General features: G+C 33.0%; 62 protein-coding genes (1 of these 62 running past the window's edge). 29 read left to right on the top strand and 33 right to left on the bottom strand.

Going from position 1 to position 57,671, the window contains the following annotated elements; all coding sequences use genetic code 11:
• The 9 genes from FA046_RS16295 to FA046_RS16255 all read right to left on the bottom strand — a co-directional run.
• Positions 1-440: the 5' portion of a methyltransferase, TIGR04325 family gene (locus tag FA046_RS16295; protein WP_169303403.1), read on the bottom strand. It extends 361 nt beyond the left edge of the window; 440 of the gene's 801 nt are visible here — the first part of the coding sequence; the start codon lies at positions 438-440; its stop codon lies beyond the left edge, outside the window.
• Positions 441-625: 185 nt separating this feature from the next.
• Positions 626-1,006: a DoxX family protein gene (locus tag FA046_RS16290; protein WP_136827606.1), complete on the bottom strand. Its 381-nt coding sequence runs from the start codon at positions 1,004-1,006 to the stop codon at positions 626-628.
• 32 nt (positions 1,007-1,038) lie between these two features.
• Complete coding sequence (locus FA046_RS16285) at positions 1,039-1,797, bottom strand: DUF1835 domain-containing protein (protein WP_136827605.1); 759 nt, start codon at positions 1,795-1,797, stop codon at positions 1,039-1,041.
• Between the two features lie 8 nt (positions 1,798-1,805).
• Entirely contained in the window at positions 1,806-2,000 is a 195-nt protein-coding gene (locus FA046_RS16280) for a KOW domain-containing RNA-binding protein (protein ID WP_136827604.1), read from the bottom strand.
• Between the two features lie 64 nt (positions 2,001-2,064).
• The gene (locus tag FA046_RS16275; protein WP_136827603.1) at positions 2,065-2,784 is read right to left on the bottom strand and encodes an alpha/beta hydrolase; all 720 of its coding nucleotides are present in this window, start codon (positions 2,782-2,784) and stop codon (positions 2,065-2,067) included.
• Positions 2,785-2,846: 62 nt separating this feature from the next.
• A complete protein-coding gene (locus tag FA046_RS16270) occupies positions 2,847-3,221 on the bottom strand; it encodes a hypothetical protein (RefSeq protein ID WP_136827602.1) in 375 nt (124 codons plus the stop codon).
• 113 nt (positions 3,222-3,334) lie between these two features.
• Complete coding sequence (locus tag FA046_RS16265) at positions 3,335-4,231, bottom strand: hypothetical protein (protein ID WP_136827601.1); 897 nt, start codon at positions 4,229-4,231, stop codon at positions 3,335-3,337.
• Positions 4,228-5,205, bottom strand: a complete 978-nt coding sequence (locus FA046_RS16260) for a DNA-methyltransferase (protein ID WP_136827600.1) — start codon at positions 5,203-5,205, stop codon at positions 4,228-4,230. The genes FA046_RS16265 and FA046_RS16260 overlap by 4 nt, the downstream gene beginning before the upstream one ends.
• Positions 5,202-5,519, bottom strand: a complete 318-nt coding sequence (locus FA046_RS16255; protein WP_136827599.1) for a helix-turn-helix domain-containing protein — start codon at positions 5,517-5,519, stop codon at positions 5,202-5,204. Before FA046_RS16255 ends, FA046_RS16260 begins: the two co-directional genes overlap by 4 nt.
• A 457-nt stretch (positions 5,520-5,976) precedes the next feature.
• Between FA046_RS16255 and FA046_RS16250 the strand changes: the two genes are divergently transcribed.
• A complete protein-coding gene (locus tag FA046_RS16250; protein ID WP_136827598.1) occupies positions 5,977-7,338 on the top strand; it encodes a pyridoxal-phosphate dependent enzyme in 1,362 nt (453 codons plus the stop codon).
• Between the two features lie 621 nt (positions 7,339-7,959).
• Here FA046_RS16250 and FA046_RS16245 read toward each other — a convergent pair.
• The 9 genes from FA046_RS16245 to FA046_RS16205 form a co-directional block, all read right to left on the bottom strand.
• Positions 7,960-9,414, bottom strand: a complete 1,455-nt coding sequence (locus FA046_RS16245) for a cellulose synthase family protein (RefSeq protein WP_136827597.1) — start codon at positions 9,412-9,414, stop codon at positions 7,960-7,962.
• A 14-nt stretch (positions 9,415-9,428) separates the two neighbouring features.
• The gene (locus tag FA046_RS16240) at positions 9,429-10,133 is read right to left on the bottom strand and encodes a glycosyltransferase family 2 protein (RefSeq protein ID WP_136827596.1); all 705 of its coding nucleotides are present in this window, start codon (positions 10,131-10,133) and stop codon (positions 9,429-9,431) included.
• A 5-nt stretch (positions 10,134-10,138) separates the two neighbouring features.
• Entirely contained in the window at positions 10,139-11,671 is a 1,533-nt protein-coding gene (locus tag FA046_RS16235) for a 4Fe-4S binding protein (protein ID WP_136827595.1), read from the bottom strand.
• Between the two features lie 23 nt (positions 11,672-11,694).
• On the bottom strand, positions 11,695-13,014 hold the full coding sequence (locus FA046_RS16230) for an NAD(P)/FAD-dependent oxidoreductase (protein ID WP_136827594.1): 1,320 nt from the start codon (positions 13,012-13,014) through the stop codon (positions 11,695-11,697).
• A 43-nt stretch (positions 13,015-13,057) separates the two neighbouring features.
• Complete coding sequence (locus FA046_RS16225; RefSeq protein ID WP_136827593.1) at positions 13,058-13,870, bottom strand: DUF547 domain-containing protein; 813 nt, start codon at positions 13,868-13,870, stop codon at positions 13,058-13,060.
• A 175-nt stretch (positions 13,871-14,045) separates the two neighbouring features.
• Positions 14,046-15,350 carry a UDP-N-acetylglucosamine 1-carboxyvinyltransferase gene (murA, locus tag FA046_RS16220; RefSeq protein ID WP_136827592.1) on the bottom strand — a complete coding sequence of 435 codons (1,305 nt, stop codon included), beginning with the start codon at positions 15,348-15,350 and terminating at the stop codon, positions 14,046-14,048.
• Positions 15,351-15,410: 60 nt separating this feature from the next.
• A complete protein-coding gene (locus FA046_RS16215; RefSeq protein ID WP_136827591.1) occupies positions 15,411-16,163 on the bottom strand; it encodes a DUF4290 domain-containing protein in 753 nt (250 codons plus the stop codon).
• Between the two features lie 278 nt (positions 16,164-16,441).
• Entirely contained in the window at positions 16,442-18,745 is a 2,304-nt protein-coding gene (locus tag FA046_RS16210) for an ATP-dependent helicase (RefSeq protein WP_136827590.1), read from the bottom strand.
• Positions 18,746-18,827: 82 nt separating this feature from the next.
• On the bottom strand, positions 18,828-20,207 hold the full coding sequence (locus FA046_RS16205; protein WP_205943689.1) for a tetratricopeptide repeat protein: 1,380 nt from the start codon (positions 20,205-20,207) through the stop codon (positions 18,828-18,830).
• Between the two features lie 287 nt (positions 20,208-20,494).
• On the opposite strand from FA046_RS16205, the gene FA046_RS17355 reads away from it, so the two are divergent.
• The 8 genes from FA046_RS17355 to FA046_RS16200 all read left to right on the top strand — a co-directional run bounded on the left by FA046_RS17355 (position 20,495) and on the right by FA046_RS16200 (position 23,116).
• Positions 20,495-20,632, top strand: coding sequence for a hypothetical protein (locus tag FA046_RS17355; protein ID WP_169303402.1), 138 nt, complete (start codon positions 20,495-20,497; stop codon positions 20,630-20,632).
• A gap of 28 nt (positions 20,633-20,660) precedes the next feature.
• The gene (locus FA046_RS17350; RefSeq protein ID WP_169303401.1) at positions 20,661-20,798 is read left to right on the top strand and encodes a hypothetical protein; all 138 of its coding nucleotides are present in this window, start codon (positions 20,661-20,663) and stop codon (positions 20,796-20,798) included.
• Positions 20,799-20,826: 28 nt separating this feature from the next.
• Entirely contained in the window at positions 20,827-20,964 is a 138-nt protein-coding gene (locus tag FA046_RS17345) for a hypothetical protein (RefSeq protein WP_169303399.1), read from the top strand.
• Positions 20,965-20,992: 28 nt separating this feature from the next.
• Entirely contained in the window at positions 20,993-21,130 is a 138-nt protein-coding gene (locus FA046_RS17340) for a hypothetical protein (RefSeq protein WP_169303401.1), read from the top strand.
• Between the two features lie 28 nt (positions 21,131-21,158).
• Positions 21,159-21,296 (top strand): hypothetical protein, encoded by a 138-nt coding sequence (locus FA046_RS17335; RefSeq protein ID WP_169303400.1) that lies wholly within the window; start codon positions 21,159-21,161, stop codon positions 21,294-21,296.
• A 28-nt stretch (positions 21,297-21,324) separates the two neighbouring features.
• Positions 21,325-21,462 carry a hypothetical protein gene (locus FA046_RS17330; protein ID WP_169303399.1) on the top strand — a complete coding sequence of 46 codons (138 nt, stop codon included), beginning with the start codon at positions 21,325-21,327 and terminating at the stop codon, positions 21,460-21,462.
• 27 nt (positions 21,463-21,489) lie between these two features.
• Positions 21,490-21,648: a hypothetical protein gene (locus FA046_RS17325; protein ID WP_169303398.1), complete on the top strand. Its 159-nt coding sequence runs from the start codon at positions 21,490-21,492 to the stop codon at positions 21,646-21,648.
• Positions 21,649-21,745: 97 nt separating this feature from the next.
• Complete coding sequence (locus FA046_RS16200) at positions 21,746-23,116, top strand: dipeptidase (RefSeq protein ID WP_136827588.1); 1,371 nt, start codon at positions 21,746-21,748, stop codon at positions 23,114-23,116.
• A 46-nt stretch (positions 23,117-23,162) separates the two neighbouring features.
• On the opposite strand, the gene FA046_RS16195 is transcribed toward FA046_RS16200, so the two are convergent.
• From FA046_RS16195 to FA046_RS16165, 6 genes are all read right to left on the bottom strand, one after another.
• Positions 23,163-23,633, bottom strand: coding sequence for a hypothetical protein (locus tag FA046_RS16195; RefSeq protein ID WP_136827587.1), 471 nt, complete (start codon positions 23,631-23,633; stop codon positions 23,163-23,165).
• Between the two features lie 10 nt (positions 23,634-23,643).
• Positions 23,644-24,060 (bottom strand): hypothetical protein, encoded by a 417-nt coding sequence (locus tag FA046_RS16190; RefSeq protein ID WP_136827586.1) that lies wholly within the window; start codon positions 24,058-24,060, stop codon positions 23,644-23,646.
• A 352-nt stretch (positions 24,061-24,412) separates the two neighbouring features.
• Positions 24,413-24,829, bottom strand: a complete 417-nt coding sequence (locus tag FA046_RS16180) for a hypothetical protein (RefSeq protein ID WP_136827585.1) — start codon at positions 24,827-24,829, stop codon at positions 24,413-24,415.
• The gene (locus tag FA046_RS16175; RefSeq protein WP_136827584.1) at positions 24,826-25,122 is read right to left on the bottom strand and encodes a hypothetical protein; all 297 of its coding nucleotides are present in this window, start codon (positions 25,120-25,122) and stop codon (positions 24,826-24,828) included. The genes FA046_RS16180 and FA046_RS16175 overlap by 4 nt, the downstream gene beginning before the upstream one ends.
• 25 nt (positions 25,123-25,147) lie before the next feature.
• On the bottom strand, positions 25,148-25,561 hold the full coding sequence (locus tag FA046_RS16170; RefSeq protein ID WP_136827583.1) for a hypothetical protein: 414 nt from the start codon (positions 25,559-25,561) through the stop codon (positions 25,148-25,150).
• Positions 25,562-25,563: 2 nt separating this feature from the next.
• Positions 25,564-27,168 (bottom strand): hypothetical protein, encoded by a 1,605-nt coding sequence (locus FA046_RS16165; protein WP_136827582.1) that lies wholly within the window; start codon positions 27,166-27,168, stop codon positions 25,564-25,566.
• Between the two features lie 137 nt (positions 27,169-27,305).
• On the opposite strand from FA046_RS16165, the gene FA046_RS16160 reads away from it, so the two are divergent.
• Both FA046_RS16160 and FA046_RS16155 read left to right on the top strand, forming a co-directional pair.
• Entirely contained in the window at positions 27,306-28,187 is an 882-nt protein-coding gene (locus FA046_RS16160) for a glycoside hydrolase family 25 protein (RefSeq protein ID WP_169303397.1), read from the top strand.
• 12 nt (positions 28,188-28,199) lie between these two features.
• Positions 28,200-28,622, top strand: coding sequence for a secondary thiamine-phosphate synthase enzyme YjbQ (locus FA046_RS16155; protein WP_136827580.1), 423 nt, complete (start codon positions 28,200-28,202; stop codon positions 28,620-28,622).
• Here FA046_RS16155 and FA046_RS16150 read toward each other — a convergent pair whose 3' ends face one another.
• Positions 28,623-29,720 (bottom strand): mandelate racemase/muconate lactonizing enzyme family protein, encoded by a 1,098-nt coding sequence (locus tag FA046_RS16150; protein ID WP_136827579.1) that lies wholly within the window; start codon positions 29,718-29,720, stop codon positions 28,623-28,625.
• 903 nt (positions 29,721-30,623) lie between these two features.
• Between FA046_RS16150 and FA046_RS16145 the strand changes: the two genes are divergently transcribed.
• Both FA046_RS16145 and FA046_RS16140 read left to right on the top strand, forming a co-directional pair.
• The gene (locus tag FA046_RS16145; protein WP_136827578.1) at positions 30,624-32,630 is read left to right on the top strand and encodes a thioredoxin domain-containing protein; all 2,007 of its coding nucleotides are present in this window, start codon (positions 30,624-30,626) and stop codon (positions 32,628-32,630) included.
• Positions 32,631-32,663: 33 nt separating this feature from the next.
• A complete protein-coding gene (locus FA046_RS16140; RefSeq protein WP_136827577.1) occupies positions 32,664-33,158 on the top strand; it encodes an FKBP-type peptidyl-prolyl cis-trans isomerase in 495 nt (164 codons plus the stop codon).
• A 59-nt stretch (positions 33,159-33,217) separates the two neighbouring features.
• On the opposite strand, the gene FA046_RS16135 is transcribed toward FA046_RS16140, so the two are convergent.
• The 3 genes from FA046_RS16135 to FA046_RS16125 form a co-directional block, all read right to left on the bottom strand.
• Positions 33,218-33,889 (bottom strand): hypothetical protein, encoded by a 672-nt coding sequence (locus tag FA046_RS16135; protein ID WP_136827576.1) that lies wholly within the window; start codon positions 33,887-33,889, stop codon positions 33,218-33,220.
• Between the two features lie 81 nt (positions 33,890-33,970).
• The gene (locus FA046_RS16130; RefSeq protein ID WP_136827575.1) at positions 33,971-34,441 is read right to left on the bottom strand and encodes a DUF4920 domain-containing protein; all 471 of its coding nucleotides are present in this window, start codon (positions 34,439-34,441) and stop codon (positions 33,971-33,973) included.
• Between the two features lie 72 nt (positions 34,442-34,513).
• Entirely contained in the window at positions 34,514-36,145 is a 1,632-nt protein-coding gene (locus tag FA046_RS16125) for an ABC-F family ATP-binding cassette domain-containing protein (protein ID WP_136827574.1), read from the bottom strand.
• Between the two features lie 144 nt (positions 36,146-36,289).
• On the opposite strand from FA046_RS16125, the gene FA046_RS16120 reads away from it, so the two are divergent.
• The 4 genes from FA046_RS16120 (at position 36,290) to FA046_RS16105 (ending at position 39,279) form a co-directional block, all read left to right on the top strand.
• Positions 36,290-36,757, top strand: coding sequence for a GreA/GreB family elongation factor (locus tag FA046_RS16120; protein ID WP_136827573.1), 468 nt, complete (start codon positions 36,290-36,292; stop codon positions 36,755-36,757).
• A gap of 3 nt (positions 36,758-36,760) precedes the next feature.
• The gene (locus FA046_RS16115) at positions 36,761-37,216 is read left to right on the top strand and encodes a DUF2721 domain-containing protein (protein WP_136827572.1); all 456 of its coding nucleotides are present in this window, start codon (positions 36,761-36,763) and stop codon (positions 37,214-37,216) included.
• Between the two features lie 394 nt (positions 37,217-37,610).
• Positions 37,611-38,879 carry an oligogalacturonate lyase family protein gene (locus tag FA046_RS16110; protein WP_136827571.1) on the top strand — a complete coding sequence of 423 codons (1,269 nt, stop codon included), beginning with the start codon at positions 37,611-37,613 and terminating at the stop codon, positions 38,877-38,879.
• A 106-nt stretch (positions 38,880-38,985) separates the two neighbouring features.
• The gene (locus FA046_RS16105) at positions 38,986-39,279 is read left to right on the top strand and encodes a hypothetical protein (RefSeq protein ID WP_136827570.1); all 294 of its coding nucleotides are present in this window, start codon (positions 38,986-38,988) and stop codon (positions 39,277-39,279) included.
• A 54-nt stretch (positions 39,280-39,333) separates the two neighbouring features.
• Here the strand turns inward: FA046_RS16105 and hscA are convergent, their stop codons facing one another.
• From hscA to FA046_RS16085, 4 genes are all read right to left on the bottom strand, one after another.
• Complete coding sequence (gene hscA, locus FA046_RS16100; protein WP_136827569.1) at positions 39,334-41,172, bottom strand: Fe-S protein assembly chaperone HscA; 1,839 nt, start codon at positions 41,170-41,172, stop codon at positions 39,334-39,336.
• 309 nt (positions 41,173-41,481) lie between these two features.
• Positions 41,482-42,012, bottom strand: a complete 531-nt coding sequence (locus FA046_RS16095) for a transposase (RefSeq protein ID WP_136827568.1) — start codon at positions 42,010-42,012, stop codon at positions 41,482-41,484.
• A 250-nt stretch (positions 42,013-42,262) separates the two neighbouring features.
• Positions 42,263-43,597: a dihydroorotase gene (locus FA046_RS16090; RefSeq protein ID WP_136827567.1), complete on the bottom strand. Its 1,335-nt coding sequence runs from the start codon at positions 43,595-43,597 to the stop codon at positions 42,263-42,265.
• A 5-nt stretch (positions 43,598-43,602) separates the two neighbouring features.
• Positions 43,603-44,481 (bottom strand): carbohydrate kinase family protein, encoded by an 879-nt coding sequence (locus FA046_RS16085; protein ID WP_136827566.1) that lies wholly within the window; start codon positions 44,479-44,481, stop codon positions 43,603-43,605.
• Between the two features lie 92 nt (positions 44,482-44,573).
• On the opposite strand from FA046_RS16085, the gene FA046_RS16080 reads away from it, so the two are divergent.
• From FA046_RS16080 to FA046_RS16050, 7 genes are all read left to right on the top strand, one after another.
• Complete coding sequence (locus tag FA046_RS16080) at positions 44,574-45,905, top strand: DEAD/DEAH box helicase (RefSeq protein WP_136827565.1); 1,332 nt, start codon at positions 44,574-44,576, stop codon at positions 45,903-45,905.
• Positions 45,905-46,177 carry a hypothetical protein gene (locus FA046_RS16075; protein WP_136827564.1) on the top strand — a complete coding sequence of 91 codons (273 nt, stop codon included), beginning with the start codon at positions 45,905-45,907 and terminating at the stop codon, positions 46,175-46,177. Before FA046_RS16080 ends, FA046_RS16075 begins: the two co-directional genes overlap by 1 nt.
• Positions 46,178-46,210: 33 nt before the next feature.
• Positions 46,211-46,546, top strand: coding sequence for a gliding motility protein GldC (gldC, locus tag FA046_RS16070; RefSeq protein WP_136827563.1), 336 nt, complete (start codon positions 46,211-46,213; stop codon positions 46,544-46,546).
• A 153-nt stretch (positions 46,547-46,699) separates the two neighbouring features.
• Positions 46,700-50,128, top strand: a complete 3,429-nt coding sequence (locus FA046_RS16065; RefSeq protein ID WP_136827562.1) for a response regulator — start codon at positions 46,700-46,702, stop codon at positions 50,126-50,128.
• A gap of 8 nt (positions 50,129-50,136) precedes the next feature.
• The gene (locus tag FA046_RS16060) at positions 50,137-50,967 is read left to right on the top strand and encodes a CheR family methyltransferase (protein WP_136827561.1); all 831 of its coding nucleotides are present in this window, start codon (positions 50,137-50,139) and stop codon (positions 50,965-50,967) included.
• The gene (locus tag FA046_RS16055) at positions 50,964-51,530 is read left to right on the top strand and encodes a chemotaxis protein CheB (RefSeq protein WP_136827560.1); all 567 of its coding nucleotides are present in this window, start codon (positions 50,964-50,966) and stop codon (positions 51,528-51,530) included. Before FA046_RS16060 ends, FA046_RS16055 begins: the two co-directional genes overlap by 4 nt.
• 2 nt (positions 51,531-51,532) lie before the next feature.
• A complete protein-coding gene (locus FA046_RS16050) occupies positions 51,533-53,449 on the top strand; it encodes a hybrid sensor histidine kinase/response regulator (protein WP_136827559.1) in 1,917 nt (638 codons plus the stop codon).
• 3 nt (positions 53,450-53,452) lie between these two features.
• Here FA046_RS16050 and FA046_RS16045 read toward each other — a convergent pair whose 3' ends face one another.
• A complete protein-coding gene (locus tag FA046_RS16045; protein WP_136827558.1) occupies positions 53,453-53,935 on the bottom strand; it encodes a methylated-DNA--[protein]-cysteine S-methyltransferase in 483 nt (160 codons plus the stop codon).
• Positions 53,936-53,990: 55 nt separating this feature from the next.
• Here FA046_RS16045 and FA046_RS16040 point away from each other — a divergent pair, with 55 nt between their 5' ends.
• The 5 genes from FA046_RS16040 to FA046_RS17420 form a co-directional block, all read left to right on the top strand.
• Complete coding sequence (locus tag FA046_RS16040) at positions 53,991-54,650, top strand: heme exporter protein CcmB (RefSeq protein ID WP_136827557.1); 660 nt, start codon at positions 53,991-53,993, stop codon at positions 54,648-54,650.
• A gap of 12 nt (positions 54,651-54,662) precedes the next feature.
• Positions 54,663-55,328, top strand: a complete 666-nt coding sequence (ccsA, locus tag FA046_RS16035; protein WP_136827556.1) for a cytochrome c biogenesis protein CcsA — start codon at positions 54,663-54,665, stop codon at positions 55,326-55,328.
• Between the two features lie 61 nt (positions 55,329-55,389).
• A complete protein-coding gene (locus FA046_RS16030) occupies positions 55,390-55,590 on the top strand; it encodes a CcmD family protein (RefSeq protein ID WP_136827555.1) in 201 nt (66 codons plus the stop codon).
• Positions 55,591-55,751: 161 nt separating this feature from the next.
• Positions 55,752-57,191 carry a Glu/Leu/Phe/Val family dehydrogenase gene (locus FA046_RS16025; protein WP_136827554.1) on the top strand — a complete coding sequence of 480 codons (1,440 nt, stop codon included), beginning with the start codon at positions 55,752-55,754 and terminating at the stop codon, positions 57,189-57,191.
• Positions 57,192-57,434: 243 nt separating this feature from the next.
• Positions 57,435-57,671: ISAon1 family transposase N-terminal region protein (locus FA046_RS17420; RefSeq protein ID WP_205943678.1), on the top strand; the 237-nt coding region annotated here is incomplete at its 3' end.

Here is a 57,671-nt window from a genome sequence, read left to right as displayed (position 1 = left end):
TCTTCAACAGTATAAAAAAAATCAAGTCCGTTACCCGCAATTTCACTTTGGCCTGTTGTAACAAAATTACCTTGCTCTAATACACTCCATTGCACTTTTTTTAATTGTTGCAAATAAACCCTGTTTTGAAAAAAAGTAGTCCCTAAAGAACCACCAAAATCTATAACAGATAATTGCCCATTATTTTGACTGGCGGCCAGTAAAAGCTGACTAAGTAATGGCCATGAATAATAAATTTGATCGTAAATAACACCATCTCTTTCAAAAACAGCTTCGCCACTTTTAACTTTTAAAGTTGATGTTTTAACTTTTTTAAGAATAGCATCAGAATTATATCCAGAACATTGGTTTTGAGCTTCCTGCCAAGTAGAGTAGGAGTTAAACCAGCCATAACTGCGTGGTTTATAACGGCGAATGAGTTTAAATAAAAGTTTTTTCAAAAAAATATGTTTACACTAAAAATATAGGAAAATTTAATTCTGCCCAATTTAGGCTGATTTTTAGAAAGTATTATTGTATCCTATTTACCTAAAAAACAGTCTTTTTTAGAAATTAAGGCCGAAAATGATACGCCCAATTTATTTAAAACTTAGGTTTAGTTTGAAAATACTTAAAGCACATCAATCTACTTATTTACCATAGGAAAATATTTCTCTCTGTTTTCGAAAATAATCCACAGGTTAATTCCCATCAAAACAACAGCAATAGGTAAACCAGTTGGTTCGTTAATAATATGCGTTAATAATATTCCAATCATAACCGGGAAGATAATTATTGCACCTAAAGCTCTAAATTTAGGAATGATAAACAGGATGCCTCCAATAATTTCTGTAACTGCAATTAACGGCATAAGCCAGCCAATTTCCATAAAGGCGGCCATAAATTTCAACATGTTTTTAGGCATATCATCTGGCATGGGCATATAATTAAAAAATTTGTTAAACCCTGAGTTGATAAACATTAAGCCAAAAAGCAGGCTGATACCAAAGATAATTTTCTGTTTCATGATGTTTTTTTAAGGGCAATATTTTTAAATAATCATTTAGGATTAATTTGCCGTTTAAAAATACTCATAAGTTGCGAATCTCCAAAGCCGTAAATACCCTCTCTTTCGTTAAACGCTATAAAAACTTCCTCAAAAGAAGTTAATTTAGTAATCAACAACTCTTTTACTACTTTATCTGGTCGGCCTAAAGAATGATCTGGTGGAAATCTATCTATATGCGCAGCGCAAACTTCTTCTAAATATTTAAAACAGTTAGATGGCGTTTTTGATAATATTTTTAAAGCTTCTAAATCATGCTCCTGATAAGCTTTCCATAAGTTTTTACCGAGTGCCAAATCTTCTGCAGTAAATTTAACTTTTGCTTGGTAGGCATTTTCTAAATCTTCTTTTTTGGCAATTCCAAAGCCTTTCCAAATATCCTTATGGCTTTTAATGATAGGAAAAACTCTGAAAATATTTAACAAAGGTTGCTTTGCAATTAACCAGATCACAAACCACATATTTGTTTGGCAAAACAAATCGTTTTCAAACCAAAGGCAAACATCAGCATGGTTAGGTAACTGCTTTATTTTTTCAAATTCCTTAACGGTTTTGTTAAAGTAGGTTTCTTGGGTGGTATGGTAAGTTTCGGCAATAAAATTGGCCCTCACTTCCCAAAAATTAGCAAGGGTATTGGCTTTTAAATTGCCGTCTATTAGGCATTCTCTGCAAACAATAAAATCCTGATTAATTTTTGTTTCGGCTAATTGATCTATCAAACAATCCCCGTTTAAAATATGGTAAGTTTCCATATTATAATCTAGCTTGACTGTAATAACACATTTTTACCCAAAGTTTTAAAACGTACGCTATTAGCTTGTACTACCGTAATAGTGATATGGCCTGTTTTACTGGTATGAATGTCTCTCACCACACCAGTTTTTCCTTTATGAACTCCACCAATAACTTTACATAAGTCTCCATCATTTAGGTTTTCTGGTGTTTCGGGTTTCATGTTGTTTTTTGAAAATGTGTTAAATTTTAATTTGGATCAGCAAGTTTTGGATAGGTAAGGTGCCTTATTTGCCTGTAAACGCTAATATATTTTTTAAAGTTTCATATTGTTGTTTTTCTCTGCTTATATCAGCCTTATTGTCTCCTAATTGAAAACCATAATAACCAAATTGGGCATGATTTGCTCCCTCTATTCGTGTAAACTTGGTCATTGCAGGCAGGTTAGATTTATTGTTCAATATTGATTTTTCATCTGCCACGCCGTCTTTTGAGCCATAAATTTTTAAGATCGGAATTTTAATGTCGGCAAGCGAAATATCTCTTGGATGAGTAGTTCCTATCAGAATAAGTTTATCTATTAAATCACGATTTTCATATACAAATTGTGCGGCCATTTTTGCACCCTGAGAATGACCCGCTAGTATATAGGTTTTACTTGTATCATTAAACAGATTGAGTTCTTTGGGTTTGTTATATCCTTTTGATGCCAGTCTCCAAGGCATTTTTATTAAGTAAACTTTTATATTGTTTTCCGCTATTTTTCTGCAAAGAGGAAGGTATGCTTTGGGATCTACCATTGCTCCAGGGAAAAAAATAAGAACGTCTTTAAATTCTTTTTTTGGCGTAAATGAATAAAAGTCATCAGATATTTCTACGCTGATTAAGTTGCTGTTTTCTTGAAACGATTGATCAACTCCATGAGATTGATAAGAATAGAACATCCAGAGTGTGAAAACTATTCCACCAGTTATCCAAATTGTTTTGATCGTTTTTTTGATGTTCATTTATTTTTCGATAATTCTTCTGTTTTAAGGAGAGTTCTCTGTTGTTAAATTGGCAACTTGTGTTAGTTTTTGATGTCCAGTTTTTCTGTTAATTCTTTTTCATCATCTTCAAGAGGATAAAATCTAACAATTAACAGCGGTGTTAGCATGCAAATGAACGCTATAAATGAGATAATTTCATTTTTATCAAAGAAATGCATGATGATTAAGTACAAGCCACAAATAATGAAGACTGCATTAACCCATTTATTGCTCCATACAGAGCCAAAAAATAAATACATGATTCCAATTAAGCAATACATGCCTATATTTAGAATTTGGTTGGTTTCATCGCTAAAATCTAAAAACCAGTTTAATATTTTACCTCCCAATACAATTCCAAGGGTAATTCTAAAAATCACCATAGCGGATTTTTTTACGATAGCTGTGTTTTTCATTATTCTAAAATTAAAAAAAAATTATGATCAAACTTAGTTTTCTGTTTTCATAATAAGGTTTCAGTGTTCCTGAAAAAGGAACACTGAAACCAGAGAAGTGTAGGTCTAGTTATTTATAAGAATTTCCAAATGTCGTCGATAAGCAAATTGTCAAATGTTTTGATGTGGTCTTTCAATATTTTTTCTGTTTTCATGCTTGGTCTAATGTCGCAATAATAAACACCGTCAAGTGGATTGAGTTTTATAGTATAACCTTTGAAATGTCCTGGTAGAAATGTTCCACTAACTCCATATTCATTTTCTTTTCTTGCATTTTTCCTCTGAACGTCATGTAAAAAGATTGCAATGTGAGGCGTGTCTTTTTCAGTTAGTTTATTGTATAAAAATTTATCGATGAATATTTTGTCAATACGGTCTTTGCTTGATGTTTTGATTGAACCTATTAGTTTTATTTCGTCCAGATTTTCAATTATAAGGTCATGTTGGTAATTCATTTTGAACTCTTCAATATTATCAATTATTACTGGCACTTTAACAATACCAGCTTTAGCTTTTATTCCTGTTTCGTTGATAATAAGACGGATTAAATTTTCAAATAAATCACCATTTATTTTCCTTGCAAAGTTGGATTTTCCTCCTTCAATTGCATCCAATGCACCACCAATTGATTGTTGAATTGTATAAGTTGCATTATTGAGTATTTGTCTTTCAATTTCAAGTGTTGGCTTAACATCTCTCATATTTATTAACATTTCAATAAACTTTTTATTAGCAACAGAAAAGGTATCTGTTTTATACATCAGGTTTGAATTGATAGGTCGGGTTATTTGAAAATTGCCCTGCTTGTCATATTGGTAAAAATTGTAATAGTTTTCGTTTTGTGAAATGATTACAGCCTGTAAGTGTTCAGATACAAAATCAAGATAATGTTGTGCAAAATCTATATAGCCTTGCAAATTTTGAAAGTTGTTTTTGTCAAGAGCTTTATCTAAAATCTTCTTTATGTTCATCTTATTGAGTTACGTCTTTTTTGGTTGTTAAAATCGTATTTAATCCATTGTTCGATAGTCCATTCTTCAACCATTTCAATACGGTCGCAAGCCCAATCTAAATATTCTGAAGATAGGTCACAAGATAACCATTTGCGGTTTAGTTGTTCAGCGCAAACAGGTGTTGTACCAGAGCCACAAAAAGGGTCTAATATTATGTCGCCTATGTTAGACGAAGCTAATATGATTTTTCTCAAAAGTTCTTCAGGTTTTTGAGTTGGATGGGGTGTTTTTTCATGCATTCCATTACAAGTGGTAGGCACTTCTATAATGTCTTGTGGAATTTCCAAAACGTCTTTAGGTTTTGCTCCTAACGGATTTGGTTCCCAATTTTGATTACTATTTTTACCTTTTCCGTATTGACTTGTTTCAGCTTGTGGATGGCTTGGATATTTTAATGTATGTTCGCCATATGGAATACGGATTTTATCGATGTTGAAAGTGAAATTTTTTGTTTTGCGAAAATGCAAAATACTTTCGTGGCTACGTCCCCAATCTTTCCCTAAGTTGGCTTTGTTCTTGTAGTTCCAAATTATCCAACGACAAGATTTAAAAAACTTTGTTGCAGGATGTTTAATATCAGCAAGTATTTCAGAAAACCCGCAGATATATAATGAGCCATGCGGTTTTAAAATTCTTGATGCTTGCTCAATCCATTCTATAGAAAACTGTATATATGCCTCTTGACTTTCAAAAGTGTCCCAATCAGCTTTTTTGATATTATAAGGTGGGTCAGCAAATACCAAATCAATACTTTCATCATCAAGCGTTTTCATCCATTCAATGCTATTACCATTCCAAATTTGTCCGTTTGGATGCTGGTAAAATAAAGTTGGATTATCTTCAATATTAACGTTGTCAAGACGTTCACCTTTTAGTTGTAATTCACCGAAAAATGTAGGCAATTCTTTATTTCTTGATACTGTATTGTTCATTGTTTTTTAGATTTTAGGTAAAGGATTTTTTCTTCTGCAACTTTTAATATTTCCAATCCATCGTATTCATCAAGCATTTTGTATGCTATTTGATCGCTTAGGAATTCTCTTAGTAATTCGTTGTTGTCAATATGATAATAGTCTGCAATAAGTTTGATAAAATATTTTGTAGGCTGTCGTTCGTTACGTTCAAATTTGGCAAGTAGGGAAGGGTCAATATTTAGTTCACCTGCAACTTGTCTAAGCGAAAGTTCAGCAGTTTCACGAAGGTTGCGTATGTGTTCACTAAAAGAAGTAAGCGGTTGCTTTTTCATTTTGTGGTCTAATTTTGTCCAAATATAATATATGATTTTTTTATGGACAAGAACTGTCCACAAAACTTTTCCACATTTTTTTATAAAGCGGTGTCCTCAAAATTTATTTTGATTAACAGATACTTTGTATAGTTTTTTAACTAATTTAAACTATAAAATCCAACACATAACAAAGTTTAGTGCATTATCCTAATTAAAATAAACCTGATGGAAATGTATACCGGCATCGTGAATAAAGCCTGTGCAGTATGAATGTACAGCAGGACTAGCCTTACCCAAGAACCACTGCATTTGCTTTTCTAAAAAATACCTTTTTAAATTTTGAAGCTTTAGGGTTACAGAACCCGTTTCGGAATTTTATTTTGTTGAATGACATTTGTAAGTATAATGTTTGTTTTTTAGGGGTTTTGGCAATTTATAGAAGGCTTGTAAGGCTAATTTATTTAACTTTACTGCCATGTGGTACAACAATATTTTAGAAACTATTGGCAATACGCCTTTGGTAAAACTGAATAAACTTACAAAAGATATAGAGGCTACGGTTTTGGCCAAAATTGAGACAACCAACCCGGGTAATTCTATTAAAGACCGTATGGCTTTGAAGATGATTGAGGATGCCGAGAAGAGTGGAAAGTTGAAACCAGGCGGAACAATTATTGAAGGAACATCTGGCAATACAGGGATGGGTTTGGCTATTGCGGCGGTTTGTAAGGGCTATAAATGTATTTTTACGACTACGGATAAGCAATCTAAAGAAAAAGTGGATGCGCTAAAGGCTTTTGGTGCCGAGGTAATTGTTTGCCCAACGGATGTGGAGCCCGAAGACCCGAGGTCTTATTATTCGGTTTCGAGCAGGTTAGAGCGTGAAACTCCAAATTCTTGGAAGCCTAATCAGTATGATAATTTATCTAATTCGCAGGCGCATTATGAGCAAACTGGTCCGGAGATTTGGGAACAAACGGAAGGGAAAATCACTCATTTAGTGGTTGGTGTGGGCACTGGTGGAACGATTTCTGGAACAGGAAAATATTTAAAGGAGCAAAACCCAAACATTAAAATTTGGGGAATTGATACTTATGGTTCGGTATTTAAAAAGTACAAAGAAACCGGAATTTTTGATATGAAGGAGGTTTATCCTTACATCACTGAAGGTATTGGAGAAGACTTTTTACCTAAAAACGTCGATTTTTCTTTAATAGACCGATTTGAAAAAGTGACCGATAAAGATGCCGCTTTAATGACCAGAGATATTGCCCGAAAAGAGGGGATTTTTGCAGGAAACTCGGCAGGTGCAGCGGTTGCTGGTTTATTACAATTGAAAGAGCATTTGAAGAAAGACGATGTGGTGGTGATTATTTTTCATGACCACGGAACACGTTATTTAGGTAAAATGTTTAACGATGATTGGTTGCGTGAAAGAGGATTTTTAGAAGATGAAAAACTAACTGCAAGATCTATTATTTGTAAACGTGAGCCTCAAGAAATGGTGACTATTGATAGCGAAAAAACTGTTTTAGAAGCTATTAATACCATGAAATCTTTAAATATTTCTCAAATTCCGGTGGTGCAGCAAGGGATGGTTGTTGGGCGTGTAACGGAGAGTGATATTTTAACAGCCTTGATTGAAAACAATGCTATAAAATCTTCAAAAGTTTCGGCAATTCAAACTGCTTCTTTCCCTTTTGTAGATTTAAATACTTCTATTGATAAAATTTCGGGTTTGATTAATAAAGAAAATTCGGCTGTTTTAGTGGAATGTTCTGACGGAAGGATTGAGATTATTACTCAGTATGATATTATTGATGCGATATCGGGATAGTTTTTGGTTTATATGAATTTTGAGAGCCAGTTTGTGATGAACTGGCTTTTTTTGTAAAACCCCAAACCCACAACGCTTTTCTGCCTTAGCCAGGCAATGGCTTGTCACTTTTTTCTTGATAAAAAAGTAACCAAAAAATCAAGGCTGATGAATATTTGATCAGTTAGCCTCAATAAATCTTTAAGCGCAAACCGAAGCCGTGGGAATGGTTCTGCTATTTATAAGTTTCTGCATCACTCGTCGGTTTGCTGATGATACTGCTTTATGTAAGTTTCTGCCAAAGATTTCTTGGACTTCCTTTTCAAATCTTCATAGGCCGGCCTTGCTTTGTCGCTCTGCACAACAACTTTGCAAAGTCACAATCTCAATGGGAATAATGAATTTCAAAATTAATATCAGAACATCTTGCACTAACCATTCATAACCGTCTTATTCCGCCTTGGTATTAGCGGTTGTGATGAAGAAGTTTAACTAAAAACTTTGTAGCTAATGGCGAAGCGGTGGCATTTTGTTACTTTTTTGCTAAAGAAAAAGTAATAGGCTCCCGCGGCTATGAGCGGCGAGAATATGAATTGGAACTCAAATTCAATTGAAACAAAAATCCAATTAGATAGCTTAACTCTAAGCTAACTTACTCTTAACAGAATAAAACGTCAACGTACTAAAACCTGTAAAAAGCATCAAATGAAAAGGAAACAATCCGAAATCTTTATAATAGATAGCGAAAACTAAACCGGTAAAAAAGTAAAGACTTAAAAACAGCTCCACATAAAAAGCTTTTGGCAAACCATGCTTTACATAAATATTGCTTTTAAAACCTTCTTTTAAATTGGTGATGTTAAATTTGGGGGTTCTGATAAAATCACTTTTAAAACCAAATAAACCTTCTAAAACGGCAATGGAATTGTGAAAACTTAATGCCATAGAAACGGAAAGAAACATGGGAAATAGTTTAGCAAAGGCTTTTAAACTCTCTTTTTTGGAGAAATTAGCAATGAGGTAAAACAGGGTAACAATCACAAACCCAATCAAAAAAACCGACATTAATTGGAAATAAATAGGATTGATATTTCCCTCATTTTTGATAAATAACACAGGAATACTTAAAATGCTGGTTAAAAACACAAATAAGAAAACATAAGAATTCATTAAATGGAGGGTGCCAAAAATTTTCTTTTTTAGTCCAACATCTGCTTTCCAAATTTCCTTCACCATTTTTTTAGAAGTTTCTATGGCTCCTTTGGTCCAGCGGTGTTGTTGAGAACGGAAAGCGTTAAGTTCTACAGGGAGTTCGGCCGGAGTGGCAACATCTTCTACATATTGAAATTGCCAGCCTTTAAGCTGTGCTCTATAGCTTAAATCTAAATCTTCGGTTAAGGTATCATGTTGCCAACCGCCAGCATCCATAATGCAGGTTTTTCGCCATATACCAGCGGTGCCATTAAAATTCATAAATAAACCAGCTTTATTTCTGCCGGTTTGTTCAATGGTGAAATGTCCGTCTAAACCAAAGCCTTGTACTTTAGTTAACAAAGAATAATCTTTATTGATATGCCCCCAACGGCTTTGTACCATTCCAATTTTAGCTTGATTAAAGTAGGGGATAAGCTGAATTAAAAAATCTTTTTCGGGAAGGAAATCGGCATCAAAAATAGCTATGAATTCTCCTTTGGCAATATTTAAACCGTTTTGTAAAGCTCCGGCTTTAAAGCCAATATTCTTTGTTCTAGCGATGTGAACAATATCAAATCCTTGCGCTTGTTTTTCGGCAATAATTCTTTTGGTGAGGATTAAAGAATCATCATCAGAATCATCTAAAACCTGAATTTCTAATTTTTCTTTAGGATAATTAAGGTCGCAAACCGAGTTAATTAGTCGTTCAACCACATACAGTTCATTATATAGAGGCAATTGAACAGTTACTTTAGGAATATCGTTTTGCAAAACCGGTATAATTTCTTTTTCTCTTTTAGATTTGAGATAAAAAAAGATAAGATAGGCCTGCCCAACACTAAATATAAATATTATAAATAACGAAACGGTGTAGAGTATAAGAAGAGAAACCTGCCAAATCATATCAAATTGCAAAGTTATAAGTTTTTAAAAATCATCCATATTATTTTGTATCCGGCTAAAATCACTCCTTTTAAAGTGCCAGATACTTTGCTTACGCCGATTCGTTTTCTATAAGTTACCGGCACTTCTACACATCTTAAACCCAATTTGGCGGCTTTTATTTGCATTTCTACTGTCCAGCCGTAGGTTTTATCTTGCATATTAATGGTCATTAGATTACCCCAAGTAATTGCTCTAAACGGACCTAAATCGGTAAACTTTACCCCGTAAAACAATTTAATTAATCTGGTTGCTAGCCAGTTTCCAAATTCTTGAGGCAATGTCATTGCGCCACGCTCTTTAATACCCAATGCTCTAGAACCAATTACTAAATCAGCTTGATTGTTTTGAATGGGTGCAATTATTTTCACTATTTCTTCGGGGTAATCTGAATAATCACCATCCATAAAAACAATGATGTCATCGGCTTTGGCCTTATCTTTTAAATAATCTATTCCTTTTAAACAAGCATTTCCATAACCAGAAATTGGTGCATCTACTACTATTGCTCCAGCATTTTTAGCTTCTAAAGCGGTATTGTCTTTAGAGTTATTGTTACCTACGATAATTTGCTCTACAAGATTTTTTGGAACATCAAGAATAACTTTAGCAATTGATTTTTCTTCGTTATAAGCAGGAATGATGACATAAACATTCCTGTTGGTTATTGTATCTGACATGAATGTTATTTTTCTTCGGGCCTTAAATAAGCCTCAAATCTACCTTCTTCTGCTAAATTCTCTAATTTTAAAACACCTCTTGGGCAAACTGCAGCGCAAACTCCGCAACCAACACAAGAAGATCTGATGATATTTTCTCCTTTTTGTGCGTAAGCTCTAACGTCAATTCCCATTTCGCAATAAGTAGAACAATTACCACATGAAATACATTGAGCGCCATTGGTAGTAATTCTAAACCTAGATTTAAACCTTTGCATAATTCCTAAATAAGCTGCTAATGGGCAACCAAATCGGCACCAAACTCTACTTCCCATTATAGGATAAAATCCTGTTCCAATAGCTCCTGCAAAAATAAAGCCGATAAAGAAACCATATTGTTCTCTGATGCTTCCGGTATCAATACCTAATAATTTGCTGTTTCCGGTAAAATAAGTGTACAAAACGGCGGCTGTCATCACTACAGCAAATACTAAAACGCTGTGGACAATTACTCGCTCGTATTTCCAGGCTTTTAAAGATTTATCTGAAAGCTGACGAAAAGGATCGCCCAAAGTTTCGGCTAAACCACCACAGCCACAAACCCAAGAGCAATACCATCTTTTGCCAAAGAAATAAACCATTACAGGTACGCCTACTACAAATAAAAATATTCCCCATCCCAACATCCAATAGCCCAATAAGCCTTTAGAAATCAATCCATCTATTCTATAATCAAAAAAGAAAGTATAATCTAATGGCCACATGTTTTTGAAATCCATAGATGGCAAATTCAACTTAGAAAGGATATTTGGAATTAGAAATGCAAAAGCAATTTGGAAGAATAATACCGATGTGGTACGTACCAATTGGTAATTGTTGTGGCGGTATTTAATGTACATTCTCGCACTCATCACCGTCATTACCAAACAATATAAAAAGCCGTATAAAAACCATTGCGAAGCTTCGGAACCACTAATAGCGAAGCTTAAATCATCAACTAATAAAATCCAGTTGGTGATGTATTCTGGTGCTTTGTAAAGAAAAATATAAAAGCTAATAAGGCCAATAGAAAATAGAATGGCAATTATTCCACGACTGGTGATGGCGGTTTTAAAAATGTCATTATGTTTAATGCCAGCAACAGGTTCTATAAATAAAGCCGGTATCATATACATTAATCCGCCCAAAGAACTTACAACAAAGCAAATGAAAAAGAGTATTAAGCTGTTTTCTTTTACAAAACCTATTGTGCTATGTTTTACAATGGGTTGGGTGTAATCTGCATAAATTACTTTATCCCATTGTTGGTTCTTTTTAAATTCATCGTTTACACTGTTAAAAGCTTTTTTAAAATCAGCTATAAAAGCAATTTTACTATCATAATCTTTATCAATCATGAAACTAACAGCGGGTTTTAGCAATTGCTGATGATTGGCATCCGTGATGGTTTCTTTAAAAATTTTATCGCTCAGTTGATAATGCCCAATACCTAACAAGGAAATGAAAACGCCTAAGCAAAGAATAAAAATAGCTAGTCCAATTTTTTGGATAGTTTTCATTGTGTGGTGAATATTTTTTGCGGTTACCATACTAAAAATTTCTTTTTAGGGGCTTTCGCCTGATGATTGTTAAACTGAATATTAAAGCTTTTTACTATATCTTGATGATGATTTTTACTAAACTCTGGATCAAAAAAACCTTTATTTAAGTTAGAAATGCAGTAGGAGATTGGTTTTTGATTTCTAATCCATTCATCAGCTATGGTTTGCCTAAATCTGATGCCGAAGAAATTAAATCCTCTTAATGCTCCCTCGGCTTTTGAAAAATTAGCTCTCACACAAATTTTTCCGTTTTGATGCTCCCAATAAAAAGAATCTTCATCTTCAAAAGGAGATTTTAACATCATACCATAAGTTTGATATTCTATATCTAAAAATTTGGCAGAGTTAAACCAAATTCCTCTGTTGTAAATGGTTTGTTTACCGCAAATGGTTTGCGCCAAAGCTTTTCCCTGCATTTTAGCGGTGTACCATAATTGTTCTACAGCTGGGTGATTCTCTTTTGGATTTGCAAATTGAGCGCAATCTCCTAAAGCATAAACATCAGGCATATTGGTTTCTAAATATTCAGTCACTAAAACACCTTTATCAGTGTTTAAATCAGTGTTTTTAAGAAAATCTATATTTGGGCTCACACCTGCAGTTAAACCTACAAACTGACAAGGAATTTCTTTACCAGCCTTAGTGATAATGCTTTTTACTCTTCCGTTATCATCCGAAATAATTTCTTGCAATTCGGTTTCGTTAATTAAATTAATGTGATGTTCTGCAATATGTTTCCCAACTAAAATGGCTTCTTCCTTTGGTAAAATATTACTCCAATATTCCTTTTCTCTAATCAAAAAGTTGACCTTAATATTTCGACTATTCAGCATTTCGGCCATTTCTATCCCAATTAAACCACCTCCAACAATAACAGCTTCTTTAATGCCCTTAGTGTTTTCTTCCATCAACTCTACATCTTGCTTGCTATACAGGCCTTGTACGCCTAATAAATTTTGCCCCGGCCATCCAAATTTATTAGGTTTAGATCCTGTTGCAATTACTAATTTATCGTAAGAAATTTGTTCTTGATTGGCAGTAAATAAGGTTTTGTTTTGAAAGTCGATTTTATCTACAAAAGCATTTTTAAGGTCTATTCTGTTTTTTGCCCAAAACCAATCTTCGTAAGGTTTGGTGTGCTCATACTTCATATGGCCCATATAAATGTACATAAGGGCGGTTCTAGAAAAAAAATGATCAGATTCTGAAGAGATCACTAAAATCTCGTGATCACTCATTTTTCTAATGTATCTGGCGGTTGTAATACCAGCAACACCGTTACCTATAATAACAATTCTCATGTAATTTTTACCGTTAGTCTGCTTTTAAAAGAGAGCCTTACAATTACTTTCCGTTTAAATTCCAGTTGTACTCAAGATAATCAATTTTGGTATTGCTATTTACTTTGGTTGAAGAATATTTATTAATGAAGTTGATTACACTTCCTTCTGCTTTATCAAAATCTGCTTTATACCAATTAAAAAGCATAGAAATAGAAGCTTTTGCTGTCGATATTTTATTAAAGGCAGGGTTTGTTAATGCTGATTTAGTATTTTGCGTAAGCAAAGCTTGAACGTTATCAGCAGTATAAGCTTTGTTAATTAAAGTTGGACAAGAAACAGCCGCACAATTTACCGCAAAGTGTATTCTTGCATCAAATAATTCATTGCCTAATAAAATTTTCTTTTCTATCTGATTTAGTGTTACCGCTTTACCATCAAATTTATAAGAAAGCGTTTGATCCCAAACTTTACCATTAGCAATTTTTAAAATAGAAGTGGTTGGGTAATTGGTTATGATTTGATCTAAAGTGAGTGCGTTATAAGCGTTTATCCAATAAGCTAATTTTTCGTTTTTTGATAAACTACTTGGGTTTATTTTAGTTAACGATACAATATATCCTTTTAATTTGCTCTTATCTTTAGCTAAACCAGCATAATTTACATTTCCATTAGCTGATACGTAAGATTGTAATATTTTATTGAAATCACTATGGTCTACACTTGTCGGTTTACTTTCTTCGGCAATTTTAGGGTTCACATCAACTTTAGAAACCACATTTGATGTTTCATTAGAGGCTTTGGTTGCCCCTGTAGAACAACCTACAGACAGCACAATAAATAAAAAGGATAATAATATATGATGGTGAATTTTCATGATGTTTGATCTTTAAATATTAGTTTCAGCTTAACTACGTTTCAATACAACTTAAAGTTTTATTTATATCAAGTAAATACCCTTTTAAACATTAAACGTGGTAAACTCATAAATATAGGGAGTGGTTTAGGTTTAAATAAAAAACTCTCCGGCTAAATAGGGGAGAGTTTTATTTTTATAGTCGTCTGATATCGGCTCCTAAAGCCTTCAGTCGGGTGTCTATATCTTGATAACCTCTTTCTATTTGTTCAATATTGTGAATAATGCTTCTGCCTGATGCTGATAACGCTGCAATTAATAGTGAAACTCCTGCTCTAATATCAGGTGAAGTCATTTCTATTCCTTTTAACTGATATTTTTTATCTAAACCTATAATTGTTGCTCTGTGTGGGTCGCATAATATAATTTGAGCGCCCATGTCAATCAGTTTATCTACAAAGAATAACCGGCTTTCAAACATTTTTTGGTGAATTAAAACAGATCCCTTGGCTTGTGTAGCTACCACCAAAACAATAGAAAGTAAATCGGGAGTGAAGCCCGGCCAAGGCGCATCAGCAACGGTTAAAATTGAACCATCAATAAAAGTGTCAATTTCATAGCTTTTTTGAGCCGGAATGTAAATATCATCACCACGAAGTTCTAATTTAATACCCAATCTTTTAAAAACATCAGGAATCATTCCTAGCTCGTTGTAGCAAACATCTTTAATCGTGATTTCAGATTCTGTCATGGCAGCTAAACCAATAAAAGAACCAATCTCAATCATATCTGGCAATAAGCGATGTTCTGTTCCGCCTAAGCTATCAACACCTTCTATAGTTAATAAATTAGAGCCAATACCAGAAATTTTAGCGCCCATTCTATTCAGCATTTTACAAAGCTGTTGTAAATAAGGTTCGCAAGCAGCGTTATAAATGGTGGTCGTTCCTTTTGCTAAAACAGCAGCCATCACAATATTTGCTGTTCCGGTTACAGAAGCTTCATCTAAAAGAATAAAAGTTCCTTTTAACTGTGTCGCATCAACATTAAAAAAACCAGTTTCGGCATTATAATTAAATTTAGCACCTAATTTCTCGAAACCCAAAAAGTGGGTATCTAAACGTCTTCTTCCAATTTTATCGCCACCTGGTTTTGGGATGGCAGCTTTTCCAAAACGAGCTAAAAGCGGTCCTACAATCATAATAGAACCTCTTAAACTTCCGCCTTTGGCCTTAAAAGTTTGAGATTGGAAAAATTCTAAATTGATATTTGCAGCTTTAAATTCATAAGTATCTTTAGACAGTCGGTTAACTTCAACACCTAAATCACCTAATAATTCAATCAGTTTATTTACATCCTTAATATCTGGAATATTACTGATCGTTATTTTTTCTTCGGTTAGTAAAACTGCCGAAAGTATTTGTAAAGCTTCATTTTTTGCTCCCTGAGGGGTTATTTCACCTTTTAAAGGTTTTCCTCCGCGAATCTCAAATGCATTCATGTTTATGAGTAAGTTTGATGTGTTTATTGGTTAATTGGGCAATCAAATATTGGCAGAAAATTAATTAGGTCTTCTTCCGCCACCGCCACCGCTTCCTCCATTATTAGAGTAACTTCTTTGACGGCCACCACCGCCTCCGCCACCGCCTTTGTTATTAGAATTGCTTTGTTGTCTTCCACCGCCGCTTCCACCGCCACTGCGTGGGTTACTTTTTTGAGATCTACCGGCACTAGCAGAAACAGGAGGTTTAATTTCAACTTTATTTAAAACTACTTCAGAAAGATCAAGCTCTCCGGCAGAAAGTTCGCGTAAATCAGCCAAAATTTGCTCATCTGCAACATGGTCTTTGTTCCAAACTACGTAAGCCATTTTCATAAAATTGGCTATAGAATTCACCATGTATTGCTTTTTTTCTGGATCAATAATCTCCTTAGCTCTCTTAATCATCATTTCTACCGTACGGCCATAATGTTTAAATCTAATTCTCTTTTGAGGATAATCTAAAACTTTTGGTCTAAAGTTGATTTCTTCTTGCGTAGGAGAAGGGTATGGAGAATCTACATCTATTTGAAACTTAGATATAATTTGTAAATGGTCCCATAATTTATGCTTAAAATCTGGCACATCTCTTAAATGGGGGTTTAAAAAGCCCATCATATCTATCACTACCTGAGCATAGCGATTACGCTCTTCTTTAGTAGGTAAAGCCACAATATATTCAACCATATTTTGAACATTTCGGCCATATTCGGCTAAAATGAGCTTTTCTCTGGAAGTGTTGTAATCAAAAGTTGGTTCTATTATATTAATCATTTTTGAAATTTTAAAGCTTTTTTGGAAAGCCTATAAACCGATTTTAAAAACGGAATGTGTCACAAAAATAAACAAACCCCGCTGGTTTTGGTGATATATCTTATATTTTATTTTTAGCTTGTACTAATTTTTAAAGCAAGTCCTGCTTTACACTTATACTGCACAGGCATTAGCCACAGGCCGGTATACATTTCAATCAGGTTTATTTAACCTTTTTTTTGCTTGTTTATAAAGGTAATATATATAGCTACAAAAGCAAATTATGAATTTTATTTCAGTTAATTCTCTAAAATCCTCAGCTTCGCAAACTTTAGTAATAACTGTTTCTGCCCAATTTCTTTAAAAAATATGGTGGCTTTAATATCTGGTTTATTTCCTTCTAAGCTAATTACTTTTCCAAATCCAAAACGTTCATGCTCTACATCTTGCCCAACTTGTAATTTTGAAGTATCGCTAGGTGCAAAACCTGCTGACGGTACGTGAGCCTTTGCTAAAAGTGAAGTAGTTTTGATAGGATTGCTTGTTGCAACTTTAGGTTTAGAGAAAAAATCGCCTTGTTGAGCTTCTGTTTTACTGGTTTTACTTTGCCATTGGCTGCGCTCATCCCCAAAAGATTGACTATTGTTTTGCTGTTTTTTAACAAATTCAATTTCTAAATATTTAGGTTCTATCTCATCTAAAAAACGAGAAGGTTCGCAATTAACCAATGTTCCAAATCTGAAACGAGAAGTAGCATAGCTCAAATGAAGTTTCTTTTCTGCCCGGGTAACGGCCACATAAAATAATCTACGTTCTTCTTCTAAATCAGCTCTGGAGTTTAAGGCCATTTGCGACGGAAATAAATTCTCTTCTAATCCCACAATATAAACCTGAGGAAATTCTAAGCCTTTAGATGCATGAATGGTCATTAAAGAAACGGTGTCTTTATTGTCTCCTTTGTCATTATCATCGTTAGTTAATAAAGCAACGTCTTGCATAAAAACATCCAAGCCACGGTCTTCAATGTCCTCCCTTTCAGAAAACTCTTTAATGCCGTTTAGCAATTCCTGCATATTTTCATATCGGCTTAAGCCTTCTACAGATTTATCATCATATAGGTCTTTTAATAAGCCAGATTGTTGGGCAATATTTAAAGCCGCATCATAAGCAGAACTGGTTTTGGCAACCACAGCAAAACTTTGTATCGCTATAGAAAAATTCCCAACAGCGGTTGCGGCTCTATTATCTAAATGCTGATTGGCTTCACAAGCAATATCAAAAAGGGTTTTATTAGCTTGGTCTGCCGCTAAAATCATTTTATCAATAGTTGTTTTCCCTATACCTCTAGCCGGATAATTGATCACTCTTTTAAAGGCTTCTTCATCACTGGGGTTAAAAGTTAAGCGGAAATAAGCTATTAAATCTTTAATCTCTTTTCTTTGGTAAAAAGACTGACCACCGTAAATCTTATAAGGAACGTTAAGTTTTCTTAATGCTTCTTCCATTGATCTGGATTGCGCATTTGTTCTATATAAAATAGCAAAGTCAACCCAGTTTAAGTTATTATTTCCTCTTTCTTGGGTAATAGATTCGGCTACTACTTTTCCTTCTTCATTATCAGAAAAAGAACGGGTTATTTTTATTTTATCCCCTTCCTCGTTATCAGAGAAAACGTTTTTATCTAACTGATTTTTATTGTTTGCAATAATGCTGTTGGCCACATTTACAATGTTTTGCGTAGAACGATAGTTTTGCTCTAGTTTGTAAACTTTAACATCAGGATAATCTTTTTGAAAGTTGAGGATGTTTTGAATATTAGCCCCTCTAAAAGCATAAATACTTTGCGCATCATCACCAACCACACATAAATTTTCTCTTACGGCAGCTAATTTTTTTACAATTAAGTACTGAGAGAAGTTAGTATCCTGGTACTCATCTACCATTAAATATTTAAACTTTTGTTGGTATTTGTTGAGCGCATCTGGATGTTCTTTTAATAAAACGTTGGTTTTAAACAAAAGATCGTCAAAATCCATAGCGCCTGCTTTAAAACAACGATTAGCATAGGTTTCGTAAATTTTTCCAATAAAACCTCTGCCACTTGCAAAATCATCAGCTTGGATTTGTTCATTTTGCTGATATTCTGTTACAGAAATCAAGTTGTTTTTAGCCATCGAAATTCGGCCGTAAACATAGTTGTGATGATAAAGCTTATCATCTAAACTCATTTCTTTTAAGATAGATTTAAGGAGGCTTTTACTATCATCGGTATCGTAAATGGTAAAATTATTTGGGTATCCAATTTTATGAGCTTCTACTCTTAAGATCTTTGCAAAAACAGAGTGGAAAGTACCCATCCAAATGTTTTTAGCTTCGGGGCCAACCACCGTTGTAATACGGTTTCGCATTTCTTTGGCCGCTTTATTGGTAAACGTAAGCACCAAAATATTGAATGGATCAACACCTTTCTGAATTAAATGTGCTACCCTGTAGGTAATTACTCTGGTTTTACCAGATCCTGCTCCTGCCACAATCATCACCGGACCCTCAGTTTGTACCACTGCGTCTTTTTGTGATTGATTTAATCCTTGTAAATAATCCAAATCTTGTTTTTTTTATAGGTTGCAAAAATAAAAAAATGAGGCGGAGATTTTAGCTTTGCCTCATTTAAAGATTTCCACGTTTTTATTTAGAATGTAAATGCAGTCGGGTAGGGTCATGCAAGGCTTGGTTAATGTCCATAATTTGATCATCAATTTCGTCTACACATTTTTTAATTTGAGGAATTACATCTTTACTTTCTACCATATTTCCTAAAATCAACATCACTAATCCTTTTAAAGTAGCAACTGGACCACGTATTTGATGAGAAAGATGAGAGGAGTATTCTGAAAGTTTTTGATTTTTATAAATCAAATCTTTAGTTCTTTCGGTAATAATTTCTTCTAGTTTCTGATTAATTCTATCCACATTGTCTTTTTGAAAAGAAACCTCTTGATTTAGTGAGGTAAGTGCTTTATTACTCTCGCTTGATTTCTTGTTGATTCTGATTAACAAGAAAATAACAAAGAAAGATAATATTGCAACAATAGCGCTTGCAATAAAAAGTGTATTTGCATTTCGTTGATTTGCTATGGTTAATTCATTTTCTTTTTGTTGCTGTTGTTGCTTTAAAGTTTCTTGAATAAGGTTAATGTTTGAAGCAATGTTTCTTTTAAAATTAACGCTGTCTTGCTCATGTACTTCTTTTAAGTATGAAATTGCTTTTTGGTAATTTTTTCTTTTAAATTCTAGTTCGTAAGAGGTGAAAGTATAATCATACAATCTTTTTTCATCATTCACCAATTTAGAAAATGCAACACCTTCTTTTAAAAATTCTTCGGCTTTATCAAAAGCCCCTCTTGCAATGTAAATAGAAGTTAATGTTAAGTTAATGGACGCCACACTTCCATTCAGTTCAAATTCTTTAGCTTTTTTGTTTGCTTCTAATAAAAGCTTCTCAGCTTCATTAAATTGATTCAAACTAAAATAAATTACCCCTCTGTTTTGTAAACTTTGAGTGATGCCTACTGGGTTATTAATCTCATTAAAGATTTGACTGCTTTTTTCATAATTGGATAGGGCAAAGTTGTAATTTTTTTTTCTGGAAAAAGTGTTCCCTATATTTAAGTATGAACCTGCAATTAATTCTTTGATATTGTATTTTTGAGCAATTTTTAAAGTGTTTTCAAAGTAATTTAAAGCTTTGTCATAATCAATATCTAACCAAAGATTTCCAATGTTGTTAGATACTTTTGCTTCGCCCAGTTGGTTGGCGTTTTTTTTGAAAAGATTTAAAGCTGTTAAATAATAATTTAAAGCTGTATCTCTCTGATTTAAATAATAATAACCAATTCCTAAAACCCTATTCGATTCGGCTAAACCATTATTATAATTAATATCGGCAGCTATCTTTATTGCTTTTTTAGCAGTAATTATGGTTTGCTCTGGGTCTGTTAATCTATTGTTATATCCTAGTTTATTTAGTTCATTTACTGTGTTTGTATCACTTTTAAGTCCCAACAAAGAGTTGTCTGTTTGATAAGCGAATAACCTTCCAAGATTAAGACAAAAAAAAAGCAGTAGATAATACTTCATTTACAAAATAAATTAATGTTCAAAAGTAAAGGTATTCATAAATCTTAAAATATTAATTCAATAAGAAAAATAGAATTATTTTTTAGTTATGTGATAAAAATTATTTAATTGAAACAATAGTTTATTTTTTTTATTAGAAAAGTTTCTTTAGAAACAATAATGAAGCTATGTTTGATCTATTCAAACAGAAAATTTAAATTTTAAAATAAACAAACATGAAAAAGTTATTGATCGCAATATTATTAGTATCAGCAGTAGGCGCAACGTCTTGCAAAAAAGAAAGTGAAGTAGCACCAACTAAGCCTACATCAGTAAAAGTAAACGACAAAGGTAATTTAGGTACTTGGGATTAATTAAGCCACATATAAATAGAAAACAAACATGAAAAAGTTATTGATCGCAATATTATTAGTATCAGCAGTAGGCGCAACGTCTTGCAAAAAAGAAAGTGAAGTAGCCCCAACTAAGCCTACATCAGTAAAAGTAAGTGACAAAGGTAATTTAGGTACCTGGGATTAATTAAGCCACATATAAATAGAAAATAAACATGAAAAAGTTATTGATCGCAATATTATTAGTATCAGCAGTAGGCGCAACGTCTTGCAAAAAAGAAAGTGAAGTAGCCCCAACAAAACCTACAGCAGTAAAAGTAAGTGACAAAGGTAATTTAGGTACCTGGGATTAATTAAGCCACATATAAATATAAAAACAACATGAAAAAGTTATTGATCGCAATATTATTAGTATCAGCAGTGGGCGCAACGTCTTGCAAAAAAGAAAGTGAAGTAGCACCAACTAAGCCTACATCAGTAAAAGTAAGTGACAAAGGTAATTTAGGTACCTGGGATTAATTAAGCCACATATAAATATAAAAACAACATGAAAAAGTTATTGATCGCAATATTATTAGTATCAGCAGTGGGCGCAACGTCTTGCAAAAAAGAAAGTGAAGTAGCCCCAACAAAATCTACATCAGTAAAAGTAAGTGACAAAGGTAATTTAGGTACTTGGGATTAATTAAGCCACATATAAATAGAAAATAAACATGAAAAAGTTATTGATCGCAATATTATTAGTATCAGCAGTAGGCGCAACGTCTTGCAAAAAAGAAAGTGAAGTAGCCCCAACAAAACCTACAGCAGTAAAAGTAAGTGACAAAGGTAATTTAGGTACCTGGGATTAATTGAGCCACATATAAATAGAAAACAATATGAAAAAGTTATTAATTATAGTATTCGTTGTAATTTCAGCCGTAGCTGCTGCTGCAACTATTAACAAATCAAATACAGATCAAGAACAAGCTAAGCAGCTTCCTACACAAAAAACTGTAGATACGCCAAGAAATGCCGAATTAGCTACTTGGGATTAAATTAAGTTTTCCCATTTAGCAGTAAATTAAATGCTACAATAATGTTTCGGAAAATGTCTGAAATATAAAATTCTATATTTGCATAAATCCTTATTTTATGCAAACAATTAAGAATTATGTAGAAGAGAATCGTAAAAGGTTCTTAGACGAATTATTTGAATTATTAAGATTTCCGTCTGTTAGTGCCGATCCTAAATATAAAGGAGAGGTACTCAAAACAGCAGATTTTGTTGCCGAGAAATTAAAAGAAGCCGGAGCCGAAAACGTTGAAGTTTGCGCTACTGAAGGCTATCCGATAGTTTACGGAGAAAAAATTATAGATTCCAGTTTACCTACCGTTTTGGTTTACGGTCATTACGACGTACAACCACCAGATCCATTAGAATTATGGCATACGCCACCATTTGAACCCACTTTACGTGACGGTAAAATTTATGCCCGTGGCGCTTGTGATGATAAAGGCCAGTTTTATATGCATGTAAAAGCATTTGAATTGATGATGAATACCAACACTTTGCCTTGCAATATCAAATTTATGATAGAAGGAGAAGAAGAAGTAGGTTCAGATAATCTAGGAAAATTTGTAACAGCCAATAAAGAAAGATTAAAAGCCGATGTAGTTTTGATTTCTGATACTTCTATGATTAGTATGGAAAATCCATCTTTAGAAACCGGTTTACGTGGTTTAGCTTACATGGAAGTAGAAGTACAAGGTCCGAACCGCGATTTACACTCTGGCGTTTACGGCGGTGCAGTAGCCAATCCGGCAACTATTCTTTGCCAAATGATTGCTTCCTTGCATGATGAAAATAACCATATCACCATTCCTGGTTTTTACGATGGCGTAATTGAATTATCTGCCGAAGAAAGAAAAGCTTTAAATGATGCTCCTTTTAATTTAGACGATTATAAAAAAGACCTTTCTGTTGATGAAGTTTGGGGCGAAAAAGGCTATTCTACCATAGAAAGAACCGGAATTAGACCAACTTTAGAAGTCAACGGAATTTGGGGCGGTTATACTGGCCCCGGAGCTAAAACTGTTTTGCCAGCAAAAGCCAATGCTAAAATTTCTATGCGTTTAGTGCCAGGGCAGGATTGGAAAGCCATTTCAGAGCTTTTTAAAAACCATTTCGAAAGCATTGCACCAAAATCTGTTAAAGTGAGTGTGGTGGCTCATCATGGAGGAACGCCTTATGTTACCCCGACAGATTCTTTAGCTTTTAAAGCAGCTTACAAAGCCATTGAAGAAGCTTTTGGCAAACAGCCTGTACCAACAAGAGGCGGTGGAAGTATTCCAATTGTAGCTTTATTTGAGCAGGAATTAGGAATTAAAACCGTGTTAATGGGTTTTGGATTAGATAGCGATAACCTGCACTCGCCAAACGAAAAATACGATGTATTTAACTATTATAAAGGGATAGAAACCATTCCATTATTTCATAAATATTTTGCCGAAATGAGTAAGTAAAATAAAATCCCGTTAGTGTTGACTAGCGGGATTTTTACTTTATAAACTATTGTCTTGATGCTTCAATATTAGCAATTATGGGTTCTAATATTCGTATTTTAGGATAATCTTTAACTGATTGCGATATTAATGGCAAAATTTGCTGCAACACATCTGATGGTGCTGGAATTTTAGCGTATTCGTTATCGCATAAACCGACATTATCTTGAATAGATATTATAATAAGTGCGGGAAATGATTTTACATTAATTTCATTTACTTTGAATGAATTTAAAAAGCTTATATTCTTTATTAAAAATGTGTCAGTTGAGGATAAAACTTTATAATTTAATTTATTAGTCTTATCAAGTGTTGTTTCTAACACTAAATAATTCCACTTGCAATTATTAAGCTTTTCTGCTGGCACTTTAAAGTTTTGCATGATAAACTTCGAAATGTCTCTTTTTTCTTGACCATACAAATTATTGTAACCTAGTAAATTTATTAACATAGCAATTAATGTGAATCGTAAGAACATAGGTTTCTTTTTAGTTTTCTTTAATAGGATATTCAAAATCTATCATAGTAAACCCAGATAGCTTAATCGGTATTTTTTTAAACGTCGATTCATTAACTTGAACTACTGCATAAAAGCTATAATTTGCATTAATTTCTTCAGTTTTGGGTATGTTAATAGCTTTTCTAATAAGATTGTAATTTATATAAGGTTTTTCATGAATTTCTTTTGTAAAGCCAATCAATTTTTCTTTCATTGAAATGAAATAAGCTTTTGATAGGTAAATATTATACACTTTCTTTTTAGAAATTGTATCTATTTTGAAATCAATGTTTGAGCTGCCATTTTGGTGAAAGTTAAAGGGAATATTAACCTCAACCTTGTTTTTGCAACTGAATAATAATAGGGAAAAGCTAATTATAATTCTTATTTGTCTTTTGAAACTCATTTGAAAGGTCAATATTAATTTTTGTTTTCTGTGAACTTGTTAATTGAATATATGCCGAAGTCTCATGAAAGTTATGATTAATTTGTAACATGCACTCACCAAACGAAAAATACGATGTATTTAATTATTATAAAGGGATAGAAACCATTCCGTTATTTCATAAATATTTTGCCGAAATGAGCAAGTAAAAGAAAATCCCGTTAGTTTTGGCTAGCGGGATTATTTACTTTTACATAAATCCGGATAAAATCATTTCCTCTTATTTGATTTACTAAACCTCTTGATTTGAAAATTAGAGGGTAAACTATTTGGATACCACGATTGAGCTGAAATCTAAATAGAAAAGTAAATTTTATTCTTGCAAATACCCAACAGGTCTTACTTGAATGGCCATATATTTAAATCTATCTTCCCCAATTATAAAATAGATTTTACAAAACATAATGATATTATAAGCGTTTTTTGCAAGTTTTTTATAAAGTTGATTATAACTTATAATATCATGAGGATTAATGTTTTCTTTATTAAAACCTAATAAATTAGCGTTATTATACATGGTATGAAAGCCGCCACTTCCAAGACTATCTTTATTTATTAAAATACCAATAAATGTGATTTTCCCATCTTCAATTTTAAAGTTTTTTAAAGCCGATGGCAATGTATCAATTCTCACATAGAAAATATTATTAAAGGTACCAGAAGTTTCTTGCGCTTGAACTTTAATAGAAATTAAAATAATATATAAAAATATTAGAGTTAATGTTTTCATGGACATTTGATTGAAGTTACTAAGCCTGAGGATAATGTTCCAATTGGGGTTCCAATTGGAAGATTGTTTTCGTAATGATTAAACACTTTGGTTCCTTGTAAACCTTGTATACACAAATCAATATATGCCTCTTGAGTATTATTTGGATTATTATAAATATCAGGGTAATTAGCTTGTACATAATCTCTCAAGCCATTTGCAATAATATTAATGTTATTAGACATATAGGTATGTTGTAAAATTTCATTACCACCGCGACTATCAAGATATTTAATTTGGTCAACTAAACTCATATTTTTGATAGTAAAAATTTAAGTTTTATTCTTGATTAAACTCAGGAGGCATAATTTGCCTTACCTGTATGGTTAAATAATCATACTTTGCCTCAGAAATAATAAAATAAATTCTGTAATAATAGTGAACATTTAAAATATCCTTATTAATAAGTTCTACAAATTGATCATAAGTTATCACTTTGCTTGGGTCTAACTTGTGCTTTTGGTTTAATGTTAAATTTGAGTCAAAATAACCTGTAGCAAAACCAGTTTGACTCTCATATTTATTTTTTATGTATATGTTTAAGCCTAAAATTTTACCGTTCGAAATGTGAAAACTAATCTGATTTGGTTCAAGTTTGTCTACTCTTATGTATATAGATTCTCTAACTTCAATTTGAGCTGATGAAATTATACTTGAAAATAATAATGTGATTAACAGAAATGCATTTTTCATATTTATGGACATTTATTTTCACCAATTTTAGAAATTAATTCTCTATAAGCATTATCAAAACTAGTTTGCCCATTAGGCAAGTTTTTAATGTAAGTAGCATAACACTGTGTACCTGTTAAACCACCATAAGCCATAGCCCTATAAGAATCAAAAGTAGCGTTTGGATTGCTATAAATTGTGGGATAATTGGCAAGAGTATATGCCCTTATCCCATTCGCAATTTGATCAATTTGAGTAGCAATATAATTATGCTGATGAGAATTGGAAAAACCAGCGATATGACCACTCCTATTGTCTATATATTTAATTTGATCTACCAAACTCCAGTTTTGAAAGTTTGTTGGTAGGTCTGATGGATACCATAGTTGTGCTTGTGTATATAAATTAGCATGAAATGCCTCATGTAGAAAAGTTTTGGCAACTTCAATTCCTCCGCGAAGATTTAAATAATTATTGTCTATTGTAATCGTAAAATTGGTTGTACCTAAAACATGGCTAGTTGACCCATTTACAGAATTTCCGTTCTCATCTACAGGATTACCCATTTGAAATGTAATATTCAAGTTTTTATTGTTTTGGAAATTTGCTAACAAATTTTGAAATAAAACATTGTTTTTTAGTCTTTCAAAAATACAGTCAGCATCTGCATTGTTTAAGTTATTTATAGTGTCTCTATTAATGGTGCCATCACAATTACTACTAGATGTAGACATTGGACTATTCCTATCTGTAGGAGGCTGATCACCTGGGTTTTCAGGGTTTCCACTAACAGGGCAATCATTCTCATCTGGTATATAATCATATGGACCTCCGCCACCTCCGCCTTCAGAAATTGGTATTTCTTTTCCTTTAGGCTCAATAACATAAATATTGTAACAAGTTTCTACAGAATAAAAGTTACCACAATATTCATTGCCTGTGCTTGTAATAGAAACGCAAGTCCAATAAGTATTGGAGACACAACCTTGTGCCCAGTAATCATATTGTTTTATGGGTTGTTTATTACTGGCAACTTTTAAATTATTTTCTTTAGTAAAAGTCATTTTAGTACCCATAGAAACGCTCTCGTCTTTAAAGTATCTATATGATTTTATTAGGTTTCCCTTCCAATCTAAAACATGGATAATCCCCGTAAATTTTACTCCACTATTTCTCTTTCTATCAACATAATCATCATCAGGTATGGTAATTACCCATTCCATTTGCATCTTGCCCTTTTTGTCTTTATACATCATGAGGTAGCTGAGGTTATATAAAGACATTGCTCTTTTGTCTTTTCCTGCTTTTATGAAGGTTTCTTCATCATAATATATTGGAACTCTAACGGCCTCTCCAGAAGCCATTTTTTTAACTTTAGCATCATCCCAAAGTACCTTTTTATTTAATAATTGAAATTGGTTTTTATCATTGCTGCTATTTAAATCTTTTTCTCTTGAGACCTCTTTTATACTGTTGTTAAAATAAAGTTTAGCCTCAGCTATTAAATCTAATGTTTTAGGTTGAACTGTAATTTCAGAATTTTGAATGTCTTTTCTACAAGAATTAGTTGCAAACAACGTAATAAAAGCTATTGAAACACATATTGTGCGCATTAAATGTTTTTTCATATAAATAGAGTTAAGTAAATTATATCTAAAGTAAATTTTATTAGGCTAAAATCAAATTTATTTTAAAAATTAGGGAGATAGAATAATTACAACAAGCAAAACTAATCAATGTCAATACTTCTATATTTGACCAAATTATGCCCATCAAAAAAACCATCGCCAAAAAAGCTCCAATCAGAAAAGTAGCGTCAACCACTCGGCGCAAGCCAAAGAAAAAAGCCGGGAAAAGTTGGAAGTGGAGAATCATTTTACTCTTGATTGTTGCTTTGGTTTTTTCTCCTTTTTATTACGGAAAAGTGATTAAAACTGCGGTTTCTACTAGCCGATGGTTTAGAGATTTATTTGTTTTTGATGAATATCCCCATTATGAGAAATTCGGGATTCGTATTCCTAGAAAATACATTATTCATGGGATAGATGTTTCTTCCTATCAACAAAAAATAGATTGGGAGAAAGTAAATGCGATGGAAAATAGTGGTGTGAAAATTTCTTTTGCGTTTATTAAAGCTACTGAAGGGGTTACTTTAGTGGATTCTTATTTTCAAAGAAACTGGAGAGAAAGTAAAAATACCGGAATAATTAGAGGAGCATATCATTATTTTAAGCCTAAAAAATCAGGAATGTGGCAGGCTCGTTTCTTTTTACAAACTGTAAAAACAGAAGCCGGAGATTTGCCGCCAGTAATTGATATAGAAGAAACAGCCGGTTTAACCAAAGAAGAATTGATTCCTAATTTGCAGGAGTTTTTAATAGAAGTAGAGAAAAGGACAAAAACCAAACCTATTATTTATACTAGTTATCAGTTTTATAAAGATCATTTAAAAGGTAAATTTGATGATTATCCAATTTGGATAGCGCATTACTATAAATCTAAATTGGCTGAAAACCTAAAATGGAATTTTTGGCAACATGCTGATAATGCCCATGTAGATGGGATAAAAGGGCGAGTTGATATGAATGTGTTTAATGGAGAGGAAGAAGATTTGAGTGCTTTATTAGTACAAGAAGTTAAAAATTAGAGCTATTTACAGATGAAAATTTTTCAACAAAATTTAACCCTTAAAGAAAGAAAAAGAGGATTTCACTTAATTACCAATGAAGTTTTAGCGGCTATTCCTCAAATAGCAGAGTTGAAAACAGGATTATTACAAGTTTTTATTCAGCATACTTCTGCGTCTTTATGCGTGAATGAAAACGCAGATCCAACGGTTCGACAGGATTTTGAAATGTATTTTAATAAAACTGTTCCAGAAAACGATCCAGATTATAAACATGACTATGAAGGTTCAGACGATATGCCGGCACATTTAAAAGCAGCTTTATTAGGTTGTTCAGTAACTTTACCCATCAGAAACGGACGTTTATTTGTTGGGACTTGGCAAGGCGTTTATTTATGTGAACACCGTAATTATGGCGGACAAAGACAACTGGTTTTAACGGCTTGGGGAGAGTGATTAAACACTCCACTTTTCACATCCTTTTAAAAACTCTTCATCAGCATCAGCGCCAATACCAATTTCATCAGAAATAAAAAGTTCAAAACCTTTATAAGTTAAGCCGCCAACCACTGGGTCAACTAAATGGCCCAATAAGCAGGTGTCTAAATCAAAGAATTGAATTTTAGGGCAAGCCAATGCGAAATGTAAGTTGGCACTCAAGGCAATCCTACTTTCTAACATGCTACCAATCATACAAGGAACTGCATTCATCACGGCTTCGTGGTAAATTTTTAAGGATTCATAAATTCCTCCAGATTTAGCGAATTTGATATTGATGTAATCACAAGAGTCGCTATGAATTAGTTTTCGGGCATCATGATGGTTAAAACAACTTTCATCAGCTGTAATTTTTATCTGCGAAAGCTCTTTTAATTCGGGTAAAAAATCATCATAAAAAGTACGCATGGGTTGTTCGCAAAATTCAATATTAAATTGTGCTAATTCTTTCAATGCTAAAATGGCATCTTCAAAACTCCAACCTTGGTTGGCATCTAATCGCAAAATCATATCATCACCAACGGCAGCTCGTATTTTTCTGACTCTTTCCACATCCTCTTTTACTTTTTTGCCCAATTTTATTTTAATAATGCTACAACCATTTTTCTGATGTTTTATAGCAGTAGCAGCCATGTTTTCTGGCGTATCTATGCCAATGGTCATATCAGTAATAACTTGTCTTTTTTCGCCTCCCAAAAACTGATAAAGCGGTTTTTTTGCATTTTTGGAAGTAATATCATACAAAGCCATATCAAAAGCACTTTTACAAGTAGCATTAAAAGCAGTGTAATTATGTAGTTCTTCCATTCTTTCATCAATGTTTAGCGGGTTTTTTCCTTTCCAAATTTGAGCAAAATCTTGAGCCATTTTTAACATAGTTTCTTGTGTTTCACCCACAATCATAGGAAAAGCAGATCCTTCTCCAACACCATAAAACCCGGCATCGGTGTAAACCCTAATAAAAATATTTTGCGCAAAATCCATGGTCCCGGTGGCAATGGTAAATGGTTCCATAGGAATGCTGAAACGGTAAATATTTATATGAGTGATTTTCATTTTTAAATTTAAGGGTTTTTAACCACAAAGTTCACAGAGAAATTTAACCACGGAGATCACAGAGAAAAAAGGAGATTGATATTTAATAAACCCAGCTTTGTGTCCTCTGTGGTTAAAAAAAAAATAATTAACCACGGAGTTCGCAGAGTTCACAGAGAAAAAAAAGAGATTGATATTTGATAAACCCAGCTCTGTGAACTTTGTGCCCTCTGTGGTAAAAAAAATAATTGAACCACGGAGATCGGGGAGATCACAGAGAAAAAAGGGATTGATATTTGATAAACCCAGCTCTGTGTACTTTGTGTCTTCTGTTGTGAAAAAAATAATTGAACCACGGAGTTTACAGAGAAAAAAAGAGATTGATTTTTGATAAACCCAGCTCTGTGAACTTTGTGTCCTCTGTGGTAAAAAAAAAATAATTAACCACGGGGAGTTCACAGAGAAAAAAAAGAGATTGATATTTAATAAACCTAGCTCTGTGTACTTTGTGTCCTCTGTTGTGAAAAAAATAATTGAACCACGGAGTTCGCAGAGTTCACAGAGAAAAAAAAGAGATTGATATTTGATAAACCCAGCTCTGTGAACTTTGCGTCCTCTGTGGTTAAAAAAAATTAAACCACGGAGTTCACAGAGAAAAAAAGGAGATTGATATTTGATAAACCCAGCTCTGTGTACTTTGTGTCTTCTGTTGTGAAAAAAATAATTGAACCACGGAGTTTACAGAGAAAAAAAGGAGATTGATTTTTGATAAACCCAGCTCTGTGTACTTTGTGAAAAAAATCTTTGCGTTCTCTGTGGTTATAACCGAAATGGAGATGAAAAATCTTTGTGTCCTCTGTGGTTAGCTTATTATTTCCCACCTTTGTAAAACCCTCAGCTATTTCTGCGGTTAATACAATTATCATGTCAAATAAACTCATAAATTCTTCCTCTCCATACCTTTTACAACACGCCCAAAACCCAGTAGACTGGTATCCTTGGGGTAAAGAAGCCTTAGATAAAGCCAAAGCAGAAAATAAATTAATTCTGGTAAGTATTGGTTATTCGGCTTGCCATTGGTGCCATGTGATGGAGCATGAAAGCTTTGAAAACGAGGAAGTTGCTAAGCTGATGAATCAGTTTTTTGTGTGTATAAAAATTGATAGAGAAGAGCGACCAGATATTGATCAAATTTATATGAATGCCGTTCAACTCATGACCGGCAGGGGAGGTTGGCCACTCAATTGTTTCTGTTTGCCAGATCAAAGACCTATTTATGGCGGCACCTATTTTCCCAAACAAGATTGGATGAATTTACTCACCAATTTGGCTCACTTTTATGAAACAAAACCTGCTGAAGCCGAAGATTACGCAACAAAACTGACCGAAGGAATTAAGCAATCAGAAAAATTAGCTTTTGTAGCCGAAGAAAAAGAATACACTTTAAAAGATCTTCAAGAAATTTTAGAGCCTTGGAAAATGCTGTTTGATTTTTCTGAAGGTGGGCATAACCGAGCTCCAAAATTCCCGATGCCTAATAATTGGGCTTTTTTAATGAAAGCCGCTCACTTATTAAAAGATGAAGCCGCCCATGTAATTGTTAGATTAACATTAGATAAAATGGCTGTCGGAGGGATTTATGATCATTTAGGTGGTGGTTTTGCCCGTTATTCGGTAGATGGCAAATGGCATATTCCGCATTTTGAAAAAATGATGTATGATAATGGTCAGCTCATGAGTTTGTTTGCAGATGCTTACAAATGGTGCGGAGAAGAGCGTTATAAAGAAGTAGTTGATGAAACTTTTGATTGGCTACAAAGAGAAATGACCTCACCAGAAGGTGGTTTTTACGCTGCTTTAGATGCCGATAGTGAAGGAGTAGAAGGGAAGTTTTATACTTGGGAAAAATCAGAAATTGATGAAATTTTAGGTGCTGATGCCGAGATTTTCAATACTTTTTATGAAGTAACCGATGATGGAAATTGGGAAGAAGAGCACATCAACAATTTGTGGATTAGAAAAGAGAAAAAGGCTGTTGCCGATGCTTATGAAATCTCAGAAATAGCATTAGATGTGATTCTGAAAAGGTCAAGAGAAAAACTTTTAGAGGTGAGAAATAAGCGGATTCATCCAGGTTTGGATGATAAAATTTTAACCAGTTGGAATGCTTTAATGCTAAAAGGATTGGTAAATGCTTATCAGGCTTTCGCCGATGAAAAATTCTTGGAGATGGCTTTAAAAAACGTAAAATTCCTCCAAAAAAATATGATGCAAGAGGATGGAGGCATCTATCGTAATTACAAAAATGGCAAAGCCACCATCAATGGTTTTTTAGATGATTATGCAGCTTTAATTGAGGCATTTATCAATTTATACGAGGTCACTTTTGATGAAGAATATTTATTTGAGGCGAAAGCTTTAACAGATTATGTTTTAGACCATTTTAGAGACGATGAATCGGGTTTGTTCTTTTACACCTCAGATCAGGATGAAGCTCTAATTGCCCGTAAATATGAAATTATGGATAACGTGATTTCGGGTTCAAACTCTATAATGGCATGGAATCTTAAAAAGCTTTCCTTGTTTTTTGATCAGGAACGATACGATAAAATTTATCGTCATTTGTTAAAAACAGTAGCTCCGCATATCAAATCTTATGGTTCTGGTTATGCAAATTGGGCTTCTTTGTTGTTAGAAGAAGTAAATGGAACACTCGAAATAGCCGTTACAGGTACAGATTTTACACAAAAGCGTAAAGATTTAGAAAAATTGTACATTCCAAACAAGATTATTTTGGGAGGTACACAAGGAACTTTACCTTTGTTGGCAGATAAGTTTGTTGGCGAAACCAGAATTTTTGTTTGTAAGGATAAAACCTGTCAGCTGCCAGTGAGTGATATTAGTGAAGCAATTAAACAAATTTTTGAATAGAAATGTAAAAAGGCATTTCGAAAAACCCAACACATGAAGATTGATAATAACCACGTAGTAACTTTAACCTACGATTTGTATGTCACCGAAGCCGGTGAAAAAAAACATGTTGAAAGCGCAACTGTTGAGCAGCCATTAGTATTTCTTTACGGGGTAGGAATGATGTTGCCGAAATTTGAAGAATATTTAACAGGATTAGCTGTAGGCGATAATTATTCATTCTCTCTATCTGCAGAAGATGGTTATGGCGAGTATGATGAAAAAGCGGTAGCTCCACTTCCAAAAGATATGTTTGGAGACCAGCCTTTACCAGAAATTGGTTCTCTTTTACCTTTACAGGATAATAATGGCGGTCAGTTTCAAGGTAGAGTAGTTTCTATTGTTGAAGATGCTGTTTTAGTAGATTTAAACCACCCAATGGCTGGTCACGAATTACACTTTAACGGAACCATCCAAGAAGTTAGACCAGCAACTCAAGAAGAGTTAGAACATGGTCATGTTCATGGAGAAGGTGGACACCAACACTAAAAATTTACATTTTTGAATCTTATAAAGCGAATCAGTTTGGTTCGCTTTTTTTATTTTGATTATTTCTTGTAACCCATTGCCTGCTCTCTAAAAAAACTTAATAGTTCAGTTTTTAAATATTGATCTAGAATATTATTAGTCTCAATTGGGCTTAACCCGGATATTTTGATCCTAAATTGATGAAGATCTTTATTAGCTCTATGAAATTCTTTCATGATTAATTCCATCCGAGTTTTAAAATCTAAATTATACTCTATTTTATATCCCATAGCTTCACATAATTCCAAAAACACTCTCTCAAAATCAGTAAAAGAATTATTTTTATTTGGATGATGTTTAACTAACCATTCTAATACGAATATTTTACCATAAAGATCGATTTTACCATTTTTTAGATAATCAATAGCAAAGGGCATTACAATTTCAGTTTTATCTAATTTTTCACTTGTTTTAGTTGCACTATTTATAAGGGCATAATAACCTGTATAATGCTCCATTGATAAATATGCTAATTGATTCATGTCTATTTCAAAAGACTCTTCATAAAGTTCATTTGATCTATAAATCATAGATTTTGCCATCTTAACTCCATCTATTAACTCATCATAAGTTTCATGATTTAAATATTTTTCAAGCAAATCATCAAATTCATTTATAGCAGTTAAAGGAAATCTACCAATTGCTGTTTTGTAGAAAAGCTTGTCATATTCAGCGATAAGGTTAGATTTCATATTAGATAATGTTTCTCCTAAAATAAAAAATCCCGATTGAATAAACAATCAGGATTTTAATAATACGTTTAAATCTTGAAATTACAATACCAAAACCCCTTTAGCTTCGTATTTAATTTCGTTTTTTGGAGCTGTTATTTTAGCAATTTCTTCTTTAGATTTTCCAGCATCTTCTGCAAAATGTTTTAACTCGGCAACCGGAGTAACGGTCTTTTTAGAAAAACCGTCTAATGCCACTGTTTTACCCACTAAATCTTTTGGCATAAAGAAAGCGTAGTCTTTAAAAGTAACTCTAATGGGGTCGTTAGTACCGTTTTCTAATTTTATCCAACATCCTTTAGAAGTACATACTTCTAAAACTTTACCAGAGATTTTGGTGGTTAATGTTTCATTTGCACCCATTTTTTGAGTTAACTGAGTCACCGGTATAGCACCTTTTTTAGTGATTTTTTCTCCGTAAGTAACACCTTTAGCCGCACTTTTTGGTTCTTGAGCCAAGGTAACAGTTGATACTAAACAAGCTACAGCCAAAAGTTGAAAGAATTTTTTCATAATTGTTTATTTTGTTTTATAAATCTACTTATTAAATTTCAAATTAACTCATTTTCAAAATCGGCACATTAACTAAACCAACTCGCCATATAATTCGGCTTTTTGTTGCTTCACTACATCACTGCTAATGTATTCGTCGTAATCCATCATTTTATCTAAAGCACCTTTTGGGGTAATTTCTATCACACGGTTGGCAACGGTTTCTGTTAATTCATGATCTCGAGAAGTTAATAAAATTACGCCTTTAAAATCTTTCATTCCGTTGTTTAAAGCCGTAATAGATTCCAAATCAAGGTGGTTAGTTGGCTCATCTAATAACAAAACATTAGGTCCTTCTAACATCATTTTAGAAAACATGCAACGCATTTTTTCTCCTCCAGATAACACGCTTGATTTTTTGAAAACTTCCTCACCTGAGAACAACATTCTACCTAAAAAGCTTCTGATAAAAGTTTCGTCCTTTTCTAAAGGAGAATAATCTCTCAACCAGTCTACCAAATTATCATTTTTACCTTCAAAATAACTAGAGTTATCTATAGGTAGGCTTGATGGGATTGCGGTAACTCCCCATTTAAATTCGCCAGTAAAATCTGTATCTCTACCTGCTAAAATATCATGTAAAGCAGTGGTTGCTAAAGAGTTTTGAGAAAGTATGGCAACTTTATCACCTTTATTAATAGTGAAACTAACGTTTTTAAACATCGTTTCTCCGTTGGCAACTTTAGTTAAATTCTCTACCTGTAAAACCTGATCGCCTAAATCACGAAGCATTTGGTTAAACATAATGGCGGGGTATTTTCTGCTAGAAGCTTTAATCTCATCTAAATTAATCTTATCTAAAGCTTTTTTACGAGAAGTAGCCTGTTTAGATTTAGAAGCGTTGGCAGAGAAACGGCGAATAAATTCTTGCAGTTCTTTAATCTTGTCTTCGGCTTTTTTATTCTGATCAGAACGTTGTCTTAACGCTAATTGAGAAGATTCATACCAAAAACTATAGTTACCAGAATAGATGTTCATTTTGCTGAAATCTATATCAACAATATGCGTACAAACGGTATCTAAAAAGTGTCTATCGTGAGAAACAACCAAAACTATGTTCTCATAATCGGCTAAAAAATTCTCTAACCAACCTACAGTTTCAATATCTAAATCGTTGGTAGGCTCATCTAAAATTAAAATATCAGGGTTACCAAAAAGAGCCTGAGCCAATAAAGCCCTTACTTTTTCATTACCATCTAATTCTTTTATGAGTTTGCCATGTTGCGCTTCTTTAATGCCTAAATTACTTAATAAAGTAGCGGCATCATTTTCGGCATTCCAGCCATCCATTTCGGCAAAAAGATTTTCTAATTCGCCGGCTCTTAAACCGTCTTCTTCAGTAAAATCTTCTTTCATATAAATGGCATCTTTTTCTTTCATAATGGTGTAAAGCTCTTTCCAGCCCATCATTACGGTTTCTAAAACTGTAATTTCATCAAACTCATAGTGATTTTGATTTAATACTGCCATACGTTCGCCCGGTGTAAAGCTAATTGATCCACTTGTTGGGTCAACCTCACCGGCTAATATTTTCATAAACGTAGATTTTCCTGCGCCATTTGCGCCTATCACTCCGTAGCAATTTCCTTGCGTAAATTTGAGGTTAACATCCTCAAACAATGTACGTTTCCCAAAACGTAATGATAAATTTGATACTGTAATCATTATTCTCCTTTAATTGCTGCAAAGGTAAGGTTTATGGATTAGAATAAGGCCTTTAAGGTTTAAAATGATGATAAATCAACAAGAGCCCATAAATTGAAATTATTTTAAATCATTTAAGTGAAAATAAATCTGCAATTTTAAAAAATGAGCCAAAGTGAAACCGATATTTTTAAAGAAGAAATTTATAACCAATGTTTGGCTATTTTGAATACTAAAGAACAGGAGTTTAAAACCGAAATAGCCAATTTGCGAGATGGCATTGCTAATGATTCTAAAAGCAGTATGGGCGATAAATACGAAACCAGCAGAGAAATGATGCAGCAAGAAATTAATCGTTTAGAACAACAATTGGCAGCAAACCGTCAACAAATTTTTAATCTTAAAGCCGTTCAATTGCATTCTAAAAACGAACAGATTATTGCCGGAGATATAGTAAATACCAGCATAGGAAGTTTTTTTATTTCCATAAGTTTAGGCGAAATTAAAGTAGCGAATCAAGCTGTTTTTGTCATCTCCCCAGCATCGCCATTAGGCAAATTATTAATAGGCAAGAAAAATGGAGATCAGTTTGAAATGAACAAAAACAAAATAGAAATATTAAACGTACACTAATCTATGGAATTCACTTTAACTACGCCAGCGTTGCTTTTTTCGGCTATTTCATTATTGCTTTTGGCTTATACAAATAGGTTTTTGGCGCTATCTAGCATTGTTAGAGGCATGAAAACCCAATATTTAGCCTCAAAAGATTCAAACCTTTTAGGGCAGATGGCTAACCTTAGAAAACGGATTTTCATTATCAGAAACATGCAGGCTTGTGGTATTGTAAGCTTTTTCTTTTGTGTTTTATGTATGTTTTTAATGTATTATCAATTGATAGAGTTGGCGCAGTATATTTTTGGTTTGTGTCTTTTATTGTTAATGGTGTCACTTTATCTTTCCCTAAGAGAAATTCAAATGTCGGTTACGGCTTTAAAAATGGAATTGAGTAGTTTGAAAGATGAAATAGATAAATCTGAAAGAGAAAACAGGTCTTCGGCCAGAAAATTCTTTAGCAAAGTGGTTAAATAATTCAATTTTTTAGAAAAGCAAGTTTCAGTTTTTTTTAAAACAGGTTAGTCCCGCCATTTGCTCATACTACGCTAGGCCTTAATCACTTGGCCGGTATCCGCTACTGTCGGGTTTAGGTACAGCGTTCAGCTTTTCATAATAAAATGCCATACGCAGTAATTCTAGTAACGTTACTGTTTTAATAGTTTAAGTGGGAGCAGGATACATCAGGATAGGAGAAAATTTAAATCTGCCTAACTTAACAAAACCAAATAAATCGAATTAAATATTCTTTAAAATATGATATCAAATAGCTAAACAGTATTGTGCTATTTAAATATTTTTTAGAATGCGTATGATTACCAATTTCAAATCTTCGAAACATATTTGATGTATAACACCCAACCTAAATAATATGAAAAAGAATTTAATTCCTGTTTTTATCATTTCATTAATGGTAACAACTTTAAGTTTAAAAGCCCAAGAAGTTTTAGAAACCGGGGGCAAAAAAATGCCTGCCGAATGGATTGATAAAGACACCTATCATAAAGTGGTGCGTTTGTCTGATGGTTTGCAAGGAAATAGTTTAAGTTTCTATTTTCATAACATTCCTTTTATAGGTAACGAAATGATATTTTATAATAATAGCAACCAAAAAGCTGCTGATGTTACAGATATGAAGAAGGAAGACGCACCAACAACCAATATTAACAATAGACAGATTTGGAGTATAAACCTTGCTACAAAAAAGAAAACGCAACTTACTTTTCATCAATCATCAATGAATGGGGAAGTGGTGAGTGAAAAAACAAAAACAATTTTCTTCCAGGTAAAAGATAGTGTGTTTGCTTTAAATTTGGAGACTAAAAAAGAAAGACTGGTATTTGTGTTTCCTGCTGATTTTCGATCTAATATTTCGGCAGTAAATGCCGATGGTACTTTATTGGCTGGGTCAAGAGCTACTGATGCCGAAAAAGAAATATTAAAGAACAACCCCAATAAGAGCAGCTTTTTTAATCTGATTTATGATGCGCACCTACCAAAAACATTATTTACCATTAACGTTAAAACGGGCGAATTAAAAAAGGTATTTACTGATAATGCTTGGTTAAACCATTTACAATTTTCAACCACCAATCCTAATTTACTATCATTTTGCCACGAAGGGCCATGGCATAAAGTAAATAGAATATGGCATATAGATTTGATTACCAAAAAGATTACTCAAGTACATCACCGTACAATGGATATGGAAATATGGGGACATGAATGGTTTGGCAAAAGCGGTAAAACCATGTGGTTTGATTTACAGCAACCCAAAGGTGAAACTTTCTTTGTAGCAGGTTATGATGTGGCAACCGGAAAAGAGATTAAATACAGCCTCCCTCGTAATGATTGGAGTGTGCATTATAATTCTAATGCCACAGAAACTTTGTTTGCAGGTGATGGCGGAGATCCAGGTGCGGTAGCTAAAGCACCTAATGGGCAATGGATAAATTTATTTACACCTAATGGCGATCATTTTGATACGGAGAAATTGGTAAACATGAAACATCATCAATATAAATTAGAACCTAATGTTCATTTTTCTCCAGATGGGAAATGGATTATTTTTAGAGCGAATTTTGAAGGTGAAAGTCAGGTTTACGGAGTGGAAATTGCAAAAAGTTCTAAAAAATTATAAACGAGCTGGAATTGCTTTTTACGACCAATTTTTGAAGTCATTAAAACACCAGATTTAATTTTGGCACTATTTCTGGACTTTAAGGGAATAACCAAGAATAAAAAATATGGATAAGTTGAAGAAGTTTGAATTGATGGAAAAAATCACCAATGAATTAACTGATTTGAAGCATAGCCAAACAGCTGTAATTCAAAAAATTGGTAAAATTGAGGTGGATAATATGGAGTTAAACAATAAAAAGTTAGCTGATAAATTGCCAGATATGCACCAAAAAGTAGCCGATATTTTAGATGATATCAGTGAAATTTTATCAAATTTTGATGAAGTTAAAAATAATTTTGAAAAGAAAAATGATATTGAAGGCTTAAAAGAACAAGAAGCTATCAATAACTTGAAATAAGATTTCGTTATTTTATTAGATAAAAAAACAGGGCAATTTGCCCTGTTTTTTTTCTTAAATTTCTTTACCCTTCATGGCTTGTGAAACAGCTACATCCATTAATCTTTCTGCAAACGGACGAGTGTATTCATTTAAAGCATCAATGGTGTTTAGAATAGCATCTTTTAGGTTTCCTGCTAAAGTTTCTTTTAACTGAGCAATTAAGGCTAAAGTTTTAACGGTTTCTTCTTCGTTTAAATAGCTGCCGTTTTTATTTAAAAAACGCTCTACAGTGTACACCATTTGCTCACCTTCTGTTCTGGCTTCAATAATCATACGTTCGGCAACATCATCTTTTGCATGAATTACCGCATCTAAAAGCATTTGCTCAACTTCTTCGTCTTTTAAACCATAAGTTGGTTTAATGTCTACTTGTTGTTTAACTCCCGAACGTAATTCTATAGCTTGGATGGTTAAAATTCCATCGGCGTTAAGCAAAAAGTTTATATCTACTTTAGGCAAGCCAGCTGGCATAGAAGGAATTCCTCTTAAGTCAAATTCGGCTAGTTTTCTATTTTCTTTTACCAAATCTCTTTCGCCTTGGTAAACAGCAATTTTCATGTTTACTTGTCCGTCTATAGAAGTAGAATACTGGCGGCCAGCTTTGGTAGGTACTTTAGAGTTTCTTGGAATAATAATATCCATTAAACCACCCATAGTTTCAATCCCCAAAGAAAGAGGCGTAACGTCTAATAATAAAATATCTTTTCTATTTCCTGCTAAAACATCAGCCTGTAAAGCTGCGCCTAAGGCTACTACTTCATCTGGGTTAATATTATCATGTACTGCTTTACCAAAAAAATCAGTCACTCGTTGTTTTACCAAATGAGTTCTGGTAGAACCGCCAACCATTACAATTTCATCAATATCTGATGGTTTTAAGTTGGCATCATTTAAAGCATTTTGGCAAGCGGCAATAGTTTCTTCCACTTTCTCAGCAATCAAATTCTCAAAAGTTTGCTTGTCTAATGTGCAAAAAATGTCTCCAATTTTTTCATTGAACAAGTTTTGGTGGCTCATCGCTATTTTGGCTTCTTCAGCTTTTAAGCGTAATTCCTGCATCGGAATTTTATTGGTGAGCTTGTTTTGAGCAATCCAATAATTAACTATTGCTCGGTCAAAATCATCACCACCTAAAAAAGTATTTCCGTTGGTAGAAAGCACTTCAAAAATTCCATTCTGAATTTTAAGGATAGAAACATCAAAAGTTCCGCCACCTAAATCATAAACGGCAATGGTTTTTTCTTCATCAGGGTTTAACCCGATACCATAAGCCAAAGATGCGGCAGTAGGTTCGTTTACAATTCTTAAAACGTCTAAACCAGCTAATTTACCAGCATCTCTAGTGGCTTGGCGCTGAGAATCATTAAAATAAGCTGGAACGGTAATTACGGCTTTACTTACTTTAGTTTTTAAGGTATGTTCGGCTCTATCTTTTAATTCTTTTAAAATAAGGGCAGAAAGATCAATAGGAGTATAAAATTGATCACCAACTTTTATTTTTACCAGACTTTCGTTGTTGGTGTCGTCAATAATTTTGTAGGAGAAAAAATCTTTATGTTTTTCTACATCTTGGTAAGAGCGACCTAATAATCTCTTGACAGAAAAAATGGTATTTTGAGGATCAGTAATTAAAAATTCTTTGGCTTCATTTCCAACTAAAGGCGCTCCACTTTTGCCAAAATGAACAATAGAGGGAACTAAAACACCTCTTCCCATATCGTTAATTACTTTAGGTTGCCCATCTGGATTGATAAAAGCAACCAGAGAATTGGTGGTGCCTAAATCTATTCCAACAATAATATCTTCTTTTTGTATAGAGGCTGTTGCCAGGTTAATTGAAACTTTTGCCATAATATTTTAACAACGCCAAAGGTAATCAGTTTTACGAGATGCAATGTTAATAAAATGTCATTGGTTAGGAAATGGTTTTTAATTTGAGGATAACTTAAATAGGATAACCCGAGGGTTATCCCTACATATGGTTAAAAAAAATGGTTTTACGTAGGGATAATCCTCGGATTATCCGTTTTTGTTTTGGATATTACATTAGGATAACCCGAGGGTTATCCCTACATGTGGTTAAAAAAAAGGTTTTACGTAGGGATAATCCTCGGATTATCCGTTTTTGTTATTTTTTTAAGGACAACCCAAGGGTTATCCCTACGTAGGTTGATTAAATCTGTCTTCTTCCCATGTTGCAGGATTATTTTCGATATAAAATGAGATGTTTAAATGTTCTTTTTCATTTCTAACGATATGTTCGTAATAATTGGGTTGCCAAAATTTATTCCCAATTTCATTATTCAATCTGTTAATTTCAATGGAAGAATTTGATTTTAAATAATTGATAATTTTAGGTAACAGCATTTTAGATCTTGCAATTCTCCATTTTTCATGATCTTCTTCTTTATCAATTTCTGATGGTTGATTTTCATTCTGATGAATAATTTCTATGATTAAATGAATATGATTAGGCATGATGATGTAATCATCAATGGAAATGGTTTGAAATTTTTCTGTTAATTGAACAATCCATTTATCAACAATTTTTCCTTCTACAGATAAAATATTTTTTCCATCAGAAATTTCTCCCAATCTATTCAGCCGGTTATTTACGCAAATCGTAATAAAATATTCTCCTGCTTGGGAATAATCATAATCTGGTAAACGAATAGATTTTCTGGTGTTCATCTTATTCTTTTTGGATAACCTTAAATTGGATAACCCGAGGGTTATCCCTACATATGGTAAAAAAAAAAACGGTTTTACGTAGGGATAATCATCGGATTATCCGTTTTTGTTTTGGATATTAAATTAGGATAACCCGAGGGTTATCCCTACATGTGTTAAAAAAAAATGGTTTTACGTAGGGATAATCCTCGGATTATCTGTTTTTGTTATTGCTATTTCCTTCAATTTTTTAATTCACTATAATCATCAATTATCTTTCAAAACTTAATCTTTCACCTAATTTATTTTCATTGAACGTTCCATTTTCATAAGCTAAATGGCCACTTACAAAAGTATGAGTGATTTGAGAATGAAAAGTTTGACCTTCAAAAGGCGACCAGCCACATTTAGACAAAATGTTACTTTTATTTACTTCGTAAGCTGAATTTAGATCTACCAAAACCAAATCGGCAAAATAACCTTCTCTTATAAAACCTCTATCTTTAATTTGAAAACAAATGGCAAGGTTGTGCGCTGTTTTCTCAGCAATTTTTTCTAAACTTATTTTTCCTTGATGATACAATTCAAACAAGGCATTAAAAGCATGTTGCACTAATGGTCCGCCAGAAGGAGCTTTAGCATAAGTTTGCAATTTTTCTTCTAAAGTATGTGGTGCATGGTCTGTTGCAATTACATCAATATGGTTATCTAAAACAGCTTTTAATAGTTGATCACGATCTGACGCTGTTTTTACCGCCGGATTCCATTTAATAAAATTTCCTTTGGTTTTATAATCTTCATCAGAAAACCAAAGGTGATGAATGCAAGCTTCGGCGGTGATTTTTTTATCTTTTAATGGGATATCGTTTTGGAATAGAAAAGTTTCTTTACCGGTAGAAATATGTAGGATGTGTAAACGTGTTCCGTGTTTTTTAGCTAAATCAACTGCAAAAGAAGAAGAAATATAACAAGCTTCTTCACTTCTAATCAATGGATGCATTTCTGGCGTTAAATTTTCTCCATACTTCTCTTTAAATATTTGCAGGTTTTTTTGGATGGTAGCTTCATCTTCGCAATGTGTGGCTACGAGGGTAGGGGCATTCTTGAAAATTCCTTCTAAAGTTTTTTCATTATCTACTAGCATATTTCCGGTAGAAGAACCCATAAATACCTTAATTCCACAAACATTTTTTACATCAGTTTTTAAAACTTCTTCCAAATTATCGTTAGAAGCGCCCATAAAAAAAGAGTAATTAGCTAATGATCTTTGTGCTGCAATGGCATATTTATCTGCTAATAATTCTTGCGTTAAAGTATTGGGCACTGTGTTGGGCATTTCCATAAAAGAAGTAATTCCGCCAGCTACAGCCGCTTTTGCTTCGGTATAAATCTCTGCCTTATGGGTTAAGCCGGGTTCTCTAAAATGTACCTGATCATCAATAAAACCTGGAAAAAGATATTTTCCTTCTGCATTAATTTCTTTTACACCGGGGATATTTAATGAAGTTCCAATTTTTTCAATTCTTTGATTTTTGATGTAAACATCAGATACAAATTGTTTTCCTTCGTTGATGATAGTTGCATTTTTGATGAGATATGTATTCATAGCTACTAATTTGGATATTTATTTAAAAGATTTTCTGGATATTTTGGGTTTGCCCCAGCCTGTGAAGCCACAAATGATCCTATTTTGCTAGCAATTTCTAAAATCTGATTCATATTAATTCCTTTAAGATAGTAATTAATAAAAGTTGCTAAAAAAGCATCGCCTGCACCAACAGTATCAACTACATTAACTTGATAACCAGAATGGCTATAAATCTCATTTTTATAATACACTTTTGCGCCTTTATCTCCCAAAGTAAGGCAAATCAATTGGAGTTTAAATTCTTTGGAAAGCACCTTTAAAGCTTCGTTTTCTAATGTTGGTAAAGAAAGTTCGTTCGTTAAATATCTCAATTCATCTTCATTAATTTTTAAAATATCGACTTTAGCTAAAAGATATTTTAAAGTTTCAATTTCATAAAATGGAGGTCTTAAATTAATATCAAAAACCTTGAGTTGTGCATATTCTAAGAGCTGATAAATGGTGTTTTTACTTTTTAACTCCCTACAGGTGAGGCTACAATAAACAAAAGCATCGGCAGCTTTTACCAATTCTATTAAATCATTATTTAAAGCAATATCATCCCAAGCTACGGGTTTATTTATGATATAAGAAGCTTGTTTATTTTTGTCTAATTGTACCGTAACGGTACTTGTAGGTAAAGATGAGGTTTGAATATGTGAGGTGTCAAAATTTTGATCTTTTAAATAAGATAAAAGTTCTTCCCCGTTTTGGTCATCGCCAACAGCACTAATAAAACCGACTGGAATTCCTTGTTTTTGCAAATGAAGTGAAACATTTAAGGAAGAACCTCCGGGTTTTTTAGTGTTTTCAAAAACATCGAATAAAATTTCACCAATGGTTACAATCTTGTTTTTTAACATTTTTTATTCATTAAAATACGAAGATATAAATCAAAAGGTCAAAATCTTCAATCTAAAATCGTACATCGTAAATCAAATCGTATCTTTGTCGAATGTCCAAAACTTTTGAGGATTTCGATTTTAACCGACAGGTATTAAATGCTATTGCTGATGCCGGTTATGAAACACCCACACCCATTCAAGAAAAAGCGATTCCGCCAATATTAAACGGACAAGACGTTTTAGGTATTGCGCAAACAGGTACCGGAAAAACCGCTGCTTATGTTTTGCCTATGATTATGAAGCTGAAATATGCTAAAGGGAATGATATAAGAGGTTTAATTGTTGCCCCAACCAGAGAATTGGCCATGCAAATAGCCGAAAATGTAAAGGCTTACTCTAAATACACCGATTTGCGTTCTTATGTAATTTACGGTGGTTTGGGTCCAAAAACTCAAATAGAAGAGATTAAAAAAGGCTTAGATATTTTAATTACAACGCCCGGCAGATTTATGGATCTTTATTTAGAAGGTTACATTGTGACCAAAAAATTAGAGATTTTAGTTTTAGATGAAGCCGATAAAATGATGGATATGGGCTTTATGCCTCAAATCAATAAAATTTTAGAGGTGGTACCGCATAAAAGGCAAAACATGCTTTTTTCTGCTACCATGAGCGAGCGAATTGAAAAACTAGCTGAAAACTTTTTATTGTGGCCAACAAAAATAGAGGTTACGCCACAAGCCACTCCGGCAACAACAGTAGCACAAGAGTTATATCATGTTCCTAATTTTAAAACAAAAATTAATTTACTAAAGGTCTTTGTTGAAGATGATGAATCAGTAACTAAATTAATTGTTTTTTGCCGAAGCAGAGCAAATGCAGAAAACGTTTATAAGTTTTTATTAAGACGTTTTAACGATAAACATGTAAAGGTTTTACATGCTAATAAAGGTCAAAACACCAGAATTAACTCTATCAACGCTTTTAAAAATGATGAGGTTAGAATTTTGGTTGCCACTGATGTAGCCGCCAGAGGAATAGACGTTTCTAATGTAAGCCATGTTATAAATTTTGATGTTCCGGTAATTTATGAAGATTACGTTCATAGAATTGGGCGAACAGGCAGAGCTTATAATTTAGGCAAGGCTGTAACTTTTTGTAATCCGGCCGAAGAATATTTTATTCAAAAAATAGAGAAATTAATAAGGCAGCAAATTCCTGTTCAAACTATTCCCGAAAAGGTTTTTATTGAAGAAACACCTTATGAAGAGCGTCAGGATATTGCTAAAGAAATTGATTTGCAAAAAAGAAGAGAAGATCCTGAATTTAAAGGCGCTTTTCATGAGAAAAAAACATTAAATCAAAAGAATAAGTTTAAGCAAGCCAGAGCTAAAGCAGGTGGAGTAAAAATGAGTGCTGCAAAAAAGAAAAAGTATAAATAATGAATAAGTTGAGGATAAAAATAACGCCTTTAAATTTAGTAGTAGCAGTTTGCTTTACCTACGCCATTTATTGTTTGTTAGGTTTTGATACCAATAAAAGCTGGGTAAGTAATACCGTAAAAGTACTTTATACTTTAGCATTGGCGCTCATCCTTTTTTTAACTGATATTTTATTCAGAAGATTTATTGAAAGTGCTAAATGGATTTGGTTAATACAGGGTTCATTTATAATATTAATATTAGTGATGATGATTCTTTTTCAAAGAATATGAAACCATCATTGAAATAAAAAACAAAAACAACGAATGAAAAAAGCAGAAATTAAATTGACCATTGAATTAGACGATAATAATGTGCCAGAAAATATTACCTGGGAATCTACAGATGCTGAAAATAAAGAAGCTTTAGCTGTAAAATCTATGATGTTGGCACTTTGGGATCATAATTATAAAAACAGCTTAAGAATAGATTTATGGACAAAAGATATGCCCGTAGATGAAATGAAGCGTTTTTTTTATGAAACTTTGCAAACTATGGCCGATAGCTTTTTAAGAGCAACCGGCGAAACTAATATTGTAGAAGATTTAAGAGACTACTGTGCCCATTTTGCCGAAAAAATGGAGATTACAGAAACTAAATAATATAAACTAACTTAATTTTTAAAACCCAAAATTTGAAATTGTAACTTCAAATTTTGGGTTTTTTTATGCTAAAAACAGTTTAAAATTTAATATGTTGCATGTTTATTTTAATGAAAATATTCCTACCTTATACTCTTTAAAATAAATCTTTTGATGATCAAATTTTCCTTCAAAGTTTGGATAGCTATAGGCATTACTTTATCCTTAGGTCTTGTTTTTTTTATAGGGACGCTATCTTATTTAAGTCTTCAAAATTTAAAATCAGACCAAGAATTGGTAATGCATACCACCAATGTTATTAGCACTGCTGATTTATTAAAGAAAGAAGTAGTTGATTTAGAAACTGGGCAGCGTGGCTTTATTATAACAGGTAATGAAGAGTTTTTAGAAGCGTACAATAAAGCTTTGCCAAAAATAGCTCCAACTATCAACAAGCTATCAACTCTTATATCAGATAATCCTTCTCAAGCTGTTCGAATGGATTCCCTTAATTTTTATGTTAACCAAAGAATAGAAACTTTAAACTCAGTAATCAATTTAAAAAGACAACCTAATTTTAAAGTGGATGAGTCTGTTATTGCTACTTTAAGAAGTGGGAAGCAAAAAATGGATAAAATTAGAAAGTTGGTTAATGACATTATTAAAACTGAAAGTGTTATTTTAGAAAAGCGCCAAAATGATGCTAATTATTCGATTTCTAGAACGTCAATCATCATTATAATTGGATCGTCACTTATATTTTTGGTAGTTGCTATTCTTTTTAAATTTATTAGTGATGCTTTTAAAGGGCAAAGTGAAGCAAAAAACAATTTAAATAGCATTAACTATGAGCTTGTAAATTTATCAAAGGCTAATGAAGAAAAAGCATGGATTTTAATCGGAATTAGTAAACTAAATGAAGAAATACAGGGTGAACTTTCTATAGAAGAAATGACTAGTAATATCATTTCTATTATAGCAGAATACGCAAAATCCAAAGTGGCTACCATTTACTTAGCGGCAGAGAATGAACAAGATTTTGAATTAAAGGCTGGATATGCTTTTACCATTACCGCAAATACAAAGAAAAAATTTAAGCTCAATGAAACTTGGATTGGACAAGTAGCTGCGGATAAAAAACCTGTAATTATAAAAGGAGAATTAATTAAAAACCTAGAAATTTCTACAGGCTTAATTACTTCTCAACCCTTAGAAAGTTTAATTATCCCTTTTTATTTTAACAACAAAGTAAAAGGAATTTTAGAGTTTGGTTTTGATAATAAAGTAGGGTTACAGGAACAAGAATTCATAAAAATGGCTTCTGATGTGATTGGAGTAGCTATAAACACAGCACAATCAAGAGCATTTGCTCAAGCTTTGTTTGAAGAAACTCAAATACAGGCTGAAGAATTAAGCAGCCAGCAAGAAGAATTAAGAATGGCTAATGATGAATTAGTTACCAAAACTCAAATGCTACAATCTTCTGAAGAAGAATTAAGAGTACAGCAAGAAGAACTTAAAGAAATAAATTTTGAGTTAGAAGAAAGAGCAAAGTTATTGTTAGAGAATAACCAAGTAATTGAAGAGGCCAGAGCATCTGTTTTTATTAAAATGGAAGAGCTAGAACAAAGCGGAAAATATAAAACAGAGTTTTTGGCTAATATGAGCCACGAGTTAAGAACACCGCTAAATAGCATTCTTATTTTGGCAAGAATATTAAAAGACAACAAAGAAAAAAATTTATCAGCTGAAGAAGCTAAATATGCCAACGTAATTTACAAAGCAGGTAATGATTTGCTATCGCTGATTAATGACATCCTTGATTTAGCAAAAATTGAATCTGGTAAATTAGATTTCACTTATGAAGAAGTTGCTTTAGAAGAGATTAAAGATGATTTAATTCAGCTGTTTTATGAAGTTGCCACAGATAATGAAATTAAATTTGATATAGAAATTGATACTCAATTACCTCAAACAATTGAGGTTGATAAGCAAAGGATAGAACAAATACTAAAAAATTTATTATCAAACGCTTTTAAATTTACCCCAAAAAACGGAGAGGTAAAAGTTGTTTTTAGTACTCAAAAAGATAGTGAAAATATTGAAATTAAAGTTATAGACAATGGAATTGGTATTCCAGAAGAAAAGCAAAAGTTAATTTTTGAGGCCTTCCAACAAGTAGATGGCTCTACCAGCAGAAAATTTGGAGGTACAGGATTAGGGCTTTCCATAAGCAAAGAGTTAGCCCAAAAAATGAATGGCTTTATCACCTTAGAAAGTAAAGAAGATAATGGCAGTGTTTTCTCTTTAATTATTCCAATAAAAGTTGGTTTAAATCAAAAATCTCCATCAGAAAAAACAAGTTTAGATTTACTAGCAACTCCAATTATAAAACAGTTTAAACCTGTATTTGCAGATCCAGAGCATGCAATCATCAAAGAGAAACCATTAATTTTAATTGTAGAAGATGATTTATTTTTTAATCATTTTTTAAAGGGTTATGTGAGTAGAAAAGGGTTTGAGGCTGTTCAGGTTTATGATGGCGAATCGGCAATAGAAAAGGCTTTAGAAATAAAACCCGATGCTATTTTATTAGACATCATGTTGCCAGGAATAGATGGTTGGGCGGTTTTAAAAAGGTTAAAATCAGAGGCATCCACTCAATTAATACCTATTCACATGATGTCTGCCGGAGATCAAAGAGAGCAAAAGGCCATTCACTCTGGCGCCTTGTCATTTCTTAAAAAACCTGTAGACAAAGATGCTTTAGATAAAATTTTCACAGAATTACTATCTAATGATAACCTAAGTAAAAATATTTTGCTTATTGAAGATAAAGAAGCTGAAAGCGAAGTTTTGGCCAATCTTTTCAGAAGTAAAAACATTAAAGTGCAACAAGCTTTTAATGGACAACAGGCTTTAATGTTTTTAGAAGAGCAAGAGTTTGACTGCTTAATATTAGATCTAAACCTACCAGATATTTCTGGTTTTGAGCTGTTAGAGAGAATTAAGATCGATGACAGATTTAAAGACTTACCCGTTATTATTAATACGGCAATGGATTTGGATCAAGAAGAGATGAATAATTTGGTAAAACATGCCAATGCCACCATCATGAAATCTTCAAAATCTGGTGATCGGTTAATAGATGAAGTGAATTTATTTCTTCATCAAATTAAAAAAGAGGATGGAAAAATATCCAAACCAAAACGCTCGGTTCATAATAACGAAATAAAAAATAAAACCATTTTGCTGGTGGATGATGATATGCGTAATATTTTTGCGCTAAGTGCTATTTTAGATACCAACGGCTATAAATTAGAAATTGCAAATAATGGTATTGAGGCATTAGAAAAGCTGCATAAAGTAAGTGCCATAGATTTAGTGTTAATGGATATTATGATGCCTAAAATGGATGGTTTAGAAGCAATGCGGAGGATAAGGGCAAACCCAATTTTAGAGAAATTGCCCGTTATTGCATTAACGGCAAAAGCCATGAAAGAAGATAAAGACCAATGTATTGCCGCTGGTGCAAATGAGTACATTACCAAACCAATAGATACAGATAAGTTACTTGCTTTAGTTAAAGTTTGGATAGCTTAAAAATAAATATGACAGCCCAAGTTAAGGACAGCTTAAGTGATGATGATTTATTGAGCTTAATAAACTTAATCAAAAATATTTATGGCTTTGATTTTTCGCAATACAGTAAATCGTCTTTAAAAAGAAGATTCGAAAGACTTTTAGGTATTAAACAATGGACTCTAGTAGATTTAAAAACTACAATCACTAATGACCCCTCTTTTTTTGATGTCCTTTTAAGAGAAATTACGGTAAACGTTACCGAGATGTTTAGAGATCCAGCATTTTACAAAAGTTTATCTTTAAATGTATTACCTTATTTAGATTCATACAGTAGAATAAAAGTGTGGAATGCAGGTGTTTCATCAGGGCAAGAGTTATATTCTTTTGTGATACTTTTCTCTGAAAACGGAATGTTTGATAAGGCTTTTTTTTATGGAACAGATATTAATACAGAGGTATTAGAAGAGGCTAAAAACGGTATTTATTCTTTAATAGATATGCGTTCGTTTGCTAATAATTATGTTAAAACAGATTTTCAGAGAGCTTTTTCTAACTATTTTACTGTTGGTTATCACAATAGCACTATCAAAAGTCAACTCAAAAAAAACACTCATTTTTCTATTCACAACTTGTTATCTGATGGTGTTTTTAATGAATTTCAACTCATCAGTTGTAGAAATGTACTTATTTATTTTGAAGTGGAGTTGCAGGCTAAAGTGATTGAACTTTTTATTGATAGCCTATGCTTATTCGGGTTTTTATGCTTAGGATCTAAAGAAGCGGTTAGATCTAAAGAACTATTAAGTAGGTTAAAGGTAATAGATAGTAAACAAAATATTTATCAACGTATTAAATGAAAACTCCAGAGCTTATCATATTAGCAGGTTCTGCGGGTGCTTTTCATGTAATTTATGAATTGGTTAAAAAGTTACCCGCTTCTTATGCAATTCCTGTAGTTGTAGTTATGCATAGGGGTAAAAAGCAGGATAATAATTTAGAGGGTTTATGGAATAATGCAAGTGAAATTATAGTGAAAGAGATTACAGATAAAGATGAGATAAAAGGAGGAATAGTTTACTTATGTCCGTCAGATTATCATTTGTTTATTGAAAAAGAAAAGGTTTTTTCTTTAGATGTTTCTGAACCTGTTTTATTCAGTCGGCCATCTATTGATTTAACTATTCAAAGTGCGGCAGAGGTATATAAGAGTAAATTATTAGCAATTTTGTTCTCTGGTGCAAACCAAGATGGCGCATTAGGGTTATTAAAAAGTAAGAGCCTTGGTGGCGAAACCATAGCTCAAGATCCAAACGAGGCAGAAGTTGACACCATGCCTTTAGCCGCAATAACTTTAAATGCAGTTAACAAAACATTAAAAACAAAAGAAATTGAGCTATTGATGCTCAGTTTTGCCAAATAGATATGCATAAAATTAATATTTTATTAGTTGATGATAGAGAAGAAAATCTCATTGCTTTAGAAGCATTAATTAAAAGAGATGACATCAATATTATCAATACTACCTGTCCAAATGAGGCATTAAAATTAGCTTGGGAAAATGATATTTCCATAGCTCTTATTGATGTTCAAATGCCAGAAATTGATGGATTTGAATTAACAGAAATGTTAAAATCAAATCCAAGAACAAAAGATATCCTTGTTATTTTTGTTACTGCAATTTCTAAAGATGTAAAATATGTAGTTAAAGGCTTAAATGCTGGTGCAATAGATTATTTATACAAACCATTAAATCCTTATGTTACAGCCGCCAAAGTAGATTCGTTTGTGCAATTAGCAAAAGCCCAATATGAAATCAAGAAAAAAAATGAGGAATTGGCTAATTATGCCATTGTAGTTAATAATTCGCCCGATATTATATGCTCTGTAAATGCAATAGATAATAATATTTTAACCATTAGCCCAGCTATAGAAACATTAACAGGCTATAAAATAGATGATGTGCTTGGCCAAAAAATCACCCAATTTTTGGTAGAAGAAGATCAAGAATCTTTTCAAAATCAACTTCAAAACTTAGTTTATGGCATGCTTAACATTGTAGTGGCAGAAGTGAGACTTAAAAAAAGTAACCAAGATATTTTGTGGGTAGAATATCGTGTGAGCCATAAAAACGATACTTATTTTTTCAATATCAGTGATATCACAAATCAAAAAGAGTATGAAAATCAGTTAATTGAAGCCAAAACATCTGCAGAGAACGCCAAAAAAGTAAAAGAATTTTTTTTAGCTAACATGAGCCATGAGTTACGTACACCCATAAATGGAATTATTGGCTTGTCTAATTTATTAAACAGTACAACTTTAGATGAAGATCAAAAAGAGATGGTTAAACTCTTAGAAGTTTCTTCTCAGTCTTTATTAGGTGTAGTAAATGATTTATTAGACCTATCTAAAATAGAATCGGGTAAGTTTTCTATCCTCAGAAAAGAAATTAATTTAAAAGATCAGCTTCAATCGGTCACCAATCTTTTACGCTTTAAAGCAGATGAAAAACTAATAAAGCTTAACCTGGTAATTGATCAATCTGTGCCAACTTATATTATTGCTGATGGTTTAAGGCTTAACCAAATCTTGATGAATTTATTAAGCAACGCCATAAAATTCACAGAAAAAGGAAGCGTAACTTTAAGTGTGAAAGCAAAAAAAAATACCTCAGATGCTGTAACGTTAACTATTTCTGTTACAGACACTGGCATAGGAATTCAAGCAAATAGAATTGATAATATTTTTGAACCATATGTACAAGCAGAAGATGATACCGCTATGAAATATGGAGGGACCGGTTTAGGCTTAGCTATAGTTAAGAAACTAACCGAACTTAAAGGCGGTAAATTAAGCGTAAGTAGTAAAATAGGAGAGGGAAGTGTTTTTACGTTTGAGAATAATTTTGCCTTAGATAGTGTGATGTCTAATTTTTCTGTTGAACTAGATCCTAAGTTCGCCTCGTTTAAAGGGAAAAGGGTTTTATTAGCCGAAGATAATATGGTCAATCAGTTTATGATTATGAAAATATTAAAGGAATGGGAAATAGAGGTTTCAGCTGTAGATAACGGATTAAAGGTTTTAGAATATTTAAGATCAGATAATTTTGATTTGATTTTGATGGATACGCACATGCCAGATATGGGTGGTTTTGAAGCTACTCAAAAAATAAGGAACGAATTTGAAGGAGCAAAAAAAGCAATCAAAATTATTTCTTTATCAGCAGCAGTTTTAGAAGAAGAAAAACAGGCCGCTTTAGCCGCAGGTATGGACGATGTATTAACCAAACCTTTTAAATTAGTTGATTTACATAGATTAATGAGTAAAATGTTAGTTTAAAAATTAGAATTCTAAACTAGCCTGCCCAACTCCAGCAATTTTAGTTTCATGTGCTAATAGCCACTTTTTACGCCAAATTTCTCCTGCATAGCCAGTCATTTCGCCATTCATTCCTATTACTCTATGGCAAGGAATAGCAATTAAATTATTGTTTTTTCCATTTGCAGCAGCAATTGCTCTTATCGCCAAAGGATTTTTCATTTTTACAGAAAGAGTAGTATAAGAAATTTGCACCCCAAAAGGAATTTCTTTTAAAGCTTCCCAAACTTGGTGTTGAAAATGAGTGCCGTTTTGCTGCATTTGGAAGTTAAACGAATGTATTTTACCTTCAAAATATCCATTTAATTGTTCTTTTACATCTTTTAACAAAGAAGTTGGTTCTTCTTCTTTTGTTTTATCGTCAACAAAAACAATGGAGGAAATAAAACCCATTGTTTCGGTAATTTCTATGTTACCAATAGGAGAGTCTAAGTAAATTAAAGGCATTTTTAAATATCGGATTTTTAACCACAAATAGAAAGCTTTATTAACTTTGTGAAGCATGAATTTAATAACCCAGGTACGTTTTCTTTTAAAAAAAGAAATTCTATTAGAATGGAGATCAAAGTATGCTTTTAATGGAATTTTACTTTATGTAATTTCTACCGTTTTTGTTTGCTACCTTTCTTTTAAAACTACGCCTCCTTTGGTTTGGAATGCACTTTTTTGGATTATTTTATTATTTGCTGCCATTAATGCCATAGCAAAAAGTTTTATTCAAGAAAGTAAGGGGAGGTTATTGTATTACTATCAAATTGCTAGTCCGCAAGCTATTATTATTGCAAAAATTATCTATAACATATTATTGATGATTTTAATGGCAACCATAGCGCTTGTTTTTTACAGCATTGTTTTTCAAAATAATGTAGGAGATGTGCCTTTGTACTTTGTTGCCGTACTTTTAGGCGCTATTAGTTTCTCTACCGTTTTCACTATGATATCAGCCATTGCGGCTAAAGCAAGTAATAATGGTACATTAATGGCTATTTTGAGTTTTCCGGTAATTATACCTTTGCTCATGCTCATTATTAAACTATCTAAAAATGCAATGGACGGTCTAGATAGGTCTGTTTCTTTAGATGAAATTGGTGTTTTATGCGCCATAAATCTAATCGTAATCGTGATTTCTTTACTACTATTTCCTTACCTTTGGCGAGACTAAAAATCATTCTCTATGTATAAAAACTGGTGGAAAATTCTGGCTTCAATATTGGTTCTTTACACTGTTATAGGCGGTTTATTAATTCAAGTTCCAGAATTACCCATATTGCATGAAAGCATCAGAAATTTATATTTTCATGTGCCCATGTGGTTTGCCATGATTGTAGTTTATTTAGTGTCAGTAATTTATAGCATCAAATACCTTAATTCTGGCAATGAAAATCACGATTTAATTGCTGTAGAAAGTGTAAATACAGGTATCGTTTTTGGATTTATAGGTTTGGCATCAGGAATGATTTGGGCTAACTATACATGGGGTTCTCCTTGGCCAAATGATCCAAAATTAAATAGTGCAGCCATTTCAACTTTAATGTATTTAGCTTATATCGTTTTAAGAAGCTCTATAGAAGAAGAGCAAAAGAGAGCAAAAATATCAGCTATCTATAATATTTTCGCATTTCCGGCAATGGTTGTTTTGTTGTTTATTTTACCTCGCTTAACAGATTCATTGCATCCCGGTAACGGTGGAAATCCAGGTTTTGGAACTTATGATTTAGATCGTAACATGAGATTTGTATTTTACCCAGCCGTTTTAGGTTGGATATTAATTTCAGTTTGGATCATGACCATCAGATACCGTATCAGATTAATAGAAAACAAACAAAATCAAATAGATTAGTTTCTATAGTATTTAAATTATTTTGCCACTTATAATCACTTTAAAAACAAATTAAAATCTAATGAAAAAACTAATATCATTGTTCAGCTTCTTTATTATTTCACTGGGTGTGTTTGCTCAAGAAGGTAAAATTGAAATGGCAGATGAGCTTAGAAGTTCGGGTAAAATTTATGTGGTGGTTGCCGTTATGACACTACTTTTCGTATCTTTTATCGTATATCTGTTCACTATTGATAAAAGATTAAAAAAAATCGAAAAATAAAAACAGTTCAAATACTTAGTTTAAATAATTTAAAGCAACATTTATTTCAAAAGAACAAATGTGTAGTTAAAACACTAACTTTTTTTCATTTGCAAGTATGGGTTTTTTTAACTCAAATTTGCACTAAAATTTAAATCCAATTTTAACCAAATATTAGCATTATGGCCAAAGCAAGCGAGGTTATATTTACAGAAGAACCTCATTTTTATGATGATGTTTGTCAATACGTAGATCAGGCAGCTCAATTTACTAATCACGATAAAGGATTACTTAATCAAATTAAAGCGTGTAACAGTGTTTATCGTTTTCAGTTCCCTATTAGAAGAGGGAATAGTTTCGAAATTATTCATGCTTGGCGAGTAGAACACTCACACCACATGTCGCCAACAAAAGGCGGTATTCGTTACAGTGAAATGGTGAACGAAGATGAGGTAATGGCATTAGCCGCATTAATGACTTACAAATGCGCTATTGTTAACGTACCTTTTGGGGGAGCAAAAGGAGGAATCAAAATCAATCCAAAAAATTATACAGTAGCCGAGTTAGAAAATATTACTCGTAGATATACTGTAGAGTTAATCAAGAAAAATTTTATTGGTCCTGGTATAGATGTTCCTGCTCCAGATTATGGTTCAGGTGAAAGAGAAATGTCGTGGATTGCAGATACTTATTTAACCATGAATCCAGGGCAGTTAGATGCCTTAGGTTGCGTTACAGGTAAGCCAATTGCATTGCATGGAATTGCTGGTAGAAGAGAAGCTACAGGCAGAGGCGTAGCTTATGCCATAAGAGAATGTGTTTCTGTTGCCGAAGACATGAAAGCGTTGGGTCTTACAGCTGGTTTAGCAGGCAAAAAAGTAATTGTTCAAGGATTGGGTAATGTAGGTTATCATTCCGCTAAATTCTTAATAGAATTTGGAGCAATAGTAGTTGGCTTTTGCGAATATGAAGGCGCTATCTACAACGAAAATGGTTTAGATTTAGACGATGTTTTCAACCACAGAAAATCTACAGGATCAATTTTAGGTTATCCAAAGGCTTCAAAAGAATTTAAAGATTCTTCAGAAGGCTTAGAGCAAGATTGCGATATTTTAGTGCCAGCCGCTTTAGAAAACCAAATTACCGATAAAAACATAGCCAGAATAAAAGCTAAAATTATTGCCGAAGGCGCAAATGGCCCAACAACGCCAGCAGCAGCAGCAGCATTTATAGAAAATGGTGGAATCATTATTCCAGATATGTATGCAAATGCAGGAGGGGTAACTGTTTCTTATTTTGAGTGGTTAAAAAATCTTTCTCACGTAGCATTTGGTCGTATGGGCCGTCGTTATGATGAAAACTCTAACATCAACATCATGAATATGGTAGAATCTACCACAGGTGTAACTTTAACTGCCGAGCAAAGAGCTATGATTGCAAAAGGAGCAACTGAATTAGAGATTGTAAATTCAGGCTTAGAAGATACCATGGTGCGCTCTTATCACGAAATTCGTGAGATTAAAATGAGCAACAAAAAAATTGATAGTTTAAGAACTGCAGCATTTATTGGTGCAGTAGATAAAATTGCCGTTTCTTATATGAACATGGGGATTTGGCCATAAGCTATTAAAAACCATTATTAAAAAGGGAAGCATTTTGTTTCCCTTTTTTTGTTCATATTTTTTGAAAAGGTGCTGTATTGCAAAAAAAATCAGGCTAGTCCGGCTGTACATTATAGCCCTCTTCCAAAACACAGTCCTCTTCGTCGGGGCTGCCATTTCCATCCGGTTTAATAACTTTATTCGGATCAAGCGTAAAAGTTGGGGAGGAATATTTTTTAATTATTTTTGTAGAAAGACAATATTTTGGACTCTACATTACTATCAATAATACTTCCTGAGGGGCTTAGCGACTACTTTGAACTGGATAAAGTAGAGACGATAACAGATTCTTATTATATCTATCTGAAAGAAAAGAATATTGCACCAATAGAGTTTAGTGGTCAAAAACTGAGATCAAAAGGTTTTTTCGATGAGATTTCGGTGAGAGACTTTCCTTTACGTGGCAAGCCATGCTTTTTAAAGCTTAAAAGGCGTAGATGG

This window comes from Pedobacter cryophilus (assembly GCF_005116455.1).
GTDB classification, from domain to species: Bacteria; Bacteroidota; Bacteroidia; order Sphingobacteriales; family Sphingobacteriaceae; genus Pseudopedobacter; species Pseudopedobacter cryophilum.
Note: the sequence above shows the minus strand (reverse complement) of the source record. Positions and strands in the feature narration are given on the sequence as shown.

Coding starts and splice junctions, on each gene's coding strand:
- FA046_RS16290 (WP_136827606.1), bottom strand. CDS start 1,006: ATGAAACAGAAAATTATCTTTGGTATCAGCCTGCTTTTTGGCTTAATG.
- FA046_RS16285 (WP_136827605.1), bottom strand. CDS start 1,797: ATGGAAACTTACCATATTTTAAACGGGGATTGTTTGATAGATCAATTA.
- FA046_RS16280 (WP_136827604.1), bottom strand. CDS start 2,000: ATGAAACCCGAAACACCAGAAAACCTAAATGATGGAGACTTATGTAAA.
- FA046_RS16275 (WP_136827603.1), bottom strand. CDS start 2,784: ATGAACATCAAAAAAACGATCAAAACAATTTGGATAACTGGTGGAATA.
- FA046_RS16270 (WP_136827602.1), bottom strand. CDS start 3,221: ATGAAAAACACAGCTATCGTAAAAAAATCCGCTATGGTGATTTTTAGA.
- FA046_RS16265 (WP_136827601.1), bottom strand. CDS start 4,231: ATGAACATAAAGAAGATTTTAGATAAAGCTCTTGACAAAAACAACTTT.
- FA046_RS16260 (WP_136827600.1), bottom strand. CDS start 5,205: ATGAACAATACAGTATCAAGAAATAAAGAATTGCCTACATTTTTCGGT.
- FA046_RS16255 (WP_136827599.1), bottom strand. CDS start 5,519: ATGAAAAAGCAACCGCTTACTTCTTTTAGTGAACACATACGCAACCTT.
- FA046_RS16250 (WP_136827598.1), top strand. CDS start 5,977: ATGTGGTACAACAATATTTTAGAAACTATTGGCAATACGCCTTTGGTA.
- FA046_RS16245 (WP_136827597.1), bottom strand. CDS start 9,414: ATGATTTGGCAGGTTTCTCTTCTTATACTCTACACCGTTTCGTTATTT.
- FA046_RS16240 (WP_136827596.1), bottom strand. CDS start 10,133: ATGTCAGATACAATAACCAACAGGAATGTTTATGTCATCATTCCTGCT.
- FA046_RS16235 (WP_136827595.1), bottom strand. CDS start 11,671: ATGAAAACTATCCAAAAAATTGGACTAGCTATTTTTATTCTTTGCTTA.
- FA046_RS16230 (WP_136827594.1), bottom strand. CDS start 13,014: ATGAGAATTGTTATTATAGGTAACGGTGTTGCTGGTATTACAACCGCC.
- FA046_RS16225 (WP_136827593.1), bottom strand. CDS start 13,870: ATGAAAATTCACCATCATATATTATTATCCTTTTTATTTATTGTGCTG.
- murA (WP_136827592.1), bottom strand. CDS start 15,350: ATGAATGCATTTGAGATTCGCGGAGGAAAACCTTTAAAAGGTGAAATA.
- FA046_RS16215 (WP_136827591.1), bottom strand. CDS start 16,163: ATGATTAATATAATAGAACCAACTTTTGATTACAACACTTCCAGAGAA.
- FA046_RS17355 (WP_169303402.1), top strand. CDS start 20,495: ATGAAAAAGTTATTGATCGCAATATTATTAGTATCAGCAGTAGGCGCA.
- FA046_RS17350 (WP_169303401.1), top strand. CDS start 20,661: ATGAAAAAGTTATTGATCGCAATATTATTAGTATCAGCAGTAGGCGCA.
- FA046_RS17345 (WP_169303399.1), top strand. CDS start 20,827: ATGAAAAAGTTATTGATCGCAATATTATTAGTATCAGCAGTAGGCGCA.
- FA046_RS17340 (WP_169303401.1), top strand. CDS start 20,993: ATGAAAAAGTTATTGATCGCAATATTATTAGTATCAGCAGTGGGCGCA.
- FA046_RS17335 (WP_169303400.1), top strand. CDS start 21,159: ATGAAAAAGTTATTGATCGCAATATTATTAGTATCAGCAGTGGGCGCA.
- FA046_RS17330 (WP_169303399.1), top strand. CDS start 21,325: ATGAAAAAGTTATTGATCGCAATATTATTAGTATCAGCAGTAGGCGCA.
- FA046_RS17325 (WP_169303398.1), top strand. CDS start 21,490: ATGAAAAAGTTATTAATTATAGTATTCGTTGTAATTTCAGCCGTAGCT.
- FA046_RS16200 (WP_136827588.1), top strand. CDS start 21,746: ATGCAAACAATTAAGAATTATGTAGAAGAGAATCGTAAAAGGTTCTTA.
- FA046_RS16195 (WP_136827587.1), bottom strand. CDS start 23,633: ATGTTCTTACGATTCACATTAATTGCTATGTTAATAAATTTACTAGGT.
- FA046_RS16190 (WP_136827586.1), bottom strand. CDS start 24,060: ATGAGTTTCAAAAGACAAATAAGAATTATAATTAGCTTTTCCCTATTA.
- FA046_RS16180 (WP_136827585.1), bottom strand. CDS start 24,829: ATGAAAACATTAACTCTAATATTTTTATATATTATTTTAATTTCTATT.
- FA046_RS16175 (WP_136827584.1), bottom strand. CDS start 25,122: ATGAGTTTAGTTGACCAAATTAAATATCTTGATAGTCGCGGTGGTAAT.
- FA046_RS16170 (WP_136827583.1), bottom strand. CDS start 25,561: ATGAAAAATGCATTTCTGTTAATCACATTATTATTTTCAAGTATAATT.
- FA046_RS16165 (WP_136827582.1), bottom strand. CDS start 27,168: ATGAAAAAACATTTAATGCGCACAATATGTGTTTCAATAGCTTTTATT.
- FA046_RS16160 (WP_169303397.1), top strand. CDS start 27,306: ATGCCCATCAAAAAAACCATCGCCAAAAAAGCTCCAATCAGAAAAGTA.
- FA046_RS16155 (WP_136827580.1), top strand. CDS start 28,200: ATGAAAATTTTTCAACAAAATTTAACCCTTAAAGAAAGAAAAAGAGGA.
- FA046_RS16150 (WP_136827579.1), bottom strand. CDS start 29,720: ATGAAAATCACTCATATAAATATTTACCGTTTCAGCATTCCTATGGAA.
- FA046_RS16145 (WP_136827578.1), top strand. CDS start 30,624: ATGTCAAATAAACTCATAAATTCTTCCTCTCCATACCTTTTACAACAC.
- FA046_RS16140 (WP_136827577.1), top strand. CDS start 32,664: ATGAAGATTGATAATAACCACGTAGTAACTTTAACCTACGATTTGTAT.
- FA046_RS16135 (WP_136827576.1), bottom strand. CDS start 33,889: ATGAAATCTAACCTTATCGCTGAATATGACAAGCTTTTCTACAAAACA.
- FA046_RS16130 (WP_136827575.1), bottom strand. CDS start 34,441: ATGAAAAAATTCTTTCAACTTTTGGCTGTAGCTTGTTTAGTATCAACT.
- FA046_RS16125 (WP_136827574.1), bottom strand. CDS start 36,145: ATGATTACAGTATCAAATTTATCATTACGTTTTGGGAAACGTACATTG.
- FA046_RS16120 (WP_136827573.1), top strand. CDS start 36,290: ATGAGCCAAAGTGAAACCGATATTTTTAAAGAAGAAATTTATAACCAA.
- FA046_RS16115 (WP_136827572.1), top strand. CDS start 36,761: ATGGAATTCACTTTAACTACGCCAGCGTTGCTTTTTTCGGCTATTTCA.
- FA046_RS16110 (WP_136827571.1), top strand. CDS start 37,611: ATGAAAAAGAATTTAATTCCTGTTTTTATCATTTCATTAATGGTAACA.
- FA046_RS16105 (WP_136827570.1), top strand. CDS start 38,986: ATGGATAAGTTGAAGAAGTTTGAATTGATGGAAAAAATCACCAATGAA.
- hscA (WP_136827569.1), bottom strand. CDS start 41,172: ATGGCAAAAGTTTCAATTAACCTGGCAACAGCCTCTATACAAAAAGAA.
- FA046_RS16095 (WP_136827568.1), bottom strand. CDS start 42,012: ATGAACACCAGAAAATCTATTCGTTTACCAGATTATGATTATTCCCAA.
- FA046_RS16090 (WP_136827567.1), bottom strand. CDS start 43,597: ATGAATACATATCTCATCAAAAATGCAACTATCATCAACGAAGGAAAA.
- FA046_RS16085 (WP_136827566.1), bottom strand. CDS start 44,481: ATGTTAAAAAACAAGATTGTAACCATTGGTGAAATTTTATTCGATGTT.
- FA046_RS16080 (WP_136827565.1), top strand. CDS start 44,574: ATGTCCAAAACTTTTGAGGATTTCGATTTTAACCGACAGGTATTAAAT.
- FA046_RS16075 (WP_136827564.1), top strand. CDS start 45,905: ATGAATAAGTTGAGGATAAAAATAACGCCTTTAAATTTAGTAGTAGCA.
- gldC (WP_136827563.1), top strand. CDS start 46,211: ATGAAAAAAGCAGAAATTAAATTGACCATTGAATTAGACGATAATAAT.
- FA046_RS16065 (WP_136827562.1), top strand. CDS start 46,700: ATGATCAAATTTTCCTTCAAAGTTTGGATAGCTATAGGCATTACTTTA.
- FA046_RS16060 (WP_136827561.1), top strand. CDS start 50,137: ATGACAGCCCAAGTTAAGGACAGCTTAAGTGATGATGATTTATTGAGC.
- FA046_RS16055 (WP_136827560.1), top strand. CDS start 50,964: ATGAAAACTCCAGAGCTTATCATATTAGCAGGTTCTGCGGGTGCTTTT.
- FA046_RS16050 (WP_136827559.1), top strand. CDS start 51,533: ATGCATAAAATTAATATTTTATTAGTTGATGATAGAGAAGAAAATCTC.
- FA046_RS16045 (WP_136827558.1), bottom strand. CDS start 53,935: ATGCCTTTAATTTACTTAGACTCTCCTATTGGTAACATAGAAATTACC.
- FA046_RS16040 (WP_136827557.1), top strand. CDS start 53,991: ATGAATTTAATAACCCAGGTACGTTTTCTTTTAAAAAAAGAAATTCTA.
- ccsA (WP_136827556.1), top strand. CDS start 54,663: ATGTATAAAAACTGGTGGAAAATTCTGGCTTCAATATTGGTTCTTTAC.
- FA046_RS16030 (WP_136827555.1), top strand. CDS start 55,390: ATGAAAAAACTAATATCATTGTTCAGCTTCTTTATTATTTCACTGGGT.
- FA046_RS16025 (WP_136827554.1), top strand. CDS start 55,752: ATGGCCAAAGCAAGCGAGGTTATATTTACAGAAGAACCTCATTTTTAT.